We start from the raw sequence: 50450 nt of genomic DNA on the forward strand, positions 1-50450 counted from the left end.
TCCCTAGTCCCTAGTCCCTAGTCCCTAGTCCCTAGTCCCTAGTCCCTAGTCCCTAGTCCCTAGTCCCTAGTCCCTAGTCCCTAGTCCCTAGTCCCTAGTCCCTAGTCCCTAGTCCCTAACCCCTAATCCCTAATCCCTACCTCGGCGGCGCCTTACGATACTTTGTCACCTCATTGCTGATGTACAGCGTCTGCAGCGAGTCGCTCATCGAGGTGAAGCCGGGCCATTGCAGTCCGGCGAACCCGGCGACATTCGGTTCGAAGCACTCGCCGACGACATACGGCTTGTAGATGTCGGCGACGGTGCGGTGGTAGATGAAGACCGCCGGCGCTTCTTCGCAGAGCAACCGCTCGGCATCCTGAAAAATCTTGATGCGCTCTTCCTGATCGGTCATCTCTGCGGCTTTCAGCACCATCTCATCGAACGTCTTATTGAACCAGTTGTGGCGACCGGTGCTAAGCCAGACGCCAAGCATGTTCGACGGGTCGAGGAAGTCGATGCCATACGACACCATGCCGAACTGGATCTGTGTCGGCTTGGCGTTGATTGCGTCCATAAAGGTCTTGAACTCTTTGTTCGAGACCTCGACTTCAATACCGTACTCCTGTGTGATCGCCGCTGCAATCGCCGCCGCGAGCGCCTGGCGGATCTGCGGCTCGTTGCGCAGCCAGAGGGTCAGTTTGGGGAAGCCCTTCCCCCCCTCATAACCGGCTTCCTTCAGCAACGCGCGACCACGTTCGGGATCGTACCGCTGAATATCCTTCAGCCCTTCCGAGTTCGACGCCGGAAAACCGGGCATCAGGAAGGAGTATGCCGGGATGCCCTGCGTTGGCGTGATGATCGTCTTGATCAGCGTATCGCGATCAACGATATGGCTGAACGCCTGGCGCACGCGCACATCGTTGAACGGCGGGTTCTGGCAGTCGAAGAAGAGATAGTCGGTACGGAAGTCGGCGGCCGTCAGTCGCACCTGCTTCGAGAGTTCGGGGTCGCGCGCGATGATCTCGTTATCGGCAGTCTGCAACTGCTCGCCGGTTACGCGGTCCACTTCGCCTGCCTGATACCCGGCGAACATGGCCTCCGGTCGCGCGGCGATCTGGACGACCCGCTCAACGCGCGGACGGTTCGTGCCTTTGTACGTTGGGTTGATCTCGAACACCACCCGCTCGCCGGGCTTGAACTCCTTCAGCAGGTATGGTCCGCACGAAATCGTCTTTGCCGGGTCGGCGGTATAGAGACCTGAGCCGAACTCTTTCAGCTTGGCGGCGCTCAACACTTCGCTATACACCAGTTTTGCCGGGAGGAAGGGGGCGGCCGTTTCGGTTTCGATCACCAGCGTATTGGCATCTTTGGCAGTGACTCCCAGTTCTTCCAGCGGCAGTTCCCCGGCAACACACTTATCCCAGTTCTTGATCGCACCTGGCGCACTGTAGTACCAGGCGAAGTCCCAGGCGTGCTTTGGATCGGCGGCATAGCGGAAGGTCGCCACGAAGTCTTCCGCCGTTACCGGCGTGCCATCGCTCCAAACAAGGTCGGGGTCGAGGTTGAATGTCCAGACTTTACCGGTCTCATCGGAGGACCAGGAGAGCGCGGCCGCCGGTTGAACCTGGAAATCCTTGTTCAGGCGCACGAGCGTATCGCCGGTCAGGTTGGTGATGCTGCCAAATCCGCCCGACTTGTAGATGGTTTCCATCTGGTTGGGGCTGGTAAAGTCGGCGGTGATGTCGAAGTAGACAACGAATGCCTGATGCTCGAGAGGTGCTGCGTCTGCCGGCAGCGTGACGCCGAGCGAGTTGGTGACGGCGCCGGCTGGCGCGGCAGTGGCGGCTGGCGCGGTGGTGAGCGGAGGGGTTGGCTGCACCGGCGCCAGCGTGGGAGCAGTCGTAGGCGGCGGGACGGTTGCAGGCGGGGAGGTTGGGGCAGTAGCGCCGCCTCCGCCGCCGCAGGCGGCGAGCGCTGCGGAACCGACGCCAAGAGCGGCAGCGCGCAGGAATGCGCGCCGCGTCAGACGTGATCGGGAGGGCTGGTCCATACGCTGTCGTTCCTTTCCATACGCTGAAATGCGGGGAATCTATCACGTTGCATACACGCATGCAACGTTTCCTTCACGCTGCTGCCGATATGGTGCAGCGTCGGGAACGGAGTAGAACCTGTCTCAGATTGGACAATCATTGGGTACGTCAAAACTGCGCCTGCGCGGCGCATCGACGACTTCCTGGGCGTCGGCAGCATTGTTTGGGAACAACCGCTCTCGGGAACATCCGCCTGAAGTGCAGAGTGAAGAAATGATAACATTACCTCAATCGCTTGTCAATGCCAGGTTAAGAGGCGGATCTTACGCTGCGCCTGGGAGCGCGGGCGTTGCGCCCGACAGTGATGAGTGACGAGTGACGAATTGCCTGCCCGTGCCTGTTCCTGCTGCGACTGGAAGCACGGACTTGCCGTCCTTCGAGCGTGCCCGCGCGGTTACTCGTTCCCGCTGCGCCTGGGAGCGCGGGCGTCTCGTCCGCATACGCATAATAGAGCGATCAACAGAGGTGTTGCACAATAATTGCCTGTGTTGAGCGTCTGGCGGCGGACGTTGGTTGCGACAGGCTCAGCCAACGTCATCGCTCCACAATTGCCCGCGCAGGCGGGATTTGCAGCCGTAGCCTGCGGCTTCAACCGCCGGGCAGGTATCGGAAGAGCCGCGCCCGCGGTTTCAGGCGCCGGGCGGAAGAAGCGGCTTCCGCTGCCGGACGAGCGCCAGCCCGCGCAGGCGGGCTGAATCCGCCCTACGTCTGTGCGGCGCACCCGCTCGAGGCTGCGCAGGCGGGCTGAATCTGCCCTACGTCTGTGCAGTACAGTCAGGCCGATCCCGGCATGCGCCACATGTGCTACACTGCTCAAAAGCACGGAAGGAGCGCGGCGGACGCCCCCTGCTCGTAGAAGGTCCGATCAGCATTGATGCCATATATGACGAGGGAAGCATGGCTCCACAAGGGTACTACCGCTGGCCAACAATCCATGGCGACACCGTCGTATTTGTCTGCGAAGACGATCTCTGGTTGGTCCCGGCATCAGGCGGCGTGGCGCGACGGTTGACCGCCAACCCCGGCAGCGTCTGGTCGCCGACGCTATCGCCGGATGGATCGCTCCTGGCGTTCGTCGGGCGCGACGAGGGACCTGGCGAGGTGTTCGTGATGCCTGCCGAAGGCGGCGAGGCGTGGCGCCTGACGTTTCTCGGCGCAACGATGCGAGTCTGTGGTTGGAGTCGCGACAGTCGTGAGATTCTGTTCGCCAGTTCCGCCAGCCTGCCGTTTTCGCGCATGGCGTTGCTCTATGCCATCAGCGCCAATGGCGGTGAACCGCGTCTCCTGCCGACCGGTCCGTCGGTTACGATCTCGTATGGACCGACCGGCGGCGCGGTGATTGGGCGCAACGAGATCGATCCGGCGCGCTGGAAACGCTACCGTGGCGGGCGGACCGGCGATGTGTGGGTCGATCTGGATGGAACCGGCGAGTGGCGGCGCCTGATTGTGCTGCCGGGCAATATTGCCATTCCTCTGTGGGTTGGCGAGCGCATCTATTTTGTCGCCGATCACGAAGGGGTCGGCAACCTCTACTCCTGCCTGCCGACCGGTGAAGACCTGCAACGTCATACCTGGCATCGCGAGTATTACGCGCGTTTCCCATCCACCGATGGACGGCGGATTGTGTATCACGCCGGCGCCGATCTGTACCTGTTTGATCCCGCAACCAACACATCGCGTAAAATCGAGGTGGAACTGCACAGCCCGCGCACGCAACGGAAGCGTCGTTTTGTCGATCCGGCGCGTTTCCTTCAGAGCGTCGCTCTGCATCCCGACGGTCATGCAATCGCCGCAGTCGTGCGCGGCAAGCCGTTTACCTTTGGCAACTGGGAAGGTGCGGTGCTCCAGCACGGCGATCCTGGCGCTGTGCGTTATCGCCTGGCGGACTGGCTGCCCAATGGACGGCGGATAGTCGTGATCAGCGATGCTGCTGGCGAAGAAATGATCGAGATCCACCCGGTCACATTTGGCAATGGCGCACAACAGGCGATGTCTGCTGATACAGGCGCTTCAGGTGCGGCGTTTTCCCCGTTTGATGAACCGGTGCGCCTGGAAGGTCTCGACATCGGACGACCGATGTCGCTTGCGGTCTCACCCAAAGCGCCGCTCGTCGCCATCGCCAACAACCGGAATGAACTGTTGCTCGTCGATCTGACTGAGCGAACGGTGCGACTGCTCGACCGGAGCCGGCATGCCTCGATGGCTGGCATCGCCTGGTCGACGGACGGACGCTGGCTGGCGTATGGCTTTTGGGAAACACAGCAGACATCGGTCATTAAGTTGTGCGAGGTGTCCACCGGAACAATCACGCCGGTCACGCGACCGGTGCTGATCGACCGATCACCGGCATTCGATCCGGAAGGCAAATACCTCTACTTTATCTCGTACCGCGATTTTGATCCGGTGTATGATGAGATGCACTTCGATCTCGGCTTTCCACGCGGAGCGCGTCCATTTCTGGTGACGCTGCGCGCCGATCTGCGCTCGCCATTCGTGCCAGGACCGCATCCGCTCGATCAGGCGCCGCCGAAGACGCCAGCGAGCGAAGCAAAGCCGGCAAACGAGGCAGGAAGCGAAGCGGGTGGGACCGAGGGAGCAACGAAAGGAACGGCAAAATCTGAACCGACGATCAGCATCGATCTGGAAGGAATTACCGACCGGGTTGTGGCATTCCCGCTGCCGGTCGGGCGATACGGGCGGATTGCTGGCATTCCGGGCAAGGCGCTCTTTACTGTCTTCCCGATTGAAGGTGCGCTCGGTCAATCTCGCATGCCGGGCGATGCCGCGATTGCGCGCGGACGCCTCGACGTGTACGATTTCGAGACCCTCAGCAGTGAGACGCTCATCGATGGCGTTGCGTCGTTTCGCCTTTCCACCGACTCAAAGACGCTGATGTACCGCGCCGGCAACCGGGTGCGCGTCGTCAAGGCGGGTGAAAAGCCAAAAGACAATAGCAGCGAGCCAGGGCGGAAGAGCGGTTGGGTTGATCTGTCGCGCATCAAACTGATGATTTCACCGCCCGCCGAGTGGACGCAGATGTATCGTGAAGCCTGGCGGTTGCAGCGCGATCACTTCTGGACGCCTGATATGTCGGGGGTGAACTGGTTGGCGGTGTACCAGCGCTATCTGCCGCTGCTGGAGCGGGTCGTCACGCGCGGCGAGTTCTCCGATCTCTTGTGGGAAATGCAAGGAGAACTGGGCACGTCGCACGCCTATGAGTATGGCGGCGACTACCGCCCGGAACCGCGTTACAGTCTTGGCAAACTGGGCGCCGATCTGCGTTACGACGCCGAAACCGACAGTTATGTCGTCGAGCGCATCATCTCCGGCGATGTGTGGGACGAACGCGCCAGTTCGCCGCTGGCGCGCCCTGGCGTCAACATTCTGCCCGGTGATCGCCTGATCGCAGTCGGCAGTCGGCGCGTCGGGCGCGGGGTATCGCCGCACGAGTTGCTGGTCAATCAGGCAGAGAGCGACGTCTTGCTGACATTCATGAAAACCGATGGAACACTCCGCGCAGTGACTGTCAAGGCGCTGCGCGACGACACGCAGGCGCGCTACCGGGAGTGGGTGGAGCGCAACCGCAAGGTAGTGCACGACGCAACGGATGGGCGCGTCGGGTATCTTCACATTCCTGATATGCAGGCGTATGGGTATGCCGAGTTTCACCGCGGCTTCCTCGCCGAAGTGGTGCGTGAGGGGTTGATCGTCGATGTGCGGTATAATGCGGGTGGTTTCGTATCACCGCTGATTGCCGAGAAACTGGCGCGCAAGCGTCTGGGATATGACATCTCACGCTGGGGTGAACCGGCGCCGTATCCGCCCGAGTCGGTGATGGGACCAATGGTGGCGATCGTCAATGAAGCTGCCGGTTCTGATGGCGATATCATCAGCCATGTCTTCAAGATGATGAAACTCGGTCCATTGATCGGCAAGCGCACCTGGGGCGGGGTTATCGGTATTCGTCCGCGCGACACGCTGATCGACGGCGGAGTGACGACGCAACCGGAGTTTTCGTTCTGGTCGGCGGAGGTTGGCTGGCAGTTGGAGAACCACGGCGTCGAACCGGATATCGAAGTCGAGATGCGACCGCAGGATTACGTGGCAGGCGCGGACCCGCAACTCGAACGTGCCATCACCGAGGTGCTGCGCCTGATGAGCGATAATCCGCCCCGGTTGCCGGAGTTTGGCGAACGACCGCGCCTGCCGTTGCCTGGAGAGGAACGCGACGAGGGAACGTTTGGACGTGACCGCTCAGGCTGACGCATTCGTTCACCCGTCAGTCTAACCGCAGAGGCACAGAGGGCGCGGAGGAGACTGTTCATTCGCCAGCGCATTCGCGTATTCGCTGACGCATTTGTGTATTCGCTGACTCATTTGTTCACGCGCTATGCCGGGCATTTCATTCGACCGAGCCGTCGATTACTACGACGCGACCCGCGGCTATCCGCCGGGCGTCGCTGCGCAATTGCGCGACGCGATTGTTGCAACGCTTCAACTGAAGCGGCATGCACGGCTCCTCGAAGCCGGGGTTGGAACAGGGCGCATTGCGCTTCCCTTCATCGAGGCAGGGTACTTCTATGTCGGCGTTGATCTCTCACGGCGCATGATGAGACAACTGCGCCAGAAACTCGATGGACGACGCCATTCGACATATCTGGTGTGCGGCGACGTTATGCATTTGCCGCTGTCCGATGCGGCGTTCGATGCCGCAGTCATGGTGCATGTGCTGCATCTGGTGGAAAACTGGCGGCAGGTGTTGGACGAAGCGCGCCGTGTGTTGCATTCACAGGGCGCAATCGTGATCGCCAGCGATGAGCGCGACGGGCAAGAAGGCGCCCCCCCTACGCCACGCGCACAGGTACAACAGGCATGGTCGGCGATCCTGGACGAACTGAACGTTCCACCCGATCAGCGGCGTGATGGCGCGCCGCACGGTCTGGACGACCGGTTTCAGGAGCATCTCCAGATGCAGGGGGCCGCCGTGGAACGTCTGACGCTGCTCACCTACCGCCAGCATCCGCAAACGGTGCGTTCTGTGGCGCAGCGATACCAGGAGCGAATATACAGCAGTTGCTGGGTGTTGTCGGATGACATTCACGCCGAAGCAGCACGGCGGTTGCAACGCTGGGTCGATGCCCATCCCGATCCCGATGCGGTGCACGAACCTCCGGCGCGGATCGATGCCATGATTGCACGCTGGAACTAGAGGAGCGCTCAGAGCGGAATAAAAAATGGAGGGCATACGCCCTCCCCGCCTCTTCGTGGAGGTCGCAACGTTACTTGTTGCTGCTTCCAGACGATGCCGTGTTGACGTGCAGCAGCGCGTAGAGCGGGCAGAAACCGGTGACGGCGCTGACGATCAGCAACACCGCAATGACCGTGAGCACAATCTGCCAGATGCCGGTTAGTCCGAAGAAGCCGAACAGAAACATCAACAGACCAACACCGAGGCGAATGTCGCGATCAAAGACGCTTTCATTGACGGGTAGCATGATGTCCCCCTTCCAGGATGTGGTAAAGTGGCGGTAACCTTGTGCGGTTCATCACAAAGAACCGACGCCTCTAGTATACACATCTGGTCGAAAGTATTGTAAAATCCTTCACAATTCTGAGTGGTGATCTCTTAACTAAAGGAAGGACCATGCACGACACAATCGTTTTCACTCGAGGCGTTCCGCCAACCGAAGCATTTCCGACGGCGCAGATCGCCGAATGCCTGGCGACGGCGGTCGAATCCGACGCAGCGGTCGTGTTGCAGTACGGTCAGCAACCCGGCTACGCGCCGTTGCGATCTCTGCTCGCTGCGGAGTATGGCGTGACAGACCATGAGATTATGGTCGCCAACGGATCATTGCAACTGCAAGACCTGCTGGCGGCGCATCTGGTGCGTCCTGGTGCGAGCGTTCTGACGGAGCAGCCCAGTTACGACCGTGCTATCACGACGTTTCGGCGTCGTGGCGCGCGGGTGGTCGGTATTCCACTCGAGGCGGACGGTCTCGATGTGATGCGCTTGGAGGCTGAGGTTAAGCGCCAGACGCCGGCGTTTCTCTACATGGTGCCCGACTTCCAGAACCCGGCTGGCGTGACGACATCGCTGGAGAAACGACGTGCCATCCTGGAGATCGCCGGGCGGCACGGTTTCTGGGTTATCGAGGATATTCCCTACCGCCTGCTGCGCTATCGGGGCGAAAGCGTCCCAATGATGCGCGCGATCAACCCGGATCGGGTGATTACGATCACGTCATTCAGCAAACTTCTCAGCCCTGGCATGCGCGTGGGGTATATGGTTGCGCCATCGTCGCTGGTGGCAGCGGTGACGAAGGAAGGCGAGAACACCTATTTGTCTCCAGTGCTGCCGACGCAGGCCGCCGTGGCTGAGTTCATCCGGCGCGGCTGGATGATGCCAAATATCGAGCGTTTGAAGGAACTGTATCGACCACGCTGGGAGGCGATGCTGAGCGCGGTGCGACGCTACCTGAAGGACGTCGCTGCTTCTGAGCCGGATGGCGGCTTCTTTGTGAGCGTGACTCTTCCGGCTGACGCCAATACCCGTAATCTTGTCGCCCGCGCGAAGGAGATCGGTCTGGTGCTGACCGAGGGACAGGCGTTCTTCGCCGATCCTGACGAAGGTCCGGCGCCGGACGGCGAACGCTTTGTGCGCCTGCCGTTCTGCGCCGTCACGCCGCAGCAGATCGATGAAGGCATGCGCCGCCTCGCATCACTGCTGTGAGCGATGTGACCGTCGCCCTTATGCCTCGTTATTGACGGCGAGGAGATACCCTTTGCCACGCACATTGAGGATGTAGCGCGGCGAACTGGGATCAGGCTCCAGTTTCTGGCGCAGGTGATGGATATGGGGCTTGATCAACTCGCCCGCTTCCAGATCACTGGCATCGTATCCCTGAGCGCACTTCACTAGCTGGCTGTACGACAGCATCGTGCCAGCGTGCTCTGCCAGGCAGAGCAGCACCCGGAACTCGGTCGGCGTCAGCGCCAGCGTGCGCCCGCCAAGCGTCGCAACCTGACGCCATGTGTCGAGTTGCAACTGTCCAATCACAATCGTGCGCTCAGCCTGCGCCGCCGGAGACATCTCAACGGTGGCGGCGACTGAGCCGCGCAGCTCCTGGACTGCGGCGTCCACCACGTTGAGCAGCGCGTGCCGGCGCTGCTCAGCGGCGTGCGCCTGCAACGCCGCCTGAATGCGCTCGAGCACCTGTGATGGCTCGGTGTTTTTCAGCAAATAATCGAAAATGCCGTGCCGCAATCCTTCGATGGCGGTTTCGAGCGAACCGTGCCCGGTCAAGATGATGATCGCAGCATCCGGATGACGCGCCCGGGCCGCCGTCACCACCTGCATCCCGTCGATGCCGGGCATTTTGAGATCGACAAGCAGCAGATCGAACGTTTGCTCGTCAAGGAGCGCAATGGCTTCAGCACCACTGGAAGCAGTCGTCACCTCATAGCCTGCGCGTGTCAGCATTGCGCCCAGCGTCAACCGAATATTGGCTTCATCGTCAACCAGCAGTATTCGCTCCGACTGGCTCATAGTCTCCCCTTTCAGCGGCGCGTTACGTCTGTGGCGCCATCGAACAGATGCACGTTCTGTTCGATGGATGGTAGCACCAAAGGTGGATAGATGTCAACTCATGATTGTGAGTTTGAAACTTATGCCTGAAAAGCATCTAGTAATTGCCCGCCTTTTGTAGTATACTGAAAAGAACTGAAAACTATCTTGTGATAAAATCCACAATCGGTGACATAGGGTGATATGCCGACCCTGAGAGGCTCCTTCCACGCACGCAGGAAGCCCATGTCGGCAGGAGCGTTTTTGCGCAGGCTGGCGGGTAAGGTCGCTGACGACCCTAGTTCAAGAGGAGGCAGGTCAATGATCGACCAGAGCGTGCGTTCGTTGCTCGAGGGAGTGATCGATACGCCTCTCAAACTGCAACTGGTGCTCATGTTTGCCGAGCACCAACACTTGCGCGCTACTGCGGCGCAGGTGGCGGACCGGATCTATCGTGATATCTGGAGCACGCGCGAGGCGCTGCGCGAACTGGCGGAGAGCGGGGTGCTGTCTGAAACGAACGGTAAAGATGGACCTCAATATGCCTTCTGCCCATCGTGTGAACTGGCAGAGCCGATCCGTCGGTTGATGCTCTGTTATAATGAGCCATTGGAACGCGATCTGATCCATCGCACGCTGCGCGAGATAGCCGGAGATGCATCTTATCGTCGGGCGGTTCGGATGGGCATTGCTTTTGAAAGCCTGAGTTTCTAGCGATCTGGAGCCATATGTCTGAAGTGCTGAAGAAGAAAAAAGCCAGCCGCACTCCCCCCGATAAGCGCGATCGTGTGCCTCCCGGTCAGTATGTTACGGAAAAGTTTCCGGTTCTTCACTATGGCGAGGTTCCCATCTACCCTCATGTCGAGAGTGACTGGGACTTGCGCGTCTGGGGAGAAATCGAGGCGCCGGCGCGTTTCAGCTTTGCCGAGTTCCGCGCTTTGCCAACGATTACCGTTACGACCGATATTCATTGCGTGACGCGCTGGAGCAAACTCGACACCCACTGGGAAGGCGTGCAGTTCAGGGAGTTTCTCAAGCATATACCGCCGCTCAAGTCGTCTGCCAGGTATGTTATGGCGCATTGCGAGCATGGTTTTACGACAAATGTGCCGCTCGACGTGCTGCTGGAGGACGATGCGCTGCTGGCGTACAAGTATGAGGGAGAGGAGTTGACGCCGGAGCATGGCTATCCGCTGCGCCTGCTGACGCCGCATAAGTATTTCTGGAAGAGCGCCAAATGGCTGCGCGGCATTGAGTTTATGGCAATGGATCGCCCTGGCTTCTGGGAGCGCTATGGTTACAACAACAACGCCGATCCCTGGAAGGAAGAACGCTACGCGGAGGAGTAGGCTTTCCCCTCATCCCTCCGCCTCTGCCACGCAAGATTTTCACGAGCCAGCGGTTTTTGCCGCGTCACGAAGCCTTTTTCCGCCTCACCCCTTGCCCCCTTTCCAGCGACGCTGGAAGGGGGACAAGTCGTTCTGATGACCAAAAACGAGTAATGCAACATAAGGGTTCGCCAGAAAATATCGATGCCTGTGAGCGCCCCCTTCTCCCTCGCTGTGGGAAGAAGGGGGAGTTGTAGCGTAGCGATACCTGAAACGGATGATGCAACGGACGGGGTCGCTGCCTTCGCTCTTGTGGCGGGCGCAGGCGACGGTCGTGTGGGAGGCGCAGGACACGAGTGCGCCGACAAGAACTCTGATGACGTCTGCACTCTCGGCGCGCAGTTGGACGTGATCGTCACCTGTTGGAGGGGAGTCACACCAGATATGGCCGCAGCACGTTGCGCGCCAGCAGGAAACCGCGCTTCACCAGTTCCTCGGTTCCCTCGAATTTGCGATCCTCGTGTTCGATGCTCAGCACAAAATCATAGCCGACGGCGTAGAGCGCGGCGATAAACCGATCCCAGCGCACCTCGCCAAGCCCCGGCAGGCGCGGGACCTGCCATCCCATCCCGGCGGACATAACACCGTGCGCGTACAGTCCGTCGCGGTTGATCTCCATGTCTTTGGCGTGCACATGGAACAGGCGGTCTTTGAACTCGTACACGGCGCGCTCGTAGTCGATCATCTGCCAGACCAGGTGCGACGGGTCGAGGTTCAAACCGAAGTTTTCGTCCGGGATGATGCGAAACATTTCGCGCCAGATCGCCGGTGCGTGCGCCAGGTTCGTCCCGCCGGGCCACTCATCGTAACTGAAGATCATCGGGCAGTTCTCGATGGCGATTTTGACGTTGCGGTCGCCAGCGTACCGCACCAGCGGGGGCCAGACGGCGGCGAACTGCTCCAGGTTGTCGGGTACGTTCTTCGTCTGGTCACGCCCGATGAACGTGCCGACCACGCCGACGCCAAGGGTGCTTGCAGCGTCGATGACTTTCTTCAGGTGCGCATTGACTTGCGCACGATGCTCTGGGTCGGGATGCAGATTGTTCGGGTAATAACCAAGGGATGAGATCGTTAGCCCGGTGCGCGCCATCAGGTCGCGGATCTCAGCCGCGCGCGCACCGGTCAACGTTTCGACATCGATGTGGCAGACGCCGGCGTACCGTCGTTCTTTGCCCGAACCGGCGGGCCAGCAGGCGATTTCGATGGCTTCAAAGCCGTTTGCAGCGCCCCATGCGGCACATTCTTCGAGTGAGAGATGTGGCAGCGCAGCGGTGAAGAATCCGAGTTTCATTGATGCTCTCCTTCAAGTCCAAAGACTCGATCGTTCCCATGACTGGCGGCAGCCCCGGTTGTTCCGGCGTCTCAGCGTTCGATGGCAACCCAACGCTCCTCACGCGCACTGCGCAGGATCGCTTCGCCCAACAGCAGTTCCTCGTGTCCATCGGCGAATGTTGGATAATCGGGCGCGGCTGGCGGCGCACCGGCGGCAACGGCGCGGTAGACCGCTTTATAGAGTTGCTTGAACGTGTCGGGGAAACCTTCGGCATGCCCGCCGGGATAGTCGGTCGCGCCGCGCGCTGGGGGCATGAGGAGCGCCGGATCGCGCAGCAGCAACCCGCTGGCGGTCTCGCGTCGTCCCAACCACAACTCCTCCGGTCGCTCCGAATCCCATGCCAGCGATGAGCGCTCGCCGTCGATTTCGAAACAGAGCCGGTTCTTGCGCCCCGGACTGACCTGCGACACCGTCAGCACGCCGCGCGCGCCGCTGGCGAAGCGCAGCAGAATGCTGGCGTAATCTTCGGTATGGATCGGTTGCTCGACTGTCTCGGCGGCGGTCACTTCTTTGCCGGTGAAGGTGTCGATCGGTCTGGTCGGCTTGCGGCGTACCGGAATGAACGTTGCCATATCGGCCAGAACGGCGCTCACCCTTTCGCCGGTGATGAACGTTGTCAGGTCAAGCCAGTGCGAACCAATGTCGGCAACGGCGCGCAACTCGCCGCCGAGTTCCGGTTCCAGCCGCCAGTTCCAGTCCGTCGGCAGCATGAGCCAGTCCTGCAGGTACGACCCCTGGATAATGCGCGTGGCGCCGGTTTCGCCTGCCTGCACCAGCGCGCGCGCGTGCTGGCAGAGCGGATAGAAACGGATGTTGAAGTTGACAGCGTGGACGATCCCGGCGTCAGTTGCCAGGCGCAGCAGTTCCGCCGACTCGGCGGATGTCATTGCCAGCGGTTTTTCGCAGACCACGTGCTTACCGGCGGCGATGGCCGCTTTGACCTGCGGAAAGTGCAGGTGATTGGGGGTGGTGATATGCACGACCGTCACGCGCGGATCGGCGAGCATCTCCTCGAAACCGGCATAGACGTGAAGACCGAGCGCGTCGGCTTTGGCGCGGGCGCGTTCCACACTCGAGCCGACGACGCCGAGCACCGGGATGCCAAGCCGACGCAGCGCCTCGACATGCACCACGCCGATGAATCCTGTTCCGACTACAGCGACGGCGATCTCTGTCATAGAGCACCTCACTCTTGGGAGATTGGCGATGCCTGATTTTCCCGCGATTGGCGTCTCCTGTCAAGAATAGCAGGCGTATCGTGGTACAATCGCATTGTGTCTGGACACAGTGCAAGGAGACCTTCCCATGACCGACATCTCGCTCGAGACCCTGACCTACGAACAGGTGGCGAAGACGATCGATCACTCATTGTTGCGCCCCGAACTGACGACCCAGGAAGTTGCTGCCGGGTGCGATCTGGCGCGGCGCTACCATACCGCGTCGGTCTGCGTCAAACCATGCGATGTGCCGCTGGCGGCGCGCCTGCTGGCAGGTAGCGATGTCGCAGTTGGCACGGTCGTCGGTTTTCCGCATGGCAGCCACGCAACCGCCGCCAAAGTCTTCGAGGCGCGCCTGGCGATCGAACAGGGCGCAGTTGAACTCGATATGGTGATCAACATCGGTTGGCTGCGCTCCGGGCACGATAACGACGTGCTCGAAGACATTCGCGCTGTGGTGATTGCAACTGAAGGCCGGGCGCTGGTGAAGGTCATTCTAGAGAACGCCTACCTGAACGATGCCGAGAAAGAGCGCGCCGCGCGCCTGGTGGAGCAAGCCGGCGCAGATTTCGTCAAAACCTCGACCGGTTTCGCTCCGTCTGGTGCAACCATCCCCGATCTCATCCTGATGCGGCGTAGTGTTTCGCCTCGGGTGCAGGTGAAAGCGGCCGGCGGGGTGCGCACCCTCGATGCGCTGATCGATGTGCTGCGCGCCGGCGCAACGCGGGTCGGCGCGTCGGCGACTGCCGCCATCCTCGATGAGTTCTGCCGGCGCAAGGGATTGCCGGTGATCGGCGAAGGGGCGGCGCCGCCGGTGACGCCGGGGACGTACTGATACTCATGCGCGGTCATTCGTACCATACTGCCGGGGCGCGCAGCGGGACGTCCGGGCGCTGCGGGCGAAAGCCCTCGCTGAGGCAAGTGGAAGCCCCGCTGGGGCTGCTGATGCCAATGCGCTGTCATGCGCCCACGACCGCCAACGCGTGTTGTAGAGCGTTACGCCTTGCGAACCGGGCGTTCGATCTTGTCTGACTGACCGCAAGTTAGTATAAGATCATAAGCACAGTTACGATACTGGCACGATTCCGCGTCAATATTGTCATGGTTTTGCGCAATAGCGCTTGCTATACTCGTCTGCGATATGCGCGCAACTTCGCGCGTCCCCCTTTTTACATGCAAGGAGCGCTGGCCATGACGATTGAGCAGAGCGATGCCGGCATTTCATTTCCCCGAAGCGACGGGCTGGACTCATATGTGCGTGAACTCGAGCGCCGTATCAGCGATCTGCAATATCAGCTGGCGCGCGACGCCGCAGAACTGGAACGTTTGCGCACATTGACGGATGGTTATGAGCGCACCGCTGCCATCCTGCGCACGCTCGCCGACAACATTCCAGACTGGGTGCTCGTCAAGGATCGTGACCATCGATACCGTTTTGTCAATAAAGCGTATGCTGAATCGCTCCATATGCATCCTGACGAGATGTTGGGGAAAGACGACATCGAACTGGGATTCCCGGAATACAACGTGAAGGGCGATCCCGAACGCGGCATTCGCGGCTTTTGGGCGGATGATTGCCAGGTAATGGAAAGCGGAGAACCGTTGATTATCCCTCGTGATATTGCAACGCTCAATGGCGAGGAGCATATCTTTTTCACCTCGAAACTCCCGCTGAGGGATGCACACGGTGAGATCTGGGGCGTACTCGTGCTCTGCCATGACGTGACCGATCAGCACGCAGCATTAGCAGCGAAGCGTCAGAGTCTCGAACGCGAGGCGTTGATTGCAGCGCAACAGGCGGCAATTCGTGAGTTGTCCACACCGCTCATTCCGGTAGCGGACGGTGTTGTGGTAATGCCAATTATCGGAACGGTCGAAAGTATGCGCGCCTTGCAGATCATGGAAACGTTGCTCACCGGTATCACGCAGCATCACGCACACACTGCATTACTGGACATCACAGGCGTTCAGGTGATCGATACGCAGATTGCGGCTGCACTGGTGCGTGCGGCGCAGTCGGCGCGCCTCCTGGGGACGGACGTGATTCTCACCGGCATTAGCCCCGAAGTGGCGCAGACCCTGGTCCACATCGGCACCGACCTGAGTGCGCTGAAAACGCACAGCTCATTGCAGCGCGGCATCGCGTATGCGCTCCAGCGGCAGCGATAGCGCTGTTGCAGGTTTGCCGCGCGGCGCTTCCTGTCGGCTCGCAATGGCGATCTGACGGGAGTCGACGCCGTGCGGATCTCCAGGGCGTATAATAGTTTGTATGACAGGCAATTCGCGTTCCATGCCGCGTTTTTGCGCCTTCTGCGGCGCCGATCTGCCGCCCGGTGAACCGCGCTTCTGTATTGAGTGCGGTCAGCCGGTCGAGCCGATTGAGCAGAGCGAAGAGTCTGCGCTCGATACTCCTTCGGCGACCGGACCTACCGTGCGTCTGGCGAATGCGCGCACCGAACAGACAGTGATCGGCGGGACGGTCAAACTGCCATCATCGGGGGCGGCGCCGCCGGGGTTGTGGTTCGCGCCTGAGTTGCCCGGTCCTGATGATGTCATCGCCATTTATGCGCCGCTACGCGCCATTGTCGGCGGGTGGAGCGGTTTGATCGAGCATGGCTGGAAGAAATGCGGTCAGGAATGGGCTGACGACGGAACCAGCCGCATGCTGGTGCGCTTCACGGTCGAGCGCGTCTGGTTCGCCGCGCCAGGGGCCGCGCACAATATGCGCCTGATGGTGCAGATCGGCGCTGTGGCGCACGCCGATGAAGGGCGCACCCGGCGCGGGTTTCGCTACCGGATTGGCGCCGATCCGCCGATGGACGTCGCTGCTGCCTGGTGGGTCGAGGGAAACGCGCCACGTTTCGATCTGTCGGCGCCGCAGATACAGATCATGGCGCCGCCGCGGATCATGCGGGTGTCGGATTTTCGCGAAACGGTGCGCCGGATGAACGCGCGCGAGGCGGAAACCTGGGCGCGGCAGGGAGAAGTTCATGGGTTGTTCCGCATGCTGCACAGTGCACAGCAACGCACCCCGGTCGGGCGCGGCATTCCGCTGCTCGAAGTATCGCTGCTCGGCGCATGGCTGCGGCTCGGCGGCGTGGTTGGGCGGCTTTACCGGGTGCAAATGTTCCGTCCACTCGTCTGTGATGCATCCGCCTGGAAGCGCCTCAAGCAGCGGATCGTTCAGGAAGCGGCGGATCTTGGTCTCGATATGAAGACGGACGCAATCATCGAGTGGTGGCTTGATCGCGAAGGATACGATGGTGCGCTCTTCGAGCGCAACGCGCATCCCTATGGCGGCGGTCGGGTCGTGATCGCCTTCCGCCGCAGTCAGATAACCCTGATTGAAGGATAGAGGAGAAGCATACCCATGCCACGACCCAAACGCACCCGCGCAGCGCAGGCTGCCTCCGCGCCGCAGGAGGGACCGACGCTGCGGATTGCCATGATCGCATCGGAATGCGTCCCGTTTGCCAAGACCGGCGGGCTGGCGGATGTGGTGGGTTCGCTGCCGAAGGCGCTGCGCGCGCTGGGGCACGATGTGATTGTGATTATGCCGCTCTACGGCATCATTAACCGCGAACGCTACGCTATTCGCCCATTCCTGGCGCCGATGGGGGTCTGGATGGGCGATGTCGAAGAATGGTGCGCCGTCCATACCACAATCGTCGATGGTGTGCCGGTGTTTTTCATTGAGTCCGATAAATATTTTGCGCGTCCGGGGTTGTACCACGACGCCGATTACAACGATTATCTCGATAATCCGCGCCGCTTCGGGTTCCTGACCCGCGCCGGGTTGCAACTCTGCATCGATATGGGGTTTCGCCCCGACATTGTCCATAGCCACGACTGGCAGACGGCGCTGGCGGCGGCGTACCTCAAAATCTGGCACTGGGACCATCCGCTGCTCGGCGGCGCCGCCAGCGTTTTGACCATCCACAACATCGCGTATCAGGGCGTGTACGATACGTCGCACTATCCGTACCTGGGGTTGCAGTGGAGCAATTTCACGCCCGACAAGTTCGAGGATCACGGGCGGATCAATTTTCTCAAAGGCGGGATTCAGTACTCTGATATGCTCAATACCGTCAGCCCGACGTATGCGAACGAGACGCGCACCCCCGAAGGCGGGCATGGATTGGCGATGTATCTGAATGACCGCGGCAGCACCTACCGCGGCATCCTGAACGGCGTCGATTACACGCAGTGGAATCCGGAGACCGATCCGCTCATCCCGGCGCGCTATAGCGCCAGTAATCCGGCAGGTAAGGCGATCTGCAAACGTGAATTGCAATTGCGAATGGGGCTTGAACCCAACCCAAACATCCCGATTGTCGGCGTGGTGAGTCGTCTCGCACATCAGAAGGGACTCGATCTGCTGGCGGGCGCCATCGAGGGTCTGGTGCAGAATGCGCTGGTGCAGTTCGCCATCCTTGGCGCCGGCGACAAAGGGCTGGAGGGGTACTACGGTCTGCTGCCGGTTCGTTTCCCCGGTCGAGTTGGCAGTTTCATCGGCTACGACAATCAACTGTCGCACTGGATCGAGGCGGGGAGCGATTTCTTTGCGATGCCGTCGCGCTATGAGCCGTGCGGATTGAACCAGATGTACTCGTTGCGCTACGGCACGCTGCCGATTGTGCGTGCAACCGGCGGCCTGGAAGATACCGTGCAGCAGTACGATGAACAGACCGGCGCCGGCACCGGTTTCAAGTTCTACGAACCAAGCGTTCACGCAGTCTACTATACTATCGGCTGGGCGATCAGCACCTACTTCGACCGGCCGCACCATATCCAGCAGATGATCCAGATGGCAATGGCGCAGGATTTCTCGTGGGAGCGCAGCGCCAGAGAATATGTGCAGTTGTATCGTGAGGCAATAGCGCGCAAGCGCGGGATGTGATCATGCTCGAACAGGTCGATCTGACCCTGACACTCAGCAAGCGCGACTACCGTCAACGCCTCGTCGATCTCCAGATGCGCCTGTACGACATGGAACAGGCGCTGTTCGAGGCGCGTATTCCGGCGCTGTTCGCCTTCGAAGGGTGGGCTGGCGCCGCGAAGGTGCGCACGATCAGCGCCATTACCCGTCGGCTCGACCCGCGTGGCCTGCGCGTCTATTCGATCACACCGCCGCGCACATATGAGATGCAGTATCCCTGGCTGTACCGTTTCTGGCTGAAAACGCCGAGTTACGGTCAGATTGCGATGTTTGATCGCTCGTGGTACCGCCATGTGCTTGGCGAACGGGTACGTGGCGAATTGAGCGTCGCCGACTGGCGCGCGCGGTGTGAAGATATTGCGGCGTTCGAGCGCCAACTTGCGGACGATGGCGCCGTGATTCTGAAGTTCTGGCTCCACATTTCGCAGCGTGAACAGGGGCGACGATTCAAGAAATTGCTCAGCGACAAAACGACCGCCTGGCAGGTGACCGAAGAGGATCTGTGGCAGCATCGCCACTACGAACGGGTGCGTGATGCGGTCGAGGACATGATTGCGCGCACCGACACCCCCTATGCGCCCTGGATCATCATTCCGGCGACCTGTGGGCATTATGCGCGTGTGGTGGCGTTTGAGGCGATCCTGAGTGCGCTTGAGGCGCGCATCGGGAGGCGACCGGTTATTGATGTGGACTCTGATGTACGTGAAGAACTGCTCGATTCGCGTGGCACGTCTTTTCGCCGCAGTCTCGATGTCTTGCGCACCCGTGGCGCGCGTCCGCTATCGCCTGTCGGGAATGGCGCGCCCGATGGGACGTTCGCAGGCGCATCGCCGTTGCCTGGCGGCATCAGCATTCTCCGGCGCGTTGATCTGAGCCAGCGCCTGGATCCCAGGAAATACACCCGGAAACTGAACCGACTCCAGGCAAAACTGCGCCTTCTCGGTTTTCAGGTCTATCTTCAGAAGCGTCCGGTCGTCGTGGTCTTTGAGGGATGGGACGCTGCCGGAAAAGGAGGAACGATCCAGCGCATTACCGAAAAACTCGATCCGCGCAGTTATGTGGTGCATGCGATTGCCGCACCGACCGGCGACGACAAGGCGCATCACTATCTCTACCGCTTCTGGCGGCGGCTGCCGCCGCGCGGTCAGATCGCCGTCTTCGACCGCTCGTGGTACGGCAGGGTGCTGGTAGAGCGCGTCGAGGGGTTCGCCCGTCCAGATGAATGGCAGCGCGCCTATGCCGAGATCAACGAATTCGAGCGGCAACTGGTTGAGTTTGGTACAATTGTTGTGAAGTTCTGGCTGCATCTCAGCCCCGAAGAGCAGTTGCGACGCTTCGAGGAGCGGCAGTCGATCCCGTACAAAGCCTGGAAATTGACCGAGGAGGACTGGCGCAACCGCGAGAAGTGGCCGCAGTATGAGGCGGCGGCGGACGAGATGCTGCTGCGCACCTCAACGCCTGCCGCACCGTGGACGATTGTCGAAGCCGAGGATAAGCGATTTGCGCGGATCAAAGCGCTACGCACGCTGGTGCGACGGCTGGAAGCGGAGTTGGGTCGGGTGAAACTGTAGGAGCCTGCCATGCGCCTGAGTGAAGACAAAATCCGCCGGATTGCCGAGCGGTTGCACGATGAACTGGAGCAGCGCGGACTGGTGACATACAAGGATCCGCGTGGCGTGACGCTGGCGATGGGGCGCGCCGCGCGCGTCAAGGCGATCTACGATTTCATCGTTGCCGATCTGAAGATCGAGGAAGAGATCGATGCTGAAGTCGAGCGCATTCTGAGCACCTATTCGCGCGAAATCAAAGGCACCGAGCGCGATATTCTCTTCCGCAAGCATAAGGAAGAAGTTGCACGCAAACGGGGGTATATTTTGTGATGATGTATCCGTGTTCTTCACGCCATCCATAGAAAACGTGCTATAATATATTAGGAGCGGCGAGTTCCCCATCACAATGGGCTGGTAGCTCAGAGGTAGAGCAGCGGTCTTTTAAACCGATGGTCGTGGGTTCGATCCCCACCCGGCCCACCACCTCACATCGTCGATATGACCTCCTCCCCTCTCCCACTGCGCAAAAAGATCATCGAGGTCGCTTTTCCGTATGAAATAACTGGCGTTGCCGCTTCCCGCGAAGTGGCGGCATCTCCACGCTTCCCGGACACCATGTACCACTGGTGGCCCCATCAACCGCTCGCGCTGTGCCGTGCGGCGCTTTTCGCCGCAATCATTGACGATCCAGATCAGCCGGATGTGCCGAAGTCGCTGTTCCGGTTGATCGATGCCCTGCCGACTCCGCAGAATGCTGGCTCCGCGTGGCAGGCGTTGTCCCTCGGCGAGCAGCGCCGCCAGAAGGTGCTGGAGTTTATTGAGCGACTGGCACAGCCGGAAAGCCTGAGCAGTGATCAGGTTCTGAATGCTGCCCGCGCGCTCGTTCATGCTGCGGTTGCCGATGATCCTCCGCCGGTTTACGATCCGTTCGCCGGCAGCGGTAGCATTCCGCTCGAGGCGCAACGCCTGGGACTCACCGTGGATGCCTCGGATCTCAATCCGGTCGCCGCGCTGATGAATCGGGCGCTGATCGATCTGCCGCCGCGTTATGCCGGTCTGCCGCCGGTCAACCCGGAAATGAGGAGCGGGGGGGTAGACGTGAGGAAAGCGGAAGAAGGGAAGCAAGAAGCGCTCGAGTCATTCCCCTCTGCTCACTTCTCCAAAGGCGCGCACGGGCTGGCTGCTGATGTGCGCTTCTTCGGGGCGTGGATGCGTGATGAAGCGCAGCGTCGGGTCGGGCATCTGTTCCCAAAGATCGAACTGCCTTCGCGGTATGGCGGCGGGGAAGCGACGATTATCGCCTGGATCTGGGCAAGCACGCTGCGTTGCCCGAACCCTGGTTGTCGCAACGATATTCCACTGGCGCGATCGTTCGTGCTCGATGATCGTGAGGGGAGGAAAACCTGGGTCGTACCACGCATAGGAGAGCGGTATTCGCGTCACGAAGGAGAACTCCTTTTTGACCTTCAGCGCGGCAAAGGGTCACCGCCTGCGGGAACGATCACCTGGCAGGGTGCGCGATGCCCCTTCTGCGGTCGGCGCATTGCGCACGACGAACTGCGCGCTGCGGGTGTTGCCGATCAGATGAGCGCGGAATTGATGGCAATTGTCGTAGAGAGCGGAGAAGGACTGATCTATCTTGAACCGTGCGACTCCTTCGGACGCATCACGCCGCAGACGAAACCGGCCTGGATGCCCGCTACACAGCTGACGTCCAACCCGCGTTGCGTGGACCTGCCGGACTACGGGTTCACCACTGTCGCCTCGCTCTTTACTTCGCGGCAACTTGCCGCCCTGGCGACCCTCAGCGACCTGATCGATGATGTGCGCGCGTCTGTCTTGCTCGAAGCAGAACAATGCGCTGACCGCGATGCAGCGGCGTATGCCGATGCCGTGGCGACGTACCTGGGGCTGGCGATCGGCAAAACGGCGGATGTTGCGTCGAGCCAGTGCCGCTGGGATGCCAGGACGCAACGGATCATTCCTGCGCTGGCGCAAGGCGCGCTGCGGATGAACTGGGAGTATGCCGAAGGCAACCCGTTCAGCGACTCCACTGGCGGATTTATGCATCAGGTCGAAGCCCTGGCGGGGGTTCTGGAAGCGCTCGATCCGGCGGGTGACGGCAAGAGCATGCAGCAGGACGCCGCTGACCTCACGATTGCGCCCACTGCCAGAGGGCTGGTCTGCACCGAACTGCCGCATCCCGACAGTCTGCCGCTCGCGGAAGTGAGTGACTTCTTCTATGCCTGGCTCCAACCAGGGTTGCAGTCGATCTATCCCGACTTGTTCGACGCTCCGGCGACGCCAATGGCGACCGAACTGGTCGCCGATCCATCGCGCCACGGCGGCGTCGAAGCAGCGCAGCGCTTCTTCGCAGAGCGGTTCCGCGCCGTCTGCACACGCCTCAAAGAGGCGCAGCATCCCGCCTACCCGCTGGTTCTGTTCTACCCTTCTGGCAAGGGCATCGACTCTGAGTCTGTTTCCGATAAGGGCGAAGCGTGGCATCCGTCAGTTGCTGTCGATCGGCCCACACTCCTGAGTGAGGCGGGGCTGACAGTGATTGCCGCGTGGGACATTCGTTTGCACGATGCAATCTCCGGTGGACGCCCCTGGCTGACGATCTTCGTGTGCCGTTGATGAGGGGATGTTGACCGGCGAGCGCCTGCCTGGGGAATGCGCCGCCGCCGAACGTCCCGCCTTTGCAGTGACAATCCCTGTGTCTGCCCGCTGCCATGCCCCAGGAAAACGCCCCTACAGCGTTTCGTCGGGCGAACCCGCGAAGAAGTCGGCGACCTGGGCGCGGAATGGCAGCGTCGGTGACAAAAGCGTGCCCTCAGGGGCAATGGCGAAGACCTCGAGAAAATCGCCGGTAACCGGATCGGGGCGGGTGCATACCAGGACATCGCGCTCAGCCGGGCGAACGATCCAATACTCCGGCAACCCGGCGCGCGCATATGCTGCACGTTTGATTTCCGTATCGGTCTCGGGATTGGACGGCGACAGCACCTCGACAATCAAGGCAGGCACGCCATTGATGCGTCGATCATAGATCATGCTGCGATTATCATTGCGCACAACGACAATGTCGGGTTGCACCGGATCACACCCCGGCATACGCACACCAATCGGCGCCCATGCGGTCAGACCAATGCCCGGACGGTCAATCTGTTCCACCAGCAGCAGCACGATCTGGCGAACGATCCACTGGTGAAAAAAACTCGGCGCAGTGGTCACAAACAGGACTCCGTCGATGACTTCATACCGGTTGCCGTCATCCGGCAGAGCAGACCAGCGCTCATAGTTCCAGCCCGTATCGATTGAGCGTAGCGACGACACGGCGGGAAAGGGTGTGACGGTCGTCATCGCTCCTCCTTGCGCGCAGTGTGACGATGCCTCCATTCTACCACGGCGATAGCACAGTGTGGGACTGTTTGGCACAACCGCTTCCTCCGCCGATTTCTTGACCAGATCTTGAGCTTTTGCAGAACAGGGATTGATCTGGACAGGGTAGACTCTCGCGGTATCGTAATAATCGGTGTTGGAGGAAAACTGTATGACACGCATGGTCTCGATAAGCCTGATCGTTCTTCTTGCGGCGCTGATCGCCGCATGCAGCAATGCGCCGCAGGCGGCGACCGGTCCATCAAGCGCCCCGACGTCCCAGAGCATGTCCGGGATGGATCATTCCGCCATGATGCCAGGCGAAGGGAGTGCGCCATACGACGCACTCTTTATCGACAGCATGATTATGCATCACGAAGGCGCTATTGGAATGGCGCGGCAGGCGCTCGAGTCTGCTGAACGTCCCGAAGTTCGGCGACTGGCGGAGGCGATTATCAGCACACAGCAGCAAGAAATAGGCGCGATGCGTTCCTGGCGCGCCGCATGGTATCCTGATCTTGCGCCGACGGTTGGCTTGGGCATGGAGATGGGTCCGATGATGGTTGCCGACGGACCGGCGCCGTTCGATCAGCGTTTCATCGAAGCCATGATCCCGCACCATGAAGGCGCTATTGCTATGGCGCGCGATGCGCTTCAGCGTGCAGAGCGCCAGGAAATAAGGGATCTGGCGCAGACCATTATCACGGCGCAGGAGGCGGAGATCGTCCAAATGCGAACCTGGCTCAAAGAGTGGTATGGTATCGAATATGCAAACAAGTAATGCCTGATAAGTTCTGAAACCGGTGACAGTCGTGATGGCAAGAACGTTGTTGATCGTCGAAGACGAAGATCGTCTGCGTGACCTGTTGCGCGGCTATCTAGCACGTGAGGGGTTTCGCATCGTGCTGGCGGGTGACGGTATGCAGGCGTTGAGCCTGGCGCGCAGTGAACGACCGGACCTGGTGGTCCTCGATCTGATGCTGCCTGGCATCGATGGACTTGGGGTATGCCGCAGGCTGCGCACGTTCTCGGATGCCTACGTGCTCATGCTGACGGCAAAAGCCGGGGAGATCGATCGCATCATTGGTCTGGAAGTCGGCGCCGATGACTACCTCACCAAGCCGTTCTCGCCTCGGGAGTTGGTGGCGCGGGTGCGAGCGATGTTGCGTCGTCCACGTAATGCTGGCGACGTGCCGGGGCCGCCGCTGTTGCAGTTTGGAGCGTTGACGATCGATGCTGCCCGTCACGAAGTGTTGCTTGCAGGTGAGTCGCTCAAACTGACCAACCTGGAGTATACGTTGCTCAGTGTCCTGGCATCGGCGCCTGGTCGTGTCTTTACCCGCTCGCAACTGCTCGAGCGCGTGTGGGGCAACGACTATTTCGGCGATGATCACGTCATTGATGTGCATATCGCCAATCTGCGGAAGAAGCTGGGGGATGATCCAGCGCGACCAACGTTCATCATTACTGTGCGCGGCGTCGGCTACCGGTTTGGAGACGGATTGTGATGACGCTTTCCGGGTTTCGTAGATTGTATGGACGCCTCTTTCTGGCGCACGTGCTGGTGATTGCCGCTGGCGCCGTCACGCTGCTGGCTGTCACGCTGCTTACGGCGCACACACTCCACGATCAGTTGATGGTCGCCTGGCTTGGACCCGATGCCACATGGGCGGCCGATCCTGCTATGGCGGAAATGGAGCGTGCAACGAACGCGGTATTCGAGGCGGCAATGATCCAGGCGCTGCTCATCAGCGGCAGTGCGGCAATGGTTGTTGCAGTCGCGGTCAGTTTGCTGGCGTCGCGTCGGATGGCGCTGCCGATCCAGAATCTGCTGCACGCCAGTCAGCGGATCGCTGCCGGGCGTTACCACGAACGTGTGCTGCCGACCGGGAGCGATGAACTGGCCGTGCTGGCGCAGCAGTTCAATGTGATGGCTGAAGCCCTGGAGCACGCCGAGCGTCGTCGGGCGGCGCTCATCGGCGACATCGCCCACGAATTGCGCACGCCGTTGGCAACCATCGAAGGGTATGCCGAAGGTGCGCTGGACGGCGTGGTGGCTGCCGATGGCGCAACCTGGGCGCTCATTCTTGATGAAGTTGGACGGCTGCGGCGGCTGGTTGCCGATCTGCAGGAACTGTCGTGCGCCGAAGCGAAGCAACTGCCGCTTCATCTGGCGCCGGTCGCGCCCGCTACGCTGGTCGAACGCGCCACGGCGCGCCTGAAACCGCAGTTCGACGATAAAGGCGTCACCCTCGCCTGCACCGTTTCCACGAATCTGCCACTGGCGCTGGCGGACGCCGATCGGGTGACCCAGATTTTGATCAATCTGCTCGGCAATGCGCTCCAGCACACCCCGGCAGGCGGACACGTCGATGTAACAGCCTGGACGGAATCAGGGAGTATCTGGTTTCGGGTACGTGATACCGGTGCAGGAATTGCTGCCGAACACCTGCCGCATCTCTTCGAGCGATTCTATCGGGTGGACAAATCGCGCACCCGCGCTACGGGCGGCGCTGGCGTGGGGCTGACAATCTGCAAGGCTCTGGTGGAGGCGCACGGCGGGTGTATCTGGGGCGAAAGCGAGGGATTAGGACACGGCGCGACATTTACCTTCACACTGCCGGTGTATCGGCGGGCCTGATCATAACGTGTGCTTGATGCATTCTTGACGATGGCGCCCATCGTTTCTTGATAATGGGCGTCTATACTCTCTCCAAACGGTCGAATGCAATCGCCAGGCTCACGAAGGAGGCACTCGTATGATGCACGGCGCTATGATAGCAGGTATGAACTGGTTGGGCATGGTCGCGATCCCGCTCGTCTGGATCGGCATGATTGCCCTGATCTTGTGGGGAGTCCTGCGTCTGTTCCCCCAGCCGCGCACTCACTTCGAATCGGATGCGCTCGAGATCGTACAGCGACGTTTTGCTCGCGGCGAGATCAGCCGTGAGGAGTATCTGCAAGCGGTAGAGACATTACAAGACTCTGTATTTCGGGCGCGCTGACCAGTATTCCACTGTGTGCATCAGGCCGCGCCTTTGGTGAAGGAATGCGAACTTAAGAGCCGGATCAGACACATGGAGCGCGCAGCTGAGCTTGCTTGAAAACTGCTGTCATTGCGAGGCGTGTCAACACTGACGCAATCTCCTGGACGCGGGGAGGCGGCATCGCTCCACTCGCAATGACGCCTGACCATCAAGGTCTCAGATAGGCTCTCAGCTTCGGAAGTCACTACGACTGCTGTCAATATTGTTCTCACTCTGCCTATGAAGCGAATCCGCAAGAAGCAGTTGCTGTCGCCGCGAATATCTGGCATTGTTGTGTTTGGTCTCGTCCTGACCGGCATACTGATCGGAGCAACACTGATAGGACGAGGGCGCGTCTCGAGCGAGGCTCCGGTCAGTTCCGTCAGAGTTCAGGAGGGACGCAAGTTGTATGTCATGTACTGCGCCAGTTGCCACGGGATCAGTTTGGAAGGGCAACCCAACTGGCGACAACCGTTGCCCAATGGCAGCATGCCAGCGCCGCCGCATGATGCCACAGGCCACACCTGGCATCATCCCGATGATTTCCTGTTCCAGATTACGAAGGAAGGCGGGCGAAGCGTTGCTCCGCAGGGGTACGTTAGCGGCATGCCAGGGTTTGGTCATACGTTGAGCGACGATCAGATCTGGATGGTGTTGGAGTATATCAAGAGCGCCTGGCCCCCGGATGTTCAAGAATTTCAGCGCCAGGCGACGCTGCGAAGTCGCTGAAAAACAACAGCATATGAGGTAAGTAGACGCTCGTTATGCGCTGCGGGCTGAAGAGTACGCTGCTCTCCAACCCGTAGTTCGTTATGCAGAAAGAGGGACTTTCGAGCGTGAAAAAAGCCAATCGGGTGGGCAAAGGCGCTGCCTTCGCCCACCCGATTGCACTTCATGAGGTTAGAATTCCTCTTCCGGCATCGACGGCGTGCGCGCGCCGTTCTTCTTCGGCTCCGGCGCGTCGGTGATCAGCGCGTCGGTCGTCAGAACGATGCCCGCAACGCTGACTGCATTCTCCAGCGCGCTGCGCACCACCTTCGCCGGGTCGATGATACCCGCTTGCATCAGATCGACATAGTTACCGGTCATCACATCGAACCCGTAGTGCGGGTTATTGTGCTCGCGCTGCAAGGTGCGCACGTGGTTCACAACCACTGAGCCGTCTTCACCGGCGTTGATCGCCAGCTGGCGCAGCGGCTCCTCAAGCGCGCGCCGCAGGACGTTCAGCGCCATACGCTCTTCCTCGAACTGCGTCTGTACGCCGTCGAGCGCCGTGATCGCATTCAGCAGCGCAATGCCGCCGCCAGGCACGATACCCTCCTCGACTGCGGCGCGGGTCGCGTTCAGCGCGTCCTCAACGCGCGCCTTGCGCTCCTTCAACGCCGGTTCGGTCGGGGCGCCGACTTTGATCACCGCTACGCCACCCGACAATTTGGCGACGCGCTCTTGCAGTTTCTCACGGTCGTAGTCCGACGTGGTGGTTTCGATCTGTTGCTTCAATTGCTTGATGCGCGCCTGAATCTCTTGCTTGTCGCCAAACCCTTCGACGATAACGGTGTTGTCCTTGTCCGACTTCACCCGGCGGGCGCGCCCCAGGTCCTGCACCTTAGCGCTGTCCAGTTTGCGCCCGACCTCTTCGCTAATGACCGTGCCGCCGGTCAGGATGGCGATGTCCTGCAGCATGGCCTTGCGGCGATCGCCAAAGCCGGGGGCTTTCACCGCCAGCGGGTTGAGCGTGCCGCGCATCTTGTTGACCACCAGCGTCGCCAGCGCTTCGCCATCAACATCCTCGGCGATGATCACCAGGTCTTTCTTGCCGGTTGCCAGCACTGCTTCAAGGACGGGCAGCAGATCATTGACAGCGCTGACCTTCTTGTCGGTGATCAGGATGTACGGCTCGTCGATGATCGCTTCCATGCGGCTCGAATCGGTGACGAAGTAAGGCGAGATATAGCCGCGATCGAACTGCATGCCTTCGACCAATTCGTACTCGAGGGTTGTGCCCTTGCCCTCTTCAATCGTCACGACGCCGTCGTGTCCGATCTTGTCCATAATGGTCGCCAGCAACTCGCCGATCTCCGGATCCTGCGCAGAGATCGTTGCAACCTGGCGAATTTCGTCACGGCTCTTCAGTGAAATCGCCTGCTCTTTGATGCGCGCAACCAGCGCCTCACGCCCCTTATCGAGACCACGCTTGAGGATCATGGGGTTGGCGCCAGCCGCCACCAGTTTCAGACCTTCATCGATCATCGCCTGCGCCAGAACGGTTGCGGTCGTCGTTCCATCGCCGGCGACATCATTCGTCTTGCTGGCGGCTTCCTTGAGCAGTTGCGCGCCCATATTCTCGAAGGGATCCTTGAGTTCGACTTCTTTGGCGACGGTCACGCCGTCGTGCGTTACGGACGGCGACCCCCACTTCTTGCCCATCGCCACATTGCGCCCGCGCGGACCGAGGGTGGTCTTGACGGCGAGCGCCATCGTATCAACGCCGTGCTTGAGCGCTGCGCGCGCCTGCTCATTGAAGATAATCTGTTTCGCCATAGATTACGCCTCCTGGATAATGCCAAGCAGATCGCGTTCCTGCAGAATCAGATATTCTTCTTCGTCGATCTTGAACTCAGTGCCGGAGTATTTCGCAAATAGCACCTGCTGCCCCACCTCGACTCCCACCGGAATCAGCTTCCCGTCATCGGTGCGCCGCCCCGGTCCTACAGCAATGACTTCGCCCTCCATGGGGCGCTCTTTCGTGGCAGTATCGGGCAGGATAACGCCGCCCTTTGTCTTTTCTTCCTTGGGTTTGGGTTTGACAACCACCCGATCGCCTAACGGCCGGACATGCATAGATGCGCCTCCTTACCGAATTGCGTGTCGGTTTGTGTCAGGGAATGACATGAGATTCTATAGCGTGGAAGTGTTAGAGGAGCGTAAGCGGAGTGTTGGTGATGTGTTAATGTTTCAGACGGCTGAGGAGGGCGCGATAACCGCGTGGTTATTGCTCCTGTCTATTGGCGCTGGAGTCATAGCCGTTGGATTCTCACGGTCAACGTTCCAGCGTGCAGGATTGTCCAGGATGTATTGCCGGATACGGCTTAACGCATTGTCGTCTCGGATGATATGTTCATGATAATTGCGTTGCCACAGACGACCGCGAAACGTCGGTCAACTCGATTGTCGACCGCCATCCGCATACAATCTGGTTGTCATCGTCTTCAACCGATGAACAACATCCGGCAACGACAAATTCGGTTTGTCTTCTCGTGATTGTCCTATTGTTGGGACAACCCCCTGTATTTGCCCCACCGCGAGATGCGCCGCCGGGTCGGGGTTCGCCGGTGTAGAGGCAACCCCCTGTGGTTGCCCCATTGCGGGATTCGCCGACAGGTCAGGGTCTGCTTCGGGGCAGGCACAGGGACCTGCCCCTACGAATGAGGGTGCTTTGGCGGTCGGGGCGCCCGATGGTGAGACGCACAATCGCGTTTCCCTCTGCATCCTCTGTGTCTCTGTGGTGCAACACAACAGGCAGACAGATACGGTACACATCATTAACGCCCCCTTCGTGCGCCTTCGCGTTCTTCGTGGATCGCAGGAGCCCGGCGGCAGGGGGCAGGCACAGGGACCTGCCCCTTCCAGAACGACGATGTTACCGATTGCCCCCGCCGAAGTCGTCGAGGGTGGCGTTGTTCGCCAGGTGGTAGAACAGACCGATGCGACCGCCGCGATTGACATACAGATTGCCAACCACCGTTGTCGTGTCCGCCGCGCCGATCAGTTCGCAGTTGACGTAGACCCGCACCGAGCCGTCCGCCAGGGCGCGCGCGCCGAGCACATCGCCTGCGTTGAGCGTGATGTCCGGGAAGATGCGCACCGTGCGCCATCCCTGACCCGGCTGAAGCGCCTCGACCACGATCTGGCGGTTCACGGCATCGTAGGAGACCAGAATGGCGCCTTGCGTCGCGTTTGTGCCACGTCCCTTCAGCAGCAGCGTGTGGTGGGAACTGTTCGGGTCGATGGCGGTCAGCGTGACGAACGCTTCCTGATCATTGCCGAACTGCCTCGTCCACAGCACAACGCCGCCTTTCTCAACATCGACCTGGTTCCCGGCGATGCGGTACTGGTCGATTTGCGTCGCGCCAGTCCAGTTGCGACCAAGCCGCCCGTTCGCGCGGTTGAAGGTGTCGAGGATGCCGGTCGCCGGGAAGGTCGTGACTTTCACCGTGATCGACTTCACTTCTTCAACCGCGCCCCACTCGTCGGTCGAGAAGAACTCGACCAGGTTCGTTCCCTCGTTTGTGATGGCGAATGGCGCGGTGTACGTCTGCCAGGCGCCGCCATTCACCCGGTACTGTGTCGTTGCCGGTTCATCGGTCGTCAGGGTGACGGTCGCGCTGCCGAAGAAACAGTCCGCCGGGCAGAGCGGCGTCGTCGGTCCGCTGACACTGGCAGTGGTGACCGGCGGAACCGGAATGCCGGTTAGCAGGATGCGCCCGCTCGTCTCCGTCTGCCCGTCGCTGGCGCTGACGGTGATCGTCACCGGACCGGCGTAGTTCGGCGCCGGGGTGAAGATCAGGTTCGCCAGCGCTGCGTTCACTGCCGTCGGCGCGCCGCTGAACGTGGTCGTGTTGAGTGTTCCGGCGGCTGCCGGAGCGATGCTCAACGTGACGTTCACCGGCGCCGAGTCGGGGTCAATCACGAACGGATCGTGCAGCGCCAGCGGCGTCTCTTCGGTGTACGTCTGGGTGAAGAGCACGTCACCGAGCGGCACGTGCGCCACGGTCAGGGTGTTGCTGGCTTCGTTCGCCGCCAGCGCGTACAGCGCGCCGTTGCGCTCGACCAGTTTGACCCCTTCGGGCGCTGTGCCCGCCGGGATGATCTGGAACACGTTCGGCGCTGACGGGTTGGTGATGTCCACCAGCGAGATGGCATTGGAACGCTCCAGACCGACGGCGACAATTGCGCGCCCGCCGAAGACCTTCGCGTCCAGCACCTCCGGCTCCGAACCGCCGCGGTTGCTGCGACTGTCCGGGTAGATGCCGTAGCGCGCCGCCAGAGCGTCGAGCTGGTTGCCGGTATCGCCGACCAGCGCGCCGGTGGTTGCGTTGAAGACGCTCACCGTGCGCCCGCCGCGCACCCGTCCGCTGATCGCGCCGGGTGGAATGTCATCGCGGGTGTCGCCTTCGTCCGCTGTCACGAAGTAGCCGACGCCGCCGATTTCGATGTACGCAATGCCATCCGGTTCGCGGAAAAGGCTCAGCAAGCGAGTCGGGTTGAAGCCGTCGCCGTTGACTGTGTCGAACACGTGGGTCGTTTTCCCCAGTCCGAAGAACGTCAGGCTATTGTCTGCCAGATTGAGCCGTACCATGCCGTTGTTTTCCTGAAGTGTAATGTAGGCATACTGGCTGTCGGTAGAGAAGGTCACCGACTCCGGCTCCAGCGTCGCCGGCGTATTGTCAATCGGCAACCGGGCAGTGTCGTCCGTGCGGTCGACCGTGAAGCCGGGTATGCTCGTCTGCGACGGCAGCGCGATCTGCGTGACGCTCAGCGAGGTCGAGGTATTCGGGTCGAAGCCGCTCAGGTTCACCACCGTCAGCGAACCGGGTCCGCCATTGTCGCCAACCGCAAACCCTTCGGCTTCATTCGCAATCACCGCATACTGTCCATTCGGCGAAATGGCGATCGAGTCAGGCTGAATGCCGGCGCTCGCGCTTGCAATGAATGTGCCGTCCAGCCGGTAAGCGTAGACTGTGCCATTGACCGGCGCAGCAGCCGGCGCCGCTGAACCGGCGACTGCCAGGAAGTAATCCTGCGTCGGGTGAATGGCGACCGAGTTCAACCCGGTCAGACCGGTTACTGTCGCCAGCACGCGAATGTCGAGCAGATCGGTCGTGTCGAGGACGTACACGGCGCCCGCGTCAGCATTGCTCAGGACTGCGCGGTTGCCGCGAATATCGATGATCTCGGCGCCGGTGATGCCGCGATCCGCGCCGAAGGTCGCCACTGCCGAGAGCGCCACCGGATCGTTCAGGTTCAACCCGACCAGGATCGGGTCGTGGTCCGAGGTGCGGTACTGGTCCGGCGCGAACAGACTGCTAACCTGCCCCGCGCTCTTGAAGTTCGTGTTGTAGTCCAACACGTTCGGCTCGTCGGCGTTGATGTGGTACTCCGTCACCCCGCTCACCTTCGCCAGCGCCGACGGCGACGCCAGTGCGTAGTCCAGATACCCCCACTGCCCGTTGAACACGTAGGAGTACGCCTCCGCGCCGATGAACGTCCGCGCCAGGTCGGTGTATCCTGCGTTGCGCAGCACGTCAATCGGGTCTTCCTGCGCATAGGCGTTCAGGTCGCCCATAATCAGGATGTCCGCGTCCCCCGTGCCGGTCGGGTCGGTCGCCAGCCACGCTGCCAGTTCCTGCGCTGCGTTGCGCCGTACCACGTTGCAGTTCCCCGAACCGTCCCCTGCATCCGGGATGTCACACGGACTCCCTTTCGACTTGAAGTGGTTCACCACCACCGTCACATCCTCGCCAGTGGCGCGGTGGCGGAAGGTCTGCGCCAGTGCTGGTCGGTTGCGCGGCGCACTGTCGCCGCCATTCACGAACGCGGCTGTGTTGAGCGCCGCCGTCTGACCCACCGGCTCGACCACTGCCGGCTTGTAGATGATCGCCACCTTGATCGCGTCTGTACCGAGCGCATTCGTCTGCCCGGTGGCGGCATCGACATCGAGGAAGGCATACGTCCCCGGCGCGGTCGCAGCGTTCAGCCGGCTCACCAGGTCCGCCAGCGCGCTCGTCGGTCCGTAGCCGTCGTTCTCGACTTCGATCACACCGAGCACATCGGCGTCGAGGCGCAGCAGCGCCGGGATCAGTTTCGCATTCTGGCGCTCGAACTCAAAGGCGTTCTCCGCACCGCGGCAGCCGGTCGGCGCGCCGCCCACGCCGAGGGTGCAGCCGCTGAAGGTGTTGAAGTAGTTGAGCACATTGAACGCCGCCACGCGCAGGTCGCCACCGACGGCGAGCGGCAGGTCAGGCCGCGGGTTGGCGGCGACGAAGGCGGGCACGCCGCCGCCGAGCGCATTGACCGGACGCAGCCGGTAGGCGTTGCCGCTGGCGGCATTCCCCGCCCAGGTATAGGTCAGCACGCCGGCGATGCCGGTGGCGGTGTCGCCGCCGCGCAGGGTGTTGCTGGCGCTGAGCGGATTGCCGCTGCGCCCGAAGCGGATCGGGTCGGGGTTCTGGTTGTTGAGTTCGTCATCGACGATAATGCGGTTGAGATCGTTGGCCGCCTGCAACGCCAGCGCCGCCGAACCGGGATCGACGACGTCGGTCGGCTGGCGCAGACGCGCGCCGGAGCTCATCACAATCTGCCCGAAGCGTCCGAGCTGGAAGTGCTCGGTGACGTACAGGGTCTGCGGGAAGCGCACGAGCATGCCTTCGTAGCGTTCGAGGTAGTCGGGGCTGGGAAAGGGCATCATGACATCGACCGGCGTGACCGTCGCCGTCGTACCGCACAACTCAACGGCGGTCACGGTGTCGAGTTGGGTCTGCTCCTGGAACTCAGTCGCTCTGCCGGTGACCTGGACGACCTGCCCGAGGCTGACGGAGTTGGCGTTGCCGTTGAAGACGAAGACGCCCTCGGAGGTGAGCGGGTCGGCGTCAACCCGGGCGATCTCCTGGAGGTAGAAGCCGCGCAGGTTGGGGGAGGGACCCTCGTAATCGCCGACGACCACCCCCTGGATGGTGACGACCGTGCCGCTGATGGGGGTGGTGGCGCCGCTGCCCTGCACCTGGTTGATCGGCGTATCGGGGGCGCTGCACGCCACCGGAACCGGCGTCGGCTCAGGGGTAGGCGAAGGTGTCGGTGTGACGCTACTGATCGGATCGCCGCGCACCGTCACCATATCGAAGCGCAGCGTCCCGCCTGTGCCGTAGGTGCTTGCTGGATTGGACGGGGCATAGACGCTGCCTCCGGAGGCGAACGCCGCCACGACGCGGAAGACGACATTGGGATTGTCGTTGAGCGCTGGGATGCTGCTGAAGTTGAACGAGCGGTTGTTGAACCAGGCGTCGCCCGCCGTCGCCACAAAGGTTGTGGCTTCGCTGAACGTCGCGCCGCCATCGGTGGAGTAGAGGAGCGCAACCGTATTGGCAGCCGTGTTGCTGTGGCGCAGGTCAAAACTGAAAAGAATGTTCTGGTACCCGACGGTGCTGACGGCGAACTGCGCACCGCGCTGCCGGTCTTCGGTTCCCTGGGGGGCGTAGGTCGTCGTATTCCACGCCGAGTCATCGCCGGTGGCGGGATCGCTGCTGCCGCCGCTGGCATCGCCGCTGGCGAAGGTGGCGGTTGTGCCGCCGATGAGGGATGCCGTTCCGCTGCCGATGGCCGGGAGCGTCGTGCCGGTGGCGGTGTTGCCGTCCGGCGTTGGTGAGTTGAACGTCCACTGGGTGATGATCGTGGTGGTGGCGGCGGCGCGCTGCGGCATGACGACCGAGCCGGCGACCAGGAGCGCCAGCGTGGTGAGCGCCAGCAGCAGGCGCAGCGCCGCCGATGGACGGTGGTGGGATGGAACCATAGGTGTTTTCTCCTTGGTGGGGCGGGGCGGCGATTGGCCCCTACCTGTACCCGTTGGGGGCGGGGCGGGGACCCGCCCCTACTCCTCTCCTCTCTCCGGCGTGGTTGGGGCGGGTCTGGGACTGGCCCGTACCCGTCGGGGGCGGGTCTCCGACCCGCCCCTACTGTCGGACGACCTCGCCCGCGCGAACATGAATCAGCAGGCGGGAGGCGTTGGTCATCTCCTGAACGACTGATGGTATTTCTGATATTCTGGTTCAATGTGATTATACTCAAAACCGGGTTAAGACCAAAGCCCGAAATTGTTAAGAAACCCGAATAACAGGATTACGATATTTTCAGAACCGCTTTCTTGACACTCTTCCGCTCGAGGTGCTATGCTGATAAGGCTCGACACAACCACTTTCGCGTCAGGATCGTCTCATGTCGGGTCGCGTTGCTGGTGTACGTCTGATCACTGCTGCGTTGATGCTGATTGCGGCTTTGATCGTTCCTCCAGACAGACTCTCCGTTCGGGCGTCGGGCATTGTCACTGCTTCTCCGATTGTCATCAGTGAAACGTTGCAATTGGGCCAGCAGGTCACGCGACCGTTGGCGATTACCAATTCCGGGTCAACGCCTGTTACGGCTCTGCTGTACGAAGCGCACACACAGCCGTTGCTGGCGACGGCGCATGCCATCGGTCCTGCACGGGTATCCCTCCCGCAGCAGGATCATTCGCTCGACCCGCGTCTGACGGCGCGACTGGACGAACCCGCAGCGCGAGGTTCGTTCATCGTCTATTTGCGCGACCAGGCGGACCTGAGCGGCGCCTATGGCATCACCGACTGGACAGAACGCGGGCGTTTCGTCTATCGGACGCTGGTGGAACACGCCGAACGCACCCAACGCACCCTGCGTGCAGAGCTGGCAGCGCGCGGTCTGGCATACCGGCCATTCTGGATCGTCAATGCCATCCAGGTAGAAGGTTCGCTCGCCGATGCACAGGCGTTGGAGCGGCGCGCCGGCGTGGCCCTGGTGCGCGCCGATACCAGCATCATGGTTGCACCGCAGGCGGTTCCTGCCAGTCTCGACACGCGCTGCAGCACGGATAGCAACCCGGTGTGCTGGAATATTCGCGCCATCCGCGCAGATCGCGTATGGAACGAGTTTGGCGTGACCGGTCAGGGAGTTACTGTCGCCTCAATCGATACTGGCGGCCTGGCGACTCATCCGGCGTTGCGCGATCAGTACCGCGGCACGCTTGGCGCCGGCGAGTACGACCACAACTACAACTGGTACGATCCGCAGGGGGTATTCCCTGCGCCGACCGACCAGAACGGGCATGGGACGCACACGATTGGCGCCATGGTCGGCAGGCGCGCAGGCGGCGATCAGTTTGGCGTCGCTCCTGGCGCGCGCTGGATTGCGGCACAGGGGTGCGAAGGATCATTCTGCAACGAAAGCGATTTGATCGCTGCCGCGCAGTGGGTGCTGGCGCCGACCGACCTCAACGACCGCAATCCGCGTCCTGATCTGCGCCCGTTGATCGTCAACAACTCGTGGGCAGGCGGAAGCAACGATCCGTGGTACGCCGGATACACCGCCGCCTGGCGCGCGGCTGGCATCTTCCCGGTCTTCGCTGCGGGCAATGGCACAGGTGTTTGTCGCTCGGTCGCTTCCCCTGGCGACTACGCCGATGTCGTGGCGGTTGGCGCTACCGACCGCAGCAACACCATTACCTCGTTCAGCCTGCGCGGTCCGACTGCCGACGGGCGCATGAAGCCGGACTTTGTTGCTCCGGGTGATGGCGGCATCTACTCGACGCACCTCAACGACGGGTACACTACCCTGCGCGGCACATCGATGGCAGCACCGCACGTCGCTGGGGTCGTAGCGCTGCTGTATTCGGCAAATCCGGCTCTGATCGGCAATTTTGAGGCGACCTATGCCATTCTCCGCGATACAGCGCGCAGAGTCGAGGACGCACAGTGCGGTGTCGTACCCGGCGGCGGCAACAATGTGTACGGATGGGGGCTGATCGACGCGCATGCTGCGGTTGCGAGCGCCCGCGTCGATGTGCCATGGCTGCGTCTTTCATCGAAGACGGTAACACTCAATCCGGGGCAGAGCGCGACTGTGGATGTAACCTTCGATGCCGGCGGCATCGCCGCGCCTGGAACCTACACAGCGCGCATTCAAGTGTATGCCGGTGATCTTACTCAACCGCCGACGACTGTCGATGTGACCCTGAATGTGACTGCGTCGGGGACAACGGTGAGCGGCACAGTGCGCGACGCGGAGACAAGCGAGGCGCTGCATGCGACGGTCAGCGTCAATGGCGGCGCCAGCGTCGCAACCGCCGCTGACGGAACATACTCCCTCGTCCTTTCGCCGGGTGTGTATACGCTCACTGCGACTGCGCTGTCGTATGCGCCGCAGCAGCGCGTGATTACAGTACCTGTAAGCGGACCGATCGATTTTGGATTACTGCTCGATGCGCCCCGTTTGGCCCTTTCGACCGATTACGTCACGACAACCCTCGATTTCAATACGATAGTTGAGCAAACGGTGCTCGTCACGAACACCGGTACGCGCCCACTGACCTTTGAGGCAAGCGTCGGGTATGCGCCGTTTGGCATCTATCGCAGTGATGAGCCAGGAGGACCGGTCTATCAGTGGATCGATCTGCCTCCCGCTGCGCCAACGCTCGATTTGACCGACACAACCCGGATCGATAATGTCCCACTTGGCTTCGACTTCCCGCTCTACACCTTTACGGTGACCGAAACGTCGGTCACATCGGATGGGACCCTCTCGTTTGGCTGGCCCTACTCATATACCGGTCTGCTCGAACGTTGTCTGCCAGCGACCGAGGCGTTCTTCTACCTGTTGGCGCCGTTCCGCGCCGACCTGGACCCCTCGCGTGGCGGGCAGGTGCGCTATGGAACGGTCAATGACGGCGCAACGTTCGTGGTCAGTTTCGAACGTGTGCCGCTGGCGCAGGGTCCTCTGGATCAGACGTATACGTTTCAAACGCTGCTTCATCGTGATGGGCGAATCACGTTTCAGTACGCCGACCTGAGCGCGCTCCCGGAACGTCTGAGTGTTGGCGTTCAGCAGAACCTGAGCCAGTTCCAGCGGGTTGGATGCGGCGCCGATACGCCGGTCGCTCCAGGGCTGGCTATCGAATTCAGACCTCAGTTCAGCCCGAGCGGGTGGCTGGTGGTGACGCCGGAGCAGGGATCGATTGCGCCAGGCGGCAGCACGACGTTCCGGCTTACCTATCGCTGGCAGGCGCCGCCACAGGGTGCGCGCTTGCGCACCGCCGTGACTCTGATCAGCAGCGACCCGCGTCGTAGAAGCGCAACGATTACGGCTGAGGCGGCGATGCGTCCGGCGCCCTATGTCGTCTGGCTGGGAATTGTGGCGCGGTAGCGCTCCTGGCGCAGCGATCCGTGGTATAATACTCATGCGTTCTAGATGCGAACCGCTATGTCTCCGTTACATCCATTCACGGTACATCTGCCGATCGGACTGCTCCTTGGCAATGCGATCATGACGGCGCTCTACCTCTGGCGCGGTGATCGTTCGCTGGAAACCGCTGCATATCACTGTCTGTGGCTGGGATGGGTGCTGCTGCTGCCGGCAGTTGCTACCGGCACAATCGACGCAGCGCGACAACTGTTCGATCCGGTGCGTCCACGCGATGATGCGCTGGTCTGGGTCAATGCCCATGCGCTGACAGGGCTGGCGCTCATGGTCGTATACTGGCAGGCATGGCAGGCGCGGCGCCGGAACCCGGCGATCCTGGATGATGCCAGGAGGCGGCGTGGATATCTGGCGCGACTCGCCATCGGCGCGGCGCTGGTGATGCTGACCGGGTGGCTGGGAGGGCAACTGGTCTATTCCCTGCGCCTGGGAGTGGGATGAGATGAGGAGTGAGGCAAGTGGGGTAAGGCGAGAGGAGAGCAGGGGGAGATCGGTTCGCTACCCCGGAGGGATTGTGCGTAATGCAAGTCAAAGCGCATTGGAATGCCATGTGTTCCGCTTATCACTCGTCACTCAGCACTTGGCACTGATATAATCGAAGGAGAACGCTGTGCTCGGTTTGTTCTTCTATCTATTGCTCTGGATCCCGCTCAATCTCTTGCGGTTGATATGGTCCAACTGGAAGATCGACGGACGCGAGAATCTGCCGCCGCGCCCTCAGGGAATGATCCTGGCAGTGAATCACCTGCACTGGAGCGACATCCTTGTTGTCGGCGCGTCGTTGCCGCTCTCACACCGCCCATGGTGGGTTGCCAAAGTTGAACTATTCAGTCACCCGATTATAGCGTGGTGGTTTCGCACCATGCACGTTATTCCAATCCGGCGCGGGCAGCGTGATCTGGCGGCGCTCGAAGCCGCCGAGGAGGCGCTCAAACAGGGCGCTGTTCTGATCATGTTCCCCGAAGGTCACCGAAGCGATACGAAGCAGTTGCAACAGGGGCGCGGCGGCGCAGTGCGTCTGGCGGTCCGCTCTGGTTGCCCGATTGTGCCGGTCGCAATCTGGGGCACGGAATCTGGCTTCAAAGGCGTTCTGCGGCGCAGCCCAATACGGGTGCGATTTGGCAAGCCGTATCACCCGCCTGTTGAAGGTGACAAGATTCCCTTTGATCGGATGAGTGAACTCACCGACGATATGATGCTGCGGATCGCCGCACTGATGCCGGAGAAGTACTGGGGGTACTATCGCGAGCGCATGCTGGCGGAGACGACAGCGCAATCGTCGTAACGCCAGACGCCCCTCCGCACGATTGATCAGCAGCGAGGCGTCTGACGCCTACGCCTCCAATTTCTCTTCCGGTCCCAGGATCAGATCGGCGATGTACACCGCAAGACGCGCTGCCAGAGTCGTCAGCAGGAGGCTGAGCAAACCGACCAGCAGGCGGCGCTTCATTTCATCGTCGAACAGGCTTGTGTTCATCGTTCAATGCGCTCCTTGCGCTCCTTTTCATCACCATTGCGCAGTATACCACGTTCCACGCGGGTCATCTCGCCCATCGACCTGTTGGGATTGTGGAAAAGCGCTTCACGTTTGAAAAACCCCTACACGCGAGAGTCTGGCGTTTCTCCGTATTGACCAGGATGCGGAAACGCGCTGCGCAACCGCGACACGATTGCCGCCGCCTCGGCGCGCGCCGCCGCCAATGTTGCGTCATCGGGCGGGGGCAGTTCCAGCGCACGTTCGTCGCTCCCCGGACCCGCAGGGAAACGCCGCCGCAGTGCGATGGTCGCCGCTGCTGCACCCACAAAGGCGCCAACAATGACTCCCACCATCAAGCCATTTCCTGATTGATGGTCATCCATCATATCACCTCAAGATAATCTGCGTCGGGAATTGGAGGGAACGGCGCCGTCGGCAGCCTTTGATACCAGTACGCCACCGACGCGATATCATCCTGTAATGGCAGGTACCGTCCGCCGCTGCGCCATCCAAGCGCCTGGATCGTCACTCGCAGGTTGTGTTCGAAGCGGATCGGATCGGTGATATGCCAGCGGTACATACCAAAACGCATCTGCGAGCGGTAGAGTCCATCGGGGCGAATGACCTGCGCGAGCCCGGAGTAAGGGGTTGTGAATTCGCGGTAGCCGCCGTTCTCCTTGCCGACATCGAAATTGTACGAACCGCAAAAGTAATCCTCCGTGCCGGTCCCGCAAATCGTCGGGTATTCATCATCACCGTCGAGGTAAAACTTGATCTCACCTTCGCCCCACCAGCCATTATTGTTGACCCCCCACGCCATATATGTGCCCACATACTGCCCCTGACCGCGCACGCCGTCGAGGATGGTGTAGACCTGTTTGTACGGCAGCGGATTGACGCGCCGGAACTGTGCGTGGAAGTATGCTGCATCGTCGGGAACATCGGTTTCGGTAAAGGTAATCTGGTAGTAGAGCGTCATTTCCTGCGCAGCGATGTTTGTCATCGTTATGCGAAACCCTGTGCGGTAGGGCATCTCCCAGTAACAATTGAACGCACTGCCAGGGTTCACGCACACCGCCAGCGAACTGATCTGCGCATACTGTCCCCAGCCGCAGGCAAAGAAGTCGCCAGCCGGGCATTCGACTGACGGCGTTTCCTGATCGTCCCAGTAGATGCGCAAGATGCTGTGACGCCAGTGACCGGTCAGTGTCATCCAGATATGCTGAATGGCGCCTGAGCCTCGAACTTCGGCAAGGGTTCGGGTTTCGCCGGGTGCAATGCGAATCGATGGCGAGATTTTCCACCCGACCCCCAGATCGCGGGCGCACAACGCGCCGGTTCCCTCGGTCGCCATCCCGCCTTTGCCATTTTCGCCGGTAACGTTTTCCGGGCTGATCGAACGGGTGCGCGCCTTCGACAGGCGCGCCAGATTGCCCAGGTGCATGCCCAGACCTTTGAATGGTGTCATTCCCCAACGTCCTTTGCGCACAGGCGCTGCATACGAGTCACAGGATTGGGTGATGGCAGATACTCGATTGCGTCATCGTCGGGATTATACATCAACAGCGTCTACAGACTTCCTCTCACGCCTCTGCCTGTGCTCCCGTTCCAGGCATGCCTGCCCGGCGCCTGCTATGCCGGTCGTGCACATCTCCGCTTCCTCGCAAACCTGCCACATCCGCTATACAAATCCTCCACATCCCTTTTTCATTGTCTGCACACAATGATCCTGGAAAAATGGTTGTGTTTTCCTAACCAATGATGCGCGGCTTTTCTCCACCGGAGCGCTGCACCTTCAGCTTTGCGCCGCTATACTGAAATCACGCACTGCCTGTCACAATAGTTCGGCGAGGAACGCTTATGAAAACGCTCACCTTCATTCTCGGCATGGAGCGGTTCAATGCTCATATATGGGAGGAAGTCGAACGCAACCTGCGCCAGGCGAGGGTTGCGGTGCGCCTGTTGCGCTTTCACGACGGGCATGTCGAGCGTCGCGATCCAGCGCTGGCAGACGCGATTGCACAGGCGGACGTTCTTTTCATCACGCTCATCAATATGCGTGAACAGGCGCAGTGGCTGAAGGAACAGATCGAGCGCGCCGGCACGAAGACCGTCTTCGCCTTCGAGAGCATGCCCGAAGTGATGGCGCTGACGCGCGTCGGCGAGTATCGCGTGCAGAACAGCGGGCGAGCGTCGATGCCAAAGCCGATGCAGGCAGTGCTCCGCCTGATGACGCGCGGACGGGAGGAAGACACCCTCTACGCCTACACAAAACTGACCAAGATCACAGCGAAACTGCTGCCGCTTATGCCGCCAAAACTGAAGGACTTCCGCACCTGGCTCAGTGTCAACATCTACTGGAACCAGCCCGACGTGTACAATCTGACGCAGATGGTGCGCCTGATTCTGCGCGATTGCCTGGGGCAGAACCTGGATGTCGCGCCGGTGCGCATGATCCCGATGATGGGGTGCTTCCATCCCGCCACCGAGGAAATCTTCCCCAACCCCGACGCGTACCTGAAGTGGTACCGGAAATATCGCAGCCAGAAGCGGCAGCGCGGCGCCGCGCCCCCGCCCGATGCGCCGCTGGTTGCACTGCTCGCCTTCCGCAAACATATCGTGCAGCGGCAACAGTACATTGCCGACCTGATCGAAGCGCTCGAGGCGCAGGGCATGGCAGTCCTGCCGATTGTCGTCAGCGGTATCGAGATGCACGTCGCTGTTCGTGAATGGGTGGCGCGGCAGAACGTCGATCTGATCATCAACACGATGGGCTTCCCGATCATTGGTGGACCGGCAGGCTCGACGAAGCCGGGACAGTACCGCGATACGGCGATCAATCTGCTGGCAGGCATCGACGCGCCCTACATGATCATTCAGCCGCTCCAGATGCAGGACATCGACCACTGGCGATCCCATGGCGTCGCGCCGATGCAGGCGGTCATCATGTACGATCTGCCGGAAATGGATGGCAGTGTGGCGCCAGTGGCGCTCGGCGCCATCCGCGATCAGCGCATCGTCGCCACCCCCGACCGTCTGGCGCGCGCGACGCGGCTGGCTGCCGGCTGGGTGCAGTTGCGGCGCAAGGCGAACGCCGAGAAGCGGGTGGCGCTGGTGATCTACAACTTCCCGCCGGGTATGGGAAAACTTGGCACAGCAGCGCTCCTCGATGTGCCTGCCACGCTGCACGCGATCCTGCGCCGTCTCGCAGCCGAAGGGTATCGTGTGGAAGGGATTCCGGCGACGGTCGAGGAACTGGCGCAGCAGATCGCGACGCTCGATACGGCGGAAGAGGCGCCGACGATGGTTCCAACACGCACCGCTGTGCCACTGGCGGAGTATCACGCCATAGTGCCCGCCGATCGCGCAGAGCGGATCGATCGCAAATGGGGTGCGCCTCCTGGCGAGATTGCGCCGCACGGTCGCGACGCCATTCGCCTGGACACCCTCTCCTTCGGCAACGTGATCGTCGCCGTCCAGCCGCCGATGGGCGTCCCCGGCGACCCGATGCGTCTGCTGTTCGACCGCAACTTCACGCCGCACCATCAGTATGTGGCGTTCTACCGCTGGCTGTCACAGCGCTGGCGCGCCGATGCGATCGTTCACGTTGGGATGCACGGCACGGCGGAGTGGATGCCAGGGCTGCAACTCGGGTTGACCGACGATTGCTGGCCCGATCTGTTGCTCGGCGAGGCGCCGCACCTCTATCTCTATCCGCTGAACAATCCGGCGGAAGCGGCAATTGCCCGGCGGCGCGGCTATGCGGCGATTATCAGCCACCTGACGCCGCCGTATGCACGCGCCGGGCTGTACCGCCAACTGGCGCTGATCCGCGCCGAAATCGAGCAGGATGCAATACAATCCGGCGTTGCCGATGCGCAGACGCTCTACGAGCGCCTGCCGCTCCTGAGTGCGCACATGCCTGAACTGACACCGCTCCCTGATGAGTCTTCCAGCGCATTCGTGCAGCGTGTTCGGCAGCATCTGGAAGAAATCGAGCAACGGTTGATCCTCGATGGTCTCCATATCTTCGGCGCAGCGCCGACGCCGGAACGCGCAGCGGCGCTGATCGAGGCGGCGCTCGACGTTCCGCGTGAAGGTCGCCTGGGGCTGAGCGGGGCGCTGCAAAGCGTCGGCGTCTCCGAAGAGCGGGTGGCTCAGGCGCGCGCCGATTTCGTGCGCCGCTTCATCATCGAACGGCAGACGATCCAGATCACCGACTGGCTCCAGGAGTTCGGGCGACCGCGCGACATTGCGGTGTTGTTCGAACCGCAGTTCTATCTCGATCATGGGCGCGCCATCCTCAGCGGTCTCGCGCAGGCGCCCGGCGAACTCGAAGCGCTCGTTCACGCGCTCAACGGCGGCTATATTCGCCCCGCGCCCGGCGCCGACCCGGTGCGCGCCGGGGCGGCTGCGCTGCCGAGCGGACGCAACATCCACAGCATCGACCCGTGGCGGCTCCCGTCGGACGCGGCGCTGGCGCGTGGCATGCAGATGGCGGAACAGATGCTGGCGCAGCACCGACTCTCGTCGAAGGGCGCGTATCCGCAAACGGTGGCGCTAACGTTGTGGGCGCTCGACACGATCAAAACCGAAGGAGAAAGCATCGGAGCGGCGCTGACGTTGGTCGGCGCGCGCCCCGAGCGCGATGGGCAGGGCAAAATCTGGCGCTATGAACTTGTTCCGCTGGAAGAACTGGGGCGTCCCCGAATCGATGTGCTGCTCGATGTGAGCGCCATTTTCCGCGACACGTTCCAGATCAGCCTTGATCTGCTCGACGACCTGTTCCGCCGTGCGGCAGAAGCGGACGAGCCGCCGGAGCAGAACTTCATTCGGGCGCATGCACTGGCGCAGCAGGCAAGGGGGTTGACCTGGGAGCAGGCGACTGCCCGGATTTTCACCCAGGCGCCCGGCAGGTATGGCACAGGCGTCGATGAACTGGTCGAAGAGGGGCAGTGGCAGGAAACGAACGATCTGGCGGACATGTATCTCCGGCGCAATGGTTTCGCTTACGGCGGCGGACGCGGCGGGCAGGAAGCAGTCGAAGCGTTGCGCGGCATGCTCGGCACCGTCGAGCATGTTTTCCAGGCGATCGACAGCGTCGAGTACGGCTTGACCGATATGCAGCATTACTACGGGCATAGCGGCGCCATCCGGCTGGCGGCGGAGCGCGCGCGCGGCAACGATATACCCTTGAGCTACGCCGAGAGCCACACCGGGCATGTGCGCGTTGCGCCAGCGGAACATCTGATCCGGCTCGAAGCGCGCGCCAAACTGCTCAACCCGCGCTGGTACGAAGCGTTGCTCCAGCACGGGTATGCTGGAGCCGCCGAGATCGGCAACCGGTTCACCTACCTGGTGGGATGGAGCGCAACCACCGGCGCCGTCGAGAAATGGGTGTACGATCAGATGGCGGAGACCTTCGTACTCGACGAGGCGATGCGTGAGCGGCTGGCGCAGGCGAACCCGCGCGCCGCGCGCAACGCTGTTGCGCGTCTGCTCGAAAGCCACGGGCGCGGTCTGTGGCAGGCGGACGACGAGACGATCGAGCGGTTACAGACAATCTATGCCGATCTTGAAGATCGATTAGAAGGGATTGTATCGGATCCGGTAGTGTGACGCAGGCCCGTCGGGTAAGCGAAGGCGGCGTCGGGTGGGCGAAGGCAATGCCTTCGCCCATACGATGTCACCGTTATCACACCTCGATACTGTCGGCAGCAGTATCGATCATGCGCATCAATTCATCGCGTGAGACGCGCCGACCACGCGAGCGGATCCAGCGTGCGAACCAGCGCAGGTTGTTGTGGAAGGCGATGATCGCCTCCTCCTCCGACAACTCTGGGACCTTCTGACGCAGCAATGCCAGGATCGCCTCGCGCTCCTCGCTATCGATCTCGGGGATGCTCATAAGAATACGTTCCGCGCGCAAGAAGAAGATTTCGCGCTCGAGCGGCGGAAACTCATCGCCGATCTGTCGAATGTTTCCCAGATAACAAACGGTGCGCTGGCGCGGCGCGTCTTTTTCGTCGCGATAACTCTCGACCAGATAGGCATCGTGGAAGGTGACATTGGCAGCGCCAGCATTTTTGTGTTTGCGAACAATCCAGCGAATGTACATGGTTACCCCTGCACGGTGCGACGTATCAGTAGTAGTATAGCATGCTCTTCAGCAAAAATGTGCGGCTCTCCGCCTAACGGCTGCGTTCCACCCCGATTCGTGCGCAAAGATGCGCCAGCGGGCAGATGCTGCACCGCGGCGAAGTGGGGTGACAGATATTCTGCCCCAGGGTGACGAGCAGTCCGTTGATCTCTTTCCAATAGTCGAGAGGCAGAATCTCGCGCAGTTTCATCTCGGTTTCGTCCGGTGTTCTGGTTTGCACATAGCCCCAGCGGTTGCAAATGCGGTGGACATGCGTATCGACGCAGATCCCCGGCAGATCGAAACCGGCGGTGAGCACCAGGTTGGCAGTTTTTCTGCCGACGCCCGGCAGCGCCAGGAGCGCGTCGAGATTGGCGGGAACCTCGCCGCCGTACTCATCGAGAAGGCGCTGACAGATAGCGCGGATGGTTCGCGCTTTGTTGCGGTAAAAGCCGACCGGATAGATCAGTTCGGCGATCCGTTCCTCGCTGAGCGTCAGCATCTTCTCCGGCGTATCGGCGACCGCGAAGAGACGCGGTGCGACTGTGGCGGTCATCGTGTCCTTGGTGCGCAGGCTGAGAATGGTGGCGATGAGGATGCGGAACGGATTATTCGCCTCCTCCGCACCCATGCCATCGATCAGCGGTTTAGGGAAGCGCGGCATCTCGGCGCGCAAAATCGCCATCGCAGCGTGGATGTCGAAGTTGGTCATGAGAGTGGATGTGGAATGCTCACACAAAGGCGCAAAGCCTCTTCGTGTCGGGTCTGGCGACTTGCGGAACGCGACTCTCTAAAGATTGCCACATCTCATGACGGATCTCATCAATGTCTTCTTCTGTCAAAGACACGTCTTTCCAAAGACCGCAAAGCGCCACTGGCTCAATCGGTCTCCGCCGCCTTCTTTGCGGAAACTCGACGAAATCCACCACTTCTTCCAGTTGCTCTGGGGGCAAGCTATCGAGAAGATGCAGGATGCGCTGTTTCACTTCCTTCTAAGTAGTCACACTGATCCTCCATTTTTCCTCATATCAATTGCCAGCAGCCCGATGAGCGCCGCTTCGATAAGTTTGTCGATGTACGCAATGAGCGAGCGTTCGCCGAAGATCGCCCATCCCACGATCGTCACCGCTGTAAAGCCGATCAATGTCCAGCGAATGATACGCCGGTATGCGGCCAATTGCGGCAGGTAGAGCGCCGCCGCCGTTAACCCGATATATCCCAACCCGTTGAGGTAGAACATGATTAGGTTCGTCGGCAGCGCCAGCACAATATGGATGAGCGCCGTCGCCGTCGCCAGCAGGATGATGCCGATCTGGAGCGGTCTGAATGTCATGTGCGGTCCAATATGGGCGCGCCAGCGGCGTGCCCCAATGTGCCACGGTCACCCAGTCGGCGTGCGGGCGCGCCAGCGGCGTGTCCCTACCTGCAACCTTCAAACCTTCAACCCTCAAACCTTCACCCCTAAAACGTTCGCCACGGTAAAAATGTCTTTATCGCCGCGTCCCGACAGGTTGATCAGGATGATCTGATCCGGGCGCATGGATGGCGCAAGTTTGATCGCTTCGGCGACGGCGTGTGCGCTCTCGAGCGCCGGAATGATCCCTTCGAGCCGCGCCAGCGTTTGAAAGGCGTCGAGCGCCTCTTCATCGTCTACAACCGTATAGGTGGCGCGCCCCTGATCGTGAAGCAGCGCATGTTCCGGTCCCACCGCCGCATAGTCAAGACCAGCCGAGATGCTGTGGGTCAGCCCAATCTGTCCATCGTCGTTTTGCAGCACATACGTATACGTCCCCTGGAGCACCCCCGGTCGTCCGCCAGCGAAGCGCGCTGCGTGGTCGCCTGGCGTGATGCCGCGCCCACCAGCCTCGACGCCGCGCAGCGCAACTCCTTCGTCAGCGATGAACGCGCTGAACATGCCAATCGCATTCGAGCCGCCGCCGACGCATGCCAGCACCATATCAGGCAAACGCCCGGTCGTTGCCAGGATCTGCTCGCGCGCCTCGCGCCCAATGACGCTCTGAAAGTCGCGCACCATCGTCGGGTAGGGATGCGGACCAAGCGCCGATCCAAGGAGATAGTACGAGTCCGGGTTCGTCACCCAGTCGCGCATCGCTTCGTTGATGGCATCCTTGAGCGTCCGCGAACCGCTGGTCACACCGCGCACCTCTGCGCCCAGCAGACGCATGCGGAAGACGTTCGGTTGCTGGCGCGCCATATCGTCCACGCCCATATAGACGACGCACTCCATGCCGAGGAGCGCGCATACGGTTGCCGTTGCAACGCCGTGTTGCCCGGCGCCGGTTTCAGCGATGATCCGCGTCTTACCCATCCGCTTTGCCAGTAACCCCTGTCCAAGCGCATTGTTGATCTTGTGCGCGCCGGTATGCGCCAGGTCCTCGCGTTTGAGATAGATCTGTGCGCCGCCGAGGTGCGCCGTCAGACGACGTGCGAACGTCAGCGGCGTCGGTCTGCCGGTATAACTGCGATGCAGCCGATCAAGTTTTTCCCAGAACGCCGAGTCCAGCCGGGCAGCGATATACGCTTGTTCGAGCGCCGCCACCGCCGGCGCCAGCGTTTCGGGAATATATGCGCCGCCGTATGGACCGAAGCGTCCGGCGTGCGCTGGATCAAGGGTAAGAGTCGGATGCATACTAATGGTCATGCCTCTCCTCAGCAGATTTCAGACAACTTCACCGAGTCGGCGAGTCGCATAGGTCAATTCGCGTGTCGCAAGCCCTGCAATCCTGATACCCTGCTCGAACGCCGCCGCCTGCTCACGTGCTGCGGCAGCCAGCGCCGGTTCGCCGAGATCATCGAAGCGCGCGGCGGCGGCGCGCATCAGCCGCGCCGCTTCAGACGGATCGGACGTCGTGATGGCGCGGCGCATCAGACGCGCCGCCATTGCCCGCGCCGCCGCCGCGCGCACGTCGTCGCTCAATGGGGGCGCCCGATGCGCCACCGTCGCCTGAATATCGGCGTCTGCCAGACGCTTCCCGGTCGATAGCGCCGCCACTCCTGCGATCCACAGCGGACCAGGATTCGTTGCTGGAACGAGAAACTCCAGCAGCAACGTCACCGGTGTTCCCGCCGACAGGTCTCCCAAAGACACCTGCGTGACATCCGCCGCTGCCGCACCGGTCGGCTCGGCAAGGAGCGCCAGCGCCGGTCGCATGCGCGTCACCCGTCGCAACTGCACCCCGCGCATTGGCGCAACGGCGATGGTAACTGCTGGAATGGCTGCGGCGCGCACCGTTTCGAGTTCGGCGCTGACAGCGCGTGGGATTGCGGATGCGCGCTTCAAGAAGAGCGCGTGCCCGCCGCTACGGTCGGCAATGGCCGTCAGCAGATCATCCTGGAACTCGCCGCCAAGTCCGATAGTCGTGATAGCAATATGTTCGCCAGCCGCCTGATCCGCCAGCGCCAGACATGTTGCAGGATCGCGGGTGAACCCGTCGGTCAGCAGAATGATCCGATCGGCGCAACGTCCATCACGATTGGCGCGAATCCGATTGAGCGCCAGCGTGATGCCATCAGCCAGATTGGTGTCATCGCCAAGGTTGAGACCCGGCAGCCGCTCGATGGCGCGCACCAGCGTCACCCGATCCGAGCCGACCATCCCTGGTATCAGTAACAGCGAATGATCGGCGAAGACCACCAGCGCCAGGCGATCATGGCGGTCGAGACGTTCGACAATCGTGTGGAGCGCGCGCACGACGTGATCGAGCGCGCTCGAAGCGGCCTCACGCACCTCTCGTGGTACAGAACCGCTCAACTGCCACACCGGCACGCCATCGACCAGCATCTCTTGCGCTGAACCGTTGCGTAACAACGAGCGAAACTGTGTTTCGTCAACAATCGGGATGCGCATCGAACGACTGACATCCGCCACCAGCGCCCAGTTGACCGGGCGCGGCGGGACAGCGCCGCTCACCGACGCCCGCACCGTAAGCAGCACATAACAGACCTGCGGCTCGCAGCGCGTCTCGATGATCAGTGGAGCTGGACTGATGGAGAGTGTCAGACTCGTCATGGGATACATTATACTATGAGGCGAGAGGCGAGAGGCGAGAGGCGGGAGGCGGGAGGCGGGAGGCGGGAGGCAAGCGGGCTGCACCGGGCAATACTGGATTATTTTCTCAAAAACCACTATTGAGTCCACTGCACAAAGGCTGAACCGCCAGGGACCCGACGCGCACGAAGGGGAACATGAAGCGCATGTCCTTCGTGTCCCCTGGTGACCTTCGTGGTTACGGGCTGAACCGCTAGGGACCCGACGCGCACGAAGGGGAACATGAAGCGCATGTCCTTCGTGTCCCCTGGTGACC

The 50450-nt window shown here is 61.3% G+C and carries 39 protein-coding genes and 1 tRNA gene; 22 read left to right on the plus strand and 18 right to left on the minus strand.

Annotated elements, in window-relative coordinates; all coding sequences use genetic code 11:
• Positions 1-136 precede the first annotated feature (136 nt).
• Positions 137-2032 (minus strand): peptide ABC transporter substrate-binding protein, encoded by a 1896-nt coding sequence (locus AC3EA7_RS04790; RefSeq protein ID WP_488612896.1) that lies wholly within the window; start codon positions 2030-2032, stop codon positions 137-139.
• Positions 2033-2969: 937 nt separating this feature from the next.
• On the opposite strand from AC3EA7_RS04790, the gene AC3EA7_RS04795 reads away from it, so the two are divergent.
• Complete coding sequence (locus AC3EA7_RS04795; RefSeq protein ID WP_488612897.1) at positions 2970-6335, plus strand: S41 family peptidase; 3366 nt, start codon at positions 2970-2972, stop codon at positions 6333-6335.
• Positions 6336-6462: 127 nt separating this feature from the next.
• Positions 6463-7281: a class I SAM-dependent methyltransferase gene (locus AC3EA7_RS04800; protein ID WP_488612898.1), complete on the plus strand. Its 819-nt coding sequence runs from the start codon at positions 6463-6465 to the stop codon at positions 7279-7281.
• Positions 7282-7351: 70 nt separating this feature from the next.
• Here the strand turns inward: AC3EA7_RS04800 and AC3EA7_RS04805 are convergent, their stop codons facing one another.
• The gene (locus AC3EA7_RS04805; RefSeq protein ID WP_488612899.1) at positions 7352-7567 is read right to left on the minus strand and encodes a YgaP family membrane protein; all 216 of its coding nucleotides are present in this window, start codon (positions 7565-7567) and stop codon (positions 7352-7354) included.
• 149 nt (positions 7568-7716) lie between these two features.
• On the opposite strand from AC3EA7_RS04805, the gene AC3EA7_RS04810 reads away from it, so the two are divergent.
• On the plus strand, positions 7717-8805 hold the full coding sequence (locus AC3EA7_RS04810; RefSeq protein WP_488612900.1) for an aminotransferase-like domain-containing protein: 1089 nt from the start codon (positions 7717-7719) through the stop codon (positions 8803-8805).
• An 18-nt stretch (positions 8806-8823) separates the two neighbouring features.
• Here AC3EA7_RS04810 and AC3EA7_RS04815 read toward each other — a convergent pair whose 3' ends face one another.
• Entirely contained in the window at positions 8824-9621 is a 798-nt protein-coding gene (locus AC3EA7_RS04815; protein WP_488612901.1) for a response regulator transcription factor, read from the minus strand.
• 339 nt (positions 9622-9960) lie between these two features.
• On the opposite strand from AC3EA7_RS04815, the gene AC3EA7_RS04820 reads away from it, so the two are divergent.
• Positions 9961-10353 (plus strand): hypothetical protein, encoded by a 393-nt coding sequence (locus AC3EA7_RS04820; protein ID WP_488612902.1) that lies wholly within the window; start codon positions 9961-9963, stop codon positions 10351-10353.
• A gap of 14 nt (positions 10354-10367) precedes the next feature.
• Positions 10368-10988, plus strand: a complete 621-nt coding sequence (locus tag AC3EA7_RS04825) for a sulfite oxidase-like oxidoreductase (protein WP_488612903.1) — start codon at positions 10368-10370, stop codon at positions 10986-10988.
• A 412-nt stretch (positions 10989-11400) separates the two neighbouring features.
• Here the strand turns inward: AC3EA7_RS04825 and AC3EA7_RS04830 are convergent, their stop codons facing one another.
• Both AC3EA7_RS04830 and AC3EA7_RS04835 read right to left on the minus strand, forming a co-directional pair.
• Positions 11401-12318, minus strand: a complete 918-nt coding sequence (locus AC3EA7_RS04830) for a sugar phosphate isomerase/epimerase family protein (protein ID WP_488612904.1) — start codon at positions 12316-12318, stop codon at positions 11401-11403.
• 71 nt (positions 12319-12389) lie between these two features.
• Positions 12390-13538, minus strand: a complete 1149-nt coding sequence (locus tag AC3EA7_RS04835; protein ID WP_488612905.1) for a Gfo/Idh/MocA family oxidoreductase — start codon at positions 13536-13538, stop codon at positions 12390-12392.
• A 127-nt stretch (positions 13539-13665) separates the two neighbouring features.
• On the opposite strand from AC3EA7_RS04835, the gene deoC reads away from it, so the two are divergent.
• From deoC to AC3EA7_RS04875, 8 genes are all read left to right on the plus strand, one after another.
• Positions 13666-14412: a deoxyribose-phosphate aldolase gene (deoC, locus tag AC3EA7_RS04840; RefSeq protein ID WP_488612906.1), complete on the plus strand. Its 747-nt coding sequence runs from the start codon at positions 13666-13668 to the stop codon at positions 14410-14412.
• A gap of 356 nt (positions 14413-14768) precedes the next feature.
• On the plus strand, positions 14769-15746 hold the full coding sequence (locus AC3EA7_RS04845) for a PAS domain-containing protein (RefSeq protein ID WP_488612907.1): 978 nt from the start codon (positions 14769-14771) through the stop codon (positions 15744-15746).
• A gap of 100 nt (positions 15747-15846) precedes the next feature.
• Positions 15847-16932, plus strand: a complete 1086-nt coding sequence (locus AC3EA7_RS04850) for a zinc ribbon domain-containing protein (RefSeq protein ID WP_488612908.1) — start codon at positions 15847-15849, stop codon at positions 16930-16932.
• A gap of 15 nt (positions 16933-16947) precedes the next feature.
• A complete protein-coding gene (gene glgA, locus AC3EA7_RS04855; RefSeq protein WP_488612909.1) occupies positions 16948-18477 on the plus strand; it encodes a glycogen synthase GlgA in 1530 nt (509 codons plus the stop codon).
• Between the two features lie 2 nt (positions 18478-18479).
• The gene (locus AC3EA7_RS04860) at positions 18480-20087 is read left to right on the plus strand and encodes a hypothetical protein (RefSeq protein WP_488612910.1); all 1608 of its coding nucleotides are present in this window, start codon (positions 18480-18482) and stop codon (positions 20085-20087) included.
• A gap of 9 nt (positions 20088-20096) precedes the next feature.
• Positions 20097-20396, plus strand: a complete 300-nt coding sequence (locus tag AC3EA7_RS04865) for a hypothetical protein (protein WP_488612911.1) — start codon at positions 20097-20099, stop codon at positions 20394-20396.
• Between the two features lie 78 nt (positions 20397-20474).
• Positions 20475-20549, plus strand: a tRNA-Lys gene (locus AC3EA7_RS04870).
• A 15-nt stretch (positions 20550-20564) separates the two neighbouring features.
• A complete protein-coding gene (locus AC3EA7_RS04875) occupies positions 20565-22703 on the plus strand; it encodes a DUF1156 domain-containing protein (RefSeq protein ID WP_488612912.1) in 2139 nt (712 codons plus the stop codon).
• 114 nt (positions 22704-22817) lie between these two features.
• Here AC3EA7_RS04875 and AC3EA7_RS04880 read toward each other — a convergent pair whose 3' ends face one another.
• Positions 22818-23429 (minus strand): Uma2 family endonuclease, encoded by a 612-nt coding sequence (locus tag AC3EA7_RS04880; protein WP_488612913.1) that lies wholly within the window; start codon positions 23427-23429, stop codon positions 22818-22820.
• A gap of 190 nt (positions 23430-23619) precedes the next feature.
• Between AC3EA7_RS04880 and AC3EA7_RS04885 the strand changes: the two genes are divergently transcribed.
• The 5 genes from AC3EA7_RS04885 to AC3EA7_RS04905 all read left to right on the plus strand — a co-directional run bounded on the left by AC3EA7_RS04885 (position 23620) and on the right by AC3EA7_RS04905 (position 27202).
• Positions 23620-24228 carry a DUF305 domain-containing protein gene (locus tag AC3EA7_RS04885; protein WP_488612914.1) on the plus strand — a complete coding sequence of 203 codons (609 nt, stop codon included), beginning with the start codon at positions 23620-23622 and terminating at the stop codon, positions 24226-24228.
• Between the two features lie 34 nt (positions 24229-24262).
• On the plus strand, positions 24263-24955 hold the full coding sequence (locus tag AC3EA7_RS04890) for a winged helix-turn-helix domain-containing protein (protein ID WP_488612915.1): 693 nt from the start codon (positions 24263-24265) through the stop codon (positions 24953-24955).
• Positions 24955-26088 (plus strand): sensor histidine kinase, encoded by a 1134-nt coding sequence (locus AC3EA7_RS04895; RefSeq protein WP_488612934.1) that lies wholly within the window; start codon positions 24955-24957, stop codon positions 26086-26088. Before AC3EA7_RS04890 ends, AC3EA7_RS04895 begins: the two co-directional genes overlap by 1 nt.
• Before the next feature lie 118 nt (positions 26089-26206).
• Positions 26207-26452, plus strand: coding sequence for an SHOCT domain-containing protein (locus AC3EA7_RS04900; RefSeq protein ID WP_488612916.1), 246 nt, complete (start codon positions 26207-26209; stop codon positions 26450-26452).
• A gap of 261 nt (positions 26453-26713) precedes the next feature.
• On the plus strand, positions 26714-27202 hold the full coding sequence (locus tag AC3EA7_RS04905) for a c-type cytochrome (protein ID WP_488612917.1): 489 nt from the start codon (positions 26714-26716) through the stop codon (positions 27200-27202).
• Between the two features lie 171 nt (positions 27203-27373).
• Here the strand turns inward: AC3EA7_RS04905 and groL are convergent, their stop codons facing one another.
• The 3 genes from groL to AC3EA7_RS04920 all read right to left on the minus strand — a co-directional run bounded on the left by groL (position 27374) and on the right by AC3EA7_RS04920 (position 35039).
• Positions 27374-29014, minus strand: a complete 1641-nt coding sequence (gene groL / locus AC3EA7_RS04910) for a chaperonin GroEL (protein ID WP_488612918.1) — start codon at positions 29012-29014, stop codon at positions 27374-27376.
• 3 nt (positions 29015-29017) lie between these two features.
• A complete protein-coding gene (locus AC3EA7_RS04915; RefSeq protein ID WP_488612919.1) occupies positions 29018-29314 on the minus strand; it encodes a co-chaperone GroES in 297 nt (98 codons plus the stop codon).
• A 799-nt stretch (positions 29315-30113) separates the two neighbouring features.
• Positions 30114-35039, minus strand: coding sequence for an ExeM/NucH family extracellular endonuclease (locus AC3EA7_RS04920; protein WP_488612920.1), 4926 nt, complete (start codon positions 35037-35039; stop codon positions 30114-30116).
• A 422-nt stretch (positions 35040-35461) separates the two neighbouring features.
• Here AC3EA7_RS04920 and AC3EA7_RS04925 point away from each other — a divergent pair, with 422 nt between their 5' ends.
• The 3 genes from AC3EA7_RS04925 to AC3EA7_RS04935 all read left to right on the plus strand — a co-directional run bounded on the left by AC3EA7_RS04925 (position 35462) and on the right by AC3EA7_RS04935 (position 39794).
• Positions 35462-38455, plus strand: coding sequence for a S8 family serine peptidase (locus AC3EA7_RS04925; protein WP_488612921.1), 2994 nt, complete (start codon positions 35462-35464; stop codon positions 38453-38455).
• Positions 38456-38512: 57 nt separating this feature from the next.
• A complete protein-coding gene (locus AC3EA7_RS04930; protein WP_488612922.1) occupies positions 38513-38950 on the plus strand; it encodes a DUF2231 domain-containing protein in 438 nt (145 codons plus the stop codon).
• Between the two features lie 169 nt (positions 38951-39119).
• A complete protein-coding gene (locus tag AC3EA7_RS04935; RefSeq protein ID WP_488612923.1) occupies positions 39120-39794 on the plus strand; it encodes a lysophospholipid acyltransferase family protein in 675 nt (224 codons plus the stop codon).
• A 48-nt stretch (positions 39795-39842) separates the two neighbouring features.
• Here AC3EA7_RS04935 and AC3EA7_RS04940 read toward each other — a convergent pair whose 3' ends face one another.
• The 3 genes from AC3EA7_RS04940 to AC3EA7_RS04950 form a co-directional block, all read right to left on the minus strand.
• A complete protein-coding gene (locus tag AC3EA7_RS04940; protein ID WP_488612924.1) occupies positions 39843-39986 on the minus strand; it encodes a hypothetical protein in 144 nt (47 codons plus the stop codon).
• A gap of 122 nt (positions 39987-40108) precedes the next feature.
• Positions 40109-40372, minus strand: a complete 264-nt coding sequence (locus AC3EA7_RS04945) for a hypothetical protein (protein WP_488612925.1) — start codon at positions 40370-40372, stop codon at positions 40109-40111.
• Positions 40369-41454 (minus strand): glycoside hydrolase family 172 protein, encoded by a 1086-nt coding sequence (locus tag AC3EA7_RS04950; RefSeq protein WP_488612926.1) that lies wholly within the window; start codon positions 41452-41454, stop codon positions 40369-40371. Before AC3EA7_RS04950 ends, AC3EA7_RS04945 begins: the two co-directional genes overlap by 4 nt.
• Before the next feature lie 392 nt (positions 41455-41846).
• On the opposite strand from AC3EA7_RS04950, the gene bchH reads away from it, so the two are divergent.
• Positions 41847-45605, plus strand: a complete 3759-nt coding sequence (bchH, locus tag AC3EA7_RS04955) for a magnesium chelatase subunit H (protein WP_488612927.1) — start codon at positions 41847-41849, stop codon at positions 45603-45605.
• Between the two features lie 76 nt (positions 45606-45681).
• Here the strand turns inward: bchH and AC3EA7_RS04960 are convergent, their stop codons facing one another.
• The 6 genes from AC3EA7_RS04960 to AC3EA7_RS04985 form a co-directional block, all read right to left on the minus strand.
• Positions 45682-46104 carry a hypothetical protein gene (locus AC3EA7_RS04960; protein ID WP_488612928.1) on the minus strand — a complete coding sequence of 141 codons (423 nt, stop codon included), beginning with the start codon at positions 46102-46104 and terminating at the stop codon, positions 45682-45684.
• A 73-nt stretch (positions 46105-46177) separates the two neighbouring features.
• A complete protein-coding gene (locus AC3EA7_RS04965) occupies positions 46178-46837 on the minus strand; it encodes an endonuclease III domain-containing protein (RefSeq protein WP_488612929.1) in 660 nt (219 codons plus the stop codon).
• 19 nt (positions 46838-46856) lie between these two features.
• Positions 46857-47111 (minus strand): hypothetical protein, encoded by a 255-nt coding sequence (locus AC3EA7_RS04970; RefSeq protein WP_488612930.1) that lies wholly within the window; start codon positions 47109-47111, stop codon positions 46857-46859.
• A 14-nt stretch (positions 47112-47125) separates the two neighbouring features.
• Positions 47126-47458, minus strand: coding sequence for a hypothetical protein (locus tag AC3EA7_RS04975; protein WP_488612931.1), 333 nt, complete (start codon positions 47456-47458; stop codon positions 47126-47128).
• A gap of 114 nt (positions 47459-47572) precedes the next feature.
• Positions 47573-48787: a tryptophan synthase subunit beta gene (gene trpB / locus AC3EA7_RS04980; RefSeq protein ID WP_488612932.1), complete on the minus strand. Its 1215-nt coding sequence runs from the start codon at positions 48785-48787 to the stop codon at positions 47573-47575.
• An 18-nt stretch (positions 48788-48805) separates the two neighbouring features.
• Positions 48806-50155, minus strand: a complete 1350-nt coding sequence (locus tag AC3EA7_RS04985) for a vWA domain-containing protein (protein ID WP_488612933.1) — start codon at positions 50153-50155, stop codon at positions 48806-48808.
• Positions 50156-50450: the final 295 nt, after the last annotated feature.

The sequence above is a fragment of the Roseiflexus sp. genome, from assembly GCF_057785375.1.

Bases quoted from the DNA above. Each gene is read 5' to 3' on its own strand.
- AC3EA7_RS04860 (WP_488612910.1), top strand. From the start codon at position 18,480: ATGCTCGAACAGGTCGATCTGACCCTGACACTCAGCAAGCGCGACTAC.
- AC3EA7_RS04820 (WP_488612902.1), top strand. From the start codon at position 9,961: ATGATCGACCAGAGCGTGCGTTCGTTGCTCGAGGGAGTGATCGATACG.
- AC3EA7_RS04930 (WP_488612922.1), top strand. From the start codon at position 38,513: ATGTCTCCGTTACATCCATTCACGGTACATCTGCCGATCGGACTGCTC.
- AC3EA7_RS04790 (WP_488612896.1), bottom strand. From the start codon at position 2,032: ATGGACCAGCCCTCCCGATCACGTCTGACGCGGCGCGCATTCCTGCGC.
- AC3EA7_RS04985 (WP_488612933.1), bottom strand. From the start codon at position 50,155: ATGACGAGTCTGACACTCTCCATCAGTCCAGCTCCACTGATCATCGAG.
- AC3EA7_RS04960 (WP_488612928.1), bottom strand. From the start codon at position 46,104: ATGTACATTCGCTGGATTGTTCGCAAACACAAAAATGCTGGCGCTGCC.
- AC3EA7_RS04965 (WP_488612929.1), bottom strand. From the start codon at position 46,837: ATGACCAACTTCGACATCCACGCTGCGATGGCGATTTTGCGCGCCGAG.
- trpB (WP_488612932.1), bottom strand. From the start codon at position 48,787: ATGACCATTAGTATGCATCCGACTCTTACCCTTGATCCAGCGCACGCC.
- AC3EA7_RS04865 (WP_488612911.1), top strand. From the start codon at position 20,097: ATGCGCCTGAGTGAAGACAAAATCCGCCGGATTGCCGAGCGGTTGCAC.
- AC3EA7_RS04875 (WP_488612912.1), top strand. From the start codon at position 20,565: ATGACCTCCTCCCCTCTCCCACTGCGCAAAAAGATCATCGAGGTCGCT.
- bchH (WP_488612927.1), top strand. From the start codon at position 41,847: ATGAAAACGCTCACCTTCATTCTCGGCATGGAGCGGTTCAATGCTCAT.
- AC3EA7_RS04945 (WP_488612925.1), bottom strand. From the start codon at position 40,372: ATGATGGATGACCATCAATCAGGAAATGGCTTGATGGTGGGAGTCATT.
- AC3EA7_RS04975 (WP_488612931.1), bottom strand. From the start codon at position 47,458: ATGACATTCAGACCGCTCCAGATCGGCATCATCCTGCTGGCGACGGCG.
- AC3EA7_RS04815 (WP_488612901.1), bottom strand. From the start codon at position 9,621: ATGAGCCAGTCGGAGCGAATACTGCTGGTTGACGATGAAGCCAATATT.
- glgA (WP_488612909.1), top strand. From the start codon at position 16,948: ATGCCACGACCCAAACGCACCCGCGCAGCGCAGGCTGCCTCCGCGCCG.
- AC3EA7_RS04920 (WP_488612920.1), bottom strand. From the start codon at position 35,039: ATGGTTCCATCCCACCACCGTCCATCGGCGGCGCTGCGCCTGCTGCTG.
- AC3EA7_RS04895 (WP_488612934.1), top strand. From the start codon at position 24,955: ATGACGCTTTCCGGGTTTCGTAGATTGTATGGACGCCTCTTTCTGGCG.
- AC3EA7_RS04925 (WP_488612921.1), top strand. From the start codon at position 35,462: ATGTCGGGTCGCGTTGCTGGTGTACGTCTGATCACTGCTGCGTTGATG.
- AC3EA7_RS04835 (WP_488612905.1), bottom strand. From the start codon at position 13,538: ATGACAGAGATCGCCGTCGCTGTAGTCGGAACAGGATTCATCGGCGTG.
- AC3EA7_RS04800 (WP_488612898.1), top strand. From the start codon at position 6,463: ATGCCGGGCATTTCATTCGACCGAGCCGTCGATTACTACGACGCGACC.
- groL (WP_488612918.1), bottom strand. From the start codon at position 29,014: ATGGCGAAACAGATTATCTTCAATGAGCAGGCGCGCGCAGCGCTCAAG.
- AC3EA7_RS04810 (WP_488612900.1), top strand. From the start codon at position 7,717: ATGCACGACACAATCGTTTTCACTCGAGGCGTTCCGCCAACCGAAGCA.
- AC3EA7_RS04940 (WP_488612924.1), bottom strand. From the start codon at position 39,986: ATGAACACAAGCCTGTTCGACGATGAAATGAAGCGCCGCCTGCTGGTC.
- AC3EA7_RS04905 (WP_488612917.1), top strand. From the start codon at position 26,714: ATGAAGCGAATCCGCAAGAAGCAGTTGCTGTCGCCGCGAATATCTGGC.
- AC3EA7_RS04900 (WP_488612916.1), top strand. From the start codon at position 26,207: ATGATGCACGGCGCTATGATAGCAGGTATGAACTGGTTGGGCATGGTC.
- AC3EA7_RS04885 (WP_488612914.1), top strand. From the start codon at position 23,620: ATGACACGCATGGTCTCGATAAGCCTGATCGTTCTTCTTGCGGCGCTG.
- deoC (WP_488612906.1), top strand. From the start codon at position 13,666: ATGACCGACATCTCGCTCGAGACCCTGACCTACGAACAGGTGGCGAAG.
- AC3EA7_RS04830 (WP_488612904.1), bottom strand. From the start codon at position 12,318: ATGAAACTCGGATTCTTCACCGCTGCGCTGCCACATCTCTCACTCGAA.
- AC3EA7_RS04795 (WP_488612897.1), top strand. From the start codon at position 2,970: ATGGCTCCACAAGGGTACTACCGCTGGCCAACAATCCATGGCGACACC.
- AC3EA7_RS04880 (WP_488612913.1), bottom strand. From the start codon at position 23,429: ATGACGACCGTCACACCCTTTCCCGCCGTGTCGTCGCTACGCTCAATC.
- AC3EA7_RS04850 (WP_488612908.1), top strand. From the start codon at position 15,847: ATGACAGGCAATTCGCGTTCCATGCCGCGTTTTTGCGCCTTCTGCGGC.
- AC3EA7_RS04890 (WP_488612915.1), top strand. From the start codon at position 24,263: ATGGCAAGAACGTTGTTGATCGTCGAAGACGAAGATCGTCTGCGTGAC.
- AC3EA7_RS04915 (WP_488612919.1), bottom strand. From the start codon at position 29,314: ATGCATGTCCGGCCGTTAGGCGATCGGGTGGTTGTCAAACCCAAACCC.
- AC3EA7_RS04805 (WP_488612899.1), bottom strand. From the start codon at position 7,567: ATGCTACCCGTCAATGAAAGCGTCTTTGATCGCGACATTCGCCTCGGT.
- AC3EA7_RS04845 (WP_488612907.1), top strand. From the start codon at position 14,769: ATGACGATTGAGCAGAGCGATGCCGGCATTTCATTTCCCCGAAGCGAC.
- AC3EA7_RS04950 (WP_488612926.1), bottom strand. From the start codon at position 41,454: ATGACACCATTCAAAGGTCTGGGCATGCACCTGGGCAATCTGGCGCGC.
- AC3EA7_RS04825 (WP_488612903.1), top strand. From the start codon at position 10,368: ATGTCTGAAGTGCTGAAGAAGAAAAAAGCCAGCCGCACTCCCCCCGAT.